The organism is Streptomyces sp. NPDC056128, from assembly GCF_042263835.1.
Lineage (GTDB): Bacteria > Actinomycetota > Actinomycetes > Streptomycetales > Streptomycetaceae > Streptomyces.
Window position 1 is genome coordinate 57,210 of sequence record NZ_JBHJVQ010000022.1, and the last position, 56,824, is coordinate 114,033.

52 protein-coding genes, 1 pseudogene and 1 riboswitch (1 of these 54 running past the window's edge) are annotated in these 56,824 nt (G+C 71.3%); of the genes and pseudogenes, 26 read left to right on the top strand and 27 right to left on the bottom strand.

Going from position 1 to position 56,824, the window contains the following annotated elements; all coding sequences use genetic code 11:
- Window positions 1-53: the final stretch of an alpha/beta fold hydrolase gene (locus tag ACFC1X_RS29600; RefSeq protein ID WP_376359173.1), read on the top strand. 727 nt of this gene lie to the left of the window's left edge; only the last 53 of its 780 coding nucleotides appear in the window; its start codon lies beyond the left edge, outside the window; its stop codon occupies window positions 51-53.
- Between the two features lie 432 nt (window positions 54-485).
- Here ACFC1X_RS29600 and mnmA read toward each other — a convergent pair whose 3' ends face one another.
- Window positions 486-1,616 (bottom strand): tRNA 2-thiouridine(34) synthase MnmA, encoded by a 1,131-nt coding sequence (mnmA, locus tag ACFC1X_RS29605; RefSeq protein ID WP_376359176.1) that lies wholly within the window; start codon window positions 1,614-1,616, stop codon window positions 486-488.
- 61 nt (window positions 1,617-1,677) lie between these two features.
- On the opposite strand from mnmA, the gene ACFC1X_RS29610 reads away from it, so the two are divergent.
- The gene (locus tag ACFC1X_RS29610) at window positions 1,678-2,406 is read left to right on the top strand and encodes an N-acetylmuramoyl-L-alanine amidase (protein ID WP_376359179.1); all 729 of its coding nucleotides are present in this window, start codon (window positions 1,678-1,680) and stop codon (window positions 2,404-2,406) included.
- An 18-nt stretch (window positions 2,407-2,424) separates the two neighbouring features.
- Here the strand turns inward: ACFC1X_RS29610 and ACFC1X_RS29615 are convergent, their stop codons facing one another.
- From ACFC1X_RS29615 to ACFC1X_RS29625, 3 genes are read right to left on the bottom strand one after another with little or no spacing between them, the layout of a single operon-like run.
- On the bottom strand, window positions 2,425-3,594 hold the full coding sequence (locus tag ACFC1X_RS29615; protein WP_122617604.1) for a cysteine desulfurase family protein: 1,170 nt from the start codon (window positions 3,592-3,594) through the stop codon (window positions 2,425-2,427).
- 56 nt (window positions 3,595-3,650) lie between these two features.
- The gene (locus ACFC1X_RS29620) at window positions 3,651-3,926 is read right to left on the bottom strand and encodes a DUF4190 domain-containing protein (RefSeq protein ID WP_122617603.1); all 276 of its coding nucleotides are present in this window, start codon (window positions 3,924-3,926) and stop codon (window positions 3,651-3,653) included.
- Window positions 3,927-3,959: 33 nt separating this feature from the next.
- Entirely contained in the window at window positions 3,960-4,127 is a 168-nt protein-coding gene (locus tag ACFC1X_RS29625; RefSeq protein WP_376359182.1) for a hypothetical protein, read from the bottom strand.
- A 105-nt stretch (window positions 4,128-4,232) separates the two neighbouring features.
- Between ACFC1X_RS29625 and ACFC1X_RS29630 the strand changes: the two genes are divergently transcribed.
- Window positions 4,233-4,859 carry a TetR family transcriptional regulator gene (locus ACFC1X_RS29630; protein WP_376359185.1) on the top strand — a complete coding sequence of 209 codons (627 nt, stop codon included), beginning with the start codon at window positions 4,233-4,235 and terminating at the stop codon, window positions 4,857-4,859.
- Between the two features lie 45 nt (window positions 4,860-4,904).
- Here ACFC1X_RS29630 and ACFC1X_RS29635 read toward each other — a convergent pair whose 3' ends face one another.
- A complete protein-coding gene (locus tag ACFC1X_RS29635) occupies window positions 4,905-5,765 on the bottom strand; it encodes a thioesterase family protein (RefSeq protein WP_352154998.1) in 861 nt (286 codons plus the stop codon).
- A gap of 90 nt (window positions 5,766-5,855) precedes the next feature.
- Complete coding sequence (locus ACFC1X_RS29640; protein WP_376359189.1) at window positions 5,856-6,626, bottom strand: TioE family transcriptional regulator; 771 nt, start codon at window positions 6,624-6,626, stop codon at window positions 5,856-5,858.
- 58 nt (window positions 6,627-6,684) lie between these two features.
- On the opposite strand from ACFC1X_RS29640, the gene ACFC1X_RS29645 reads away from it, so the two are divergent.
- Window positions 6,685-7,905, top strand: coding sequence for an erythromycin esterase family protein (locus ACFC1X_RS29645; RefSeq protein WP_376359192.1), 1,221 nt, complete (start codon window positions 6,685-6,687; stop codon window positions 7,903-7,905).
- Between the two features lie 4 nt (window positions 7,906-7,909).
- On the opposite strand, the gene ACFC1X_RS29650 is transcribed toward ACFC1X_RS29645, so the two are convergent.
- From ACFC1X_RS29650 to ACFC1X_RS29690, 9 genes are all read right to left on the bottom strand, one after another.
- On the bottom strand, window positions 7,910-8,569 hold the full coding sequence (locus tag ACFC1X_RS29650) for a trimeric intracellular cation channel family protein (protein ID WP_376359195.1): 660 nt from the start codon (window positions 8,567-8,569) through the stop codon (window positions 7,910-7,912).
- A gap of 68 nt (window positions 8,570-8,637) precedes the next feature.
- Window positions 8,638-9,969, bottom strand: coding sequence for an ABC transporter ATP-binding protein (locus tag ACFC1X_RS29655; protein ID WP_376359199.1), 1,332 nt, complete (start codon window positions 9,967-9,969; stop codon window positions 8,638-8,640).
- A 29-nt stretch (window positions 9,970-9,998) separates the two neighbouring features.
- Window positions 9,999-11,096, bottom strand: coding sequence for an ABC transporter ATP-binding protein (locus tag ACFC1X_RS29660; protein WP_376359202.1), 1,098 nt, complete (start codon window positions 11,094-11,096; stop codon window positions 9,999-10,001).
- Entirely contained in the window at window positions 11,093-12,091 is a 999-nt protein-coding gene (locus tag ACFC1X_RS29665; RefSeq protein WP_376359205.1) for an ABC transporter permease, read from the bottom strand. The genes ACFC1X_RS29660 and ACFC1X_RS29665 overlap by 4 nt, the downstream gene beginning before the upstream one ends.
- 108 nt (window positions 12,092-12,199) lie before the next feature.
- Complete coding sequence (locus tag ACFC1X_RS29670; RefSeq protein WP_376359208.1) at window positions 12,200-13,993, bottom strand: ABC transporter substrate-binding protein; 1,794 nt, start codon at window positions 13,991-13,993, stop codon at window positions 12,200-12,202.
- Between the two features lie 71 nt (window positions 13,994-14,064).
- A complete protein-coding gene (locus ACFC1X_RS29675) occupies window positions 14,065-15,072 on the bottom strand; it encodes an ABC transporter permease (protein WP_376359211.1) in 1,008 nt (335 codons plus the stop codon).
- 314 nt (window positions 15,073-15,386) lie between these two features.
- A complete protein-coding gene (locus ACFC1X_RS29680) occupies window positions 15,387-16,184 on the bottom strand; it encodes an enhanced serine sensitivity protein SseB C-terminal domain-containing protein (protein ID WP_376359214.1) in 798 nt (265 codons plus the stop codon).
- Between the two features lie 190 nt (window positions 16,185-16,374).
- Window positions 16,375-17,151: an enhanced serine sensitivity protein SseB gene (locus tag ACFC1X_RS29685; protein WP_376359217.1), complete on the bottom strand. Its 777-nt coding sequence runs from the start codon at window positions 17,149-17,151 to the stop codon at window positions 16,375-16,377.
- Between the two features lie 74 nt (window positions 17,152-17,225).
- Window positions 17,226-17,894, bottom strand: a complete 669-nt coding sequence (locus ACFC1X_RS29690) for an AAA family ATPase (RefSeq protein ID WP_376359220.1) — start codon at window positions 17,892-17,894, stop codon at window positions 17,226-17,228.
- A 178-nt stretch (window positions 17,895-18,072) separates the two neighbouring features.
- Window positions 18,073-18,167, top strand: a riboswitch (glycine riboswitch).
- A gap of 160 nt (window positions 18,168-18,327) precedes the next feature.
- Between ACFC1X_RS29690 and gcvT the strand changes: the two genes are divergently transcribed.
- From gcvT to ACFC1X_RS29710, 4 genes are all read left to right on the top strand, one after another.
- Window positions 18,328-19,461 (top strand): glycine cleavage system aminomethyltransferase GcvT, encoded by a 1,134-nt coding sequence (gene gcvT, locus ACFC1X_RS29695; protein WP_376359221.1) that lies wholly within the window; start codon window positions 18,328-18,330, stop codon window positions 19,459-19,461.
- A 111-nt stretch (window positions 19,462-19,572) separates the two neighbouring features.
- On the top strand, window positions 19,573-19,950 hold the full coding sequence (gene gcvH / locus ACFC1X_RS29700) for a glycine cleavage system protein GcvH (RefSeq protein ID WP_376359223.1): 378 nt from the start codon (window positions 19,573-19,575) through the stop codon (window positions 19,948-19,950).
- A gap of 14 nt (window positions 19,951-19,964) precedes the next feature.
- The gene (gene glyA, locus ACFC1X_RS29705) at window positions 19,965-21,227 is read left to right on the top strand and encodes a serine hydroxymethyltransferase (RefSeq protein WP_376359226.1); all 1,263 of its coding nucleotides are present in this window, start codon (window positions 19,965-19,967) and stop codon (window positions 21,225-21,227) included.
- Between the two features lie 97 nt (window positions 21,228-21,324).
- Window positions 21,325-22,692, top strand: coding sequence for an L-serine ammonia-lyase (locus ACFC1X_RS29710; protein ID WP_376359228.1), 1,368 nt, complete (start codon window positions 21,325-21,327; stop codon window positions 22,690-22,692).
- 94 nt (window positions 22,693-22,786) lie between these two features.
- Here ACFC1X_RS29710 and ACFC1X_RS29715 read toward each other — a convergent pair whose 3' ends face one another.
- Together ACFC1X_RS29715 and ACFC1X_RS29720 are read right to left on the bottom strand one after the other, a co-directional pair.
- Complete coding sequence (locus ACFC1X_RS29715; protein ID WP_376359231.1) at window positions 22,787-22,960, bottom strand: DUF6153 family protein; 174 nt, start codon at window positions 22,958-22,960, stop codon at window positions 22,787-22,789.
- Between the two features lie 204 nt (window positions 22,961-23,164).
- Window positions 23,165-23,770: a histidine phosphatase family protein gene (locus tag ACFC1X_RS29720; protein WP_376359234.1), complete on the bottom strand. Its 606-nt coding sequence runs from the start codon at window positions 23,768-23,770 to the stop codon at window positions 23,165-23,167.
- Window positions 23,771-24,080: 310 nt separating this feature from the next.
- On the opposite strand from ACFC1X_RS29720, the gene ACFC1X_RS29725 reads away from it, so the two are divergent.
- From ACFC1X_RS29725 to ACFC1X_RS29740, 4 genes are all read left to right on the top strand, one after another.
- Window positions 24,081-24,746, top strand: coding sequence for a response regulator (locus ACFC1X_RS29725; RefSeq protein ID WP_376359237.1), 666 nt, complete (start codon window positions 24,081-24,083; stop codon window positions 24,744-24,746).
- Entirely contained in the window at window positions 24,743-25,846 is a 1,104-nt protein-coding gene (locus ACFC1X_RS29730; RefSeq protein ID WP_376359240.1) for a sensor histidine kinase, read from the top strand. The genes ACFC1X_RS29725 and ACFC1X_RS29730 overlap by 4 nt, the downstream gene beginning before the upstream one ends.
- 379 nt (window positions 25,847-26,225) lie before the next feature.
- Window positions 26,226-27,305: a 2,3-diaminopropionate biosynthesis protein SbnA gene (gene sbnA, locus ACFC1X_RS29735; RefSeq protein WP_376359243.1), complete on the top strand. Its 1,080-nt coding sequence runs from the start codon at window positions 26,226-26,228 to the stop codon at window positions 27,303-27,305.
- A gap of 39 nt (window positions 27,306-27,344) precedes the next feature.
- Complete coding sequence (locus ACFC1X_RS29740; protein ID WP_376359246.1) at window positions 27,345-28,010, top strand: glycosyltransferase family 2 protein; 666 nt, start codon at window positions 27,345-27,347, stop codon at window positions 28,008-28,010.
- Here ACFC1X_RS29740 and ACFC1X_RS29745 read toward each other — a convergent pair.
- Both ACFC1X_RS29745 and ACFC1X_RS29750 read right to left on the bottom strand, forming a co-directional pair.
- Window positions 27,988-28,116: pseudogene (locus tag ACFC1X_RS29745) on the bottom strand (site-specific DNA-methyltransferase); the annotation flags it as partial. The gene ACFC1X_RS29740 and the pseudogene ACFC1X_RS29745 overlap by 23 nt on opposite strands.
- Window positions 28,117-28,193: 77 nt before the next feature.
- Window positions 28,194-28,826: a TetR/AcrR family transcriptional regulator gene (locus tag ACFC1X_RS29750; protein ID WP_376359249.1), complete on the bottom strand. Its 633-nt coding sequence runs from the start codon at window positions 28,824-28,826 to the stop codon at window positions 28,194-28,196.
- A gap of 53 nt (window positions 28,827-28,879) precedes the next feature.
- Between ACFC1X_RS29750 and ACFC1X_RS29755 the strand changes: the two genes are divergently transcribed.
- From ACFC1X_RS29755 to ACFC1X_RS29775, 5 genes are all read left to right on the top strand, one after another.
- Window positions 28,880-29,857 carry a GNAT family N-acetyltransferase gene (locus ACFC1X_RS29755; protein ID WP_376359252.1) on the top strand — a complete coding sequence of 326 codons (978 nt, stop codon included), beginning with the start codon at window positions 28,880-28,882 and terminating at the stop codon, window positions 29,855-29,857.
- 900 nt (window positions 29,858-30,757) lie between these two features.
- Window positions 30,758-30,922 (top strand): helix-turn-helix domain-containing protein, encoded by a 165-nt coding sequence (locus tag ACFC1X_RS29760; protein WP_376359255.1) that lies wholly within the window; start codon window positions 30,758-30,760, stop codon window positions 30,920-30,922.
- Window positions 30,879-31,064 (top strand): hypothetical protein, encoded by a 186-nt coding sequence (locus ACFC1X_RS29765; RefSeq protein WP_376359314.1) that lies wholly within the window; start codon window positions 30,879-30,881, stop codon window positions 31,062-31,064. The genes ACFC1X_RS29760 and ACFC1X_RS29765 overlap by 44 nt, the downstream gene beginning before the upstream one ends.
- Before the next feature lie 11 nt (window positions 31,065-31,075).
- Window positions 31,076-31,582 (top strand): hypothetical protein, encoded by a 507-nt coding sequence (locus ACFC1X_RS29770; protein ID WP_376359258.1) that lies wholly within the window; start codon window positions 31,076-31,078, stop codon window positions 31,580-31,582.
- A 74-nt stretch (window positions 31,583-31,656) separates the two neighbouring features.
- Complete coding sequence (locus ACFC1X_RS29775) at window positions 31,657-32,448, top strand: DUF6333 family protein (RefSeq protein WP_376359261.1); 792 nt, start codon at window positions 31,657-31,659, stop codon at window positions 32,446-32,448.
- A 47-nt stretch (window positions 32,449-32,495) separates the two neighbouring features.
- On the opposite strand, the gene ACFC1X_RS29780 is transcribed toward ACFC1X_RS29775, so the two are convergent.
- Complete coding sequence (locus tag ACFC1X_RS29780; protein WP_376359263.1) at window positions 32,496-33,230, bottom strand: D-Ala-D-Ala carboxypeptidase family metallohydrolase; 735 nt, start codon at window positions 33,228-33,230, stop codon at window positions 32,496-32,498.
- Between the two features lie 177 nt (window positions 33,231-33,407).
- On the opposite strand from ACFC1X_RS29780, the gene ACFC1X_RS29785 reads away from it, so the two are divergent.
- Window positions 33,408-33,965: a glycoside hydrolase family 25 protein gene (locus ACFC1X_RS29785; RefSeq protein WP_376359266.1), complete on the top strand. Its 558-nt coding sequence runs from the start codon at window positions 33,408-33,410 to the stop codon at window positions 33,963-33,965.
- A 56-nt stretch (window positions 33,966-34,021) separates the two neighbouring features.
- Here ACFC1X_RS29785 and ACFC1X_RS29790 read toward each other — a convergent pair whose 3' ends face one another.
- From ACFC1X_RS29790 to ACFC1X_RS29815, 6 genes are all read right to left on the bottom strand, one after another.
- A complete protein-coding gene (locus ACFC1X_RS29790) occupies window positions 34,022-34,234 on the bottom strand; it encodes an EF-hand domain-containing protein (protein WP_376359268.1) in 213 nt (70 codons plus the stop codon).
- Between the two features lie 93 nt (window positions 34,235-34,327).
- Complete coding sequence (locus tag ACFC1X_RS29795) at window positions 34,328-34,942, bottom strand: ADP-ribosyltransferase (RefSeq protein WP_376359271.1); 615 nt, start codon at window positions 34,940-34,942, stop codon at window positions 34,328-34,330.
- 98 nt (window positions 34,943-35,040) lie between these two features.
- Entirely contained in the window at window positions 35,041-35,544 is a 504-nt protein-coding gene (locus ACFC1X_RS29800; protein ID WP_376359274.1) for an ATP-binding protein, read from the bottom strand.
- Window positions 35,545-35,806: 262 nt separating this feature from the next.
- The gene (locus ACFC1X_RS29805; protein WP_376359277.1) at window positions 35,807-36,574 is read right to left on the bottom strand and encodes an enoyl-CoA hydratase/isomerase family protein; all 768 of its coding nucleotides are present in this window, start codon (window positions 36,572-36,574) and stop codon (window positions 35,807-35,809) included.
- 123 nt (window positions 36,575-36,697) lie between these two features.
- The gene (locus tag ACFC1X_RS29810) at window positions 36,698-37,906 is read right to left on the bottom strand and encodes an Ig-like domain-containing protein (RefSeq protein WP_376359280.1); all 1,209 of its coding nucleotides are present in this window, start codon (window positions 37,904-37,906) and stop codon (window positions 36,698-36,700) included.
- A gap of 141 nt (window positions 37,907-38,047) precedes the next feature.
- Window positions 38,048-39,274, bottom strand: coding sequence for an Ig-like domain-containing protein (locus ACFC1X_RS29815; RefSeq protein ID WP_376359283.1), 1,227 nt, complete (start codon window positions 39,272-39,274; stop codon window positions 38,048-38,050).
- 155 nt (window positions 39,275-39,429) lie between these two features.
- On the opposite strand from ACFC1X_RS29815, the gene glgX reads away from it, so the two are divergent.
- The 8 genes from glgX (at window position 39,430) to ACFC1X_RS29855 (ending at window position 53,979) form a co-directional block, all read left to right on the top strand.
- Window positions 39,430-41,697 (top strand): glycogen debranching protein GlgX, encoded by a 2,268-nt coding sequence (glgX, locus tag ACFC1X_RS29820; protein ID WP_376359286.1) that lies wholly within the window; start codon window positions 39,430-39,432, stop codon window positions 41,695-41,697.
- Between the two features lie 101 nt (window positions 41,698-41,798).
- Complete coding sequence (locus ACFC1X_RS29825; RefSeq protein ID WP_376359289.1) at window positions 41,799-43,655, top strand: ABC transporter ATP-binding protein; 1,857 nt, start codon at window positions 41,799-41,801, stop codon at window positions 43,653-43,655.
- A complete protein-coding gene (locus ACFC1X_RS29830) occupies window positions 43,652-45,523 on the top strand; it encodes an ABC transporter ATP-binding protein (protein ID WP_376359292.1) in 1,872 nt (623 codons plus the stop codon). Before ACFC1X_RS29825 ends, ACFC1X_RS29830 begins: the two co-directional genes overlap by 4 nt.
- 46 nt (window positions 45,524-45,569) lie before the next feature.
- Window positions 45,570-47,345 carry an ABC transporter ATP-binding protein gene (locus ACFC1X_RS29835; protein ID WP_376359295.1) on the top strand — a complete coding sequence of 592 codons (1,776 nt, stop codon included), beginning with the start codon at window positions 45,570-45,572 and terminating at the stop codon, window positions 47,343-47,345.
- Window positions 47,342-49,111 carry an ABC transporter ATP-binding protein gene (locus tag ACFC1X_RS29840; protein WP_376359298.1) on the top strand — a complete coding sequence of 590 codons (1,770 nt, stop codon included), beginning with the start codon at window positions 47,342-47,344 and terminating at the stop codon, window positions 49,109-49,111. Before ACFC1X_RS29835 ends, ACFC1X_RS29840 begins: the two co-directional genes overlap by 4 nt.
- A gap of 290 nt (window positions 49,112-49,401) precedes the next feature.
- Window positions 49,402-51,453: a M4 family metallopeptidase gene (locus ACFC1X_RS29845; protein WP_376359301.1), complete on the top strand. Its 2,052-nt coding sequence runs from the start codon at window positions 49,402-49,404 to the stop codon at window positions 51,451-51,453.
- 307 nt (window positions 51,454-51,760) lie between these two features.
- On the top strand, window positions 51,761-53,398 hold the full coding sequence (locus tag ACFC1X_RS29850; protein WP_376359304.1) for a M4 family metallopeptidase: 1,638 nt from the start codon (window positions 51,761-51,763) through the stop codon (window positions 53,396-53,398).
- A gap of 71 nt (window positions 53,399-53,469) precedes the next feature.
- Window positions 53,470-53,979 (top strand): DUF1990 family protein, encoded by a 510-nt coding sequence (locus tag ACFC1X_RS29855; protein WP_376359306.1) that lies wholly within the window; start codon window positions 53,470-53,472, stop codon window positions 53,977-53,979.
- A gap of 33 nt (window positions 53,980-54,012) precedes the next feature.
- Here ACFC1X_RS29855 and ACFC1X_RS29860 read toward each other — a convergent pair whose 3' ends face one another.
- A complete protein-coding gene (locus tag ACFC1X_RS29860) occupies window positions 54,013-56,631 on the bottom strand; it encodes a glycosyltransferase family 1 protein (protein ID WP_376359308.1) in 2,619 nt (872 codons plus the stop codon).
- Window positions 56,632-56,824: the final 193 nt, after the last annotated feature.

Here is a 56,824-nt window from a genome sequence, read left to right on the forward strand (position 1 = left end):
TGGTGGAGCCGGGCGTACTGGCGCCGGTACTGACGGAGTTCCTGGGTCAGTGAGCCCGGCGGGGCCCAGGGGCCGTCGTCCGGTCATGCCGCGGACGCCGGGTCCAGCAGGCCCGTCCGCCGCGTCGGCGCCGGTCGCCGCCTCCCCCGCGCCCGACCGCGCTCGCGCGCGGGGGCCCCATCGCGTCGACGCTCTCCCCCGCCTCCCGGCCGCACGCGCGCCGGACCCCGCTCAACGACGCCGGTCAGTCGGGTCCACTCCCCCGCCCCCGACACACCGACGCGCCCTCCTCGGCCTCTCGGCCGCACGCACCGGCTCCGCTCACCGGCGCCGACCGGTCACGTCGACTCCCGCGTCCCCGCCCCGGCACCCTCGACACGCCGACGCCTCTTAGGCCTCCCGGCCGCACGCGCCGGAGCGTGCTCACCGGCGCCGAGGTCACGTCGTTTCGCGCGGCTCCGGCCCGGACGGGACGGGCTCCGCGTTCAGGCCGCGCCGGCGGTCGCGCGTGTGGTGGTCGCGATCGTCGCCGAGCCGACCACGCGTGTGCCGTCGTACAGGACGATCGCCTGGCCGGGGGCGACGCCGCGCACCGGCTCCGCGAAGGACACCTCCAGGGCGTCGTCGATCAGCTCGGCCCGCACCTCGGTCTCGCCGCCGTGGGCGCGCAGCTGGGCCGTGTAGGTGCCGGGGCCGACGGGGGCGGCGCCGCACCAGCGGGGCTTGATCGCGCGGAGGGCGTCGACATCCAGCGCGGCGGCCGGGCCGACCGTGACCGTGTTGTCCACGGGCGAGATGTCCAGGACGTAGCGCGGCTTGCCGTCGGGGGCCGGGGTGCCGATCCGGAGCCCCTTGCGCTGGCCGATGGTGTAGCCGTAGGCGCCCTCGTGGGTGCCGAGCCGGTTGCCGGCCTCGTCGACGATGTCGCCCTCGGCGCGGCCGAGGCGGTCGGCGAGGAAGCCCTGGGTGTCGCCGTCGGCGATGAAGCAGATGTCGTGCGAGTCGGGCTTCTTGGCCACCGCCAGCCCCCTGCGCTCGGCCTCCGCGCGGATCTCGTCCTTGGTGGTGAGGGTGTCGCCGAGCGGGAACATCGCGTGGGCGAGCTGCCGGTCGTCCAGCACGCCGAGGACGTAGCTCTGGTCCTTGGCCATGTCGGAGGCGCGGTGCAGTTCGCGGACGCCGTCCTCGCGCAGGATCACCTTGGCGTAGTGGCCGGTGCAGACGGCGTCGAAGCCGAGGGCCAGCGCCTTGTCGAGCAGCGCGGCGAACTTGATCTTCTCGTTGCAGCGCAGGCACGGGTTCGGGGTGCGGCCGGCCTCGTACTCGGCGACGAAGTCCTCGACCACGTCCTCGCGGAAGCGGTCGGCGAGGTCCCACACGTAGAACGGGATGCCGATGACGTCCGCGGCGCGGCGGGCGTCGCGCGAGTCCTCGATGGTGCAACAGCCCCGGGCGCCGGTGCGGAAGGACTGCGGGTTCGCGGAGAGCGCGAGGTGGACGCCGGTCACGTCGTGTCCCGCCTCGGCCGCTCGGGCGGCAGCGACGGCGGAGTCGACCCCGCCCGACATGGCGGCGAGGACGCGAAGGGGACGGGTGCGCTGCGGGGTGTCAGTCATAACCCTTCCAGAGTAAGGGGAGGGCGGGAACCGGAGCGCGCGAGTATGCGTTGAAGATCGCATGGGGGCGAAGCACGAACCAACGAGTGAGTCCACGGACGGGTCCGCGGGCGGGTCCGGCGACGCGGACCGGCGGATCGGCCGGCGCGCGCTGATCGTCGGTGGTGCCGCGGCGGCCGTGGGCACGGCCGTGCTGGCCCGCGACGAGCTGGCCCGGCTGTGGTGGCGGGTGCCGGGCGTCGAGCGGCCCCGCGAGGAGGGCGCGGTCGACTACTCCGGCGCGCGCTGGGTGGCGGCGGCGGACGCGAACTGGCGGCGGGCCGACCGGCCGGACGACTTCGGCGTCGACATGGTGATCGTGCATGTGACGCAGGGCAGTTTCGACAGCGCGGTGAAGGCGTTCCAGGACCCGGGGCACCAGGCTGCCACGCACTACATCGTGGGCCAGGACGGGGGCGTCACCCAGATGATCCGCGAGCTGGACGTGGCGTACCACGCGGGCAACCGCGACTACAACGAACGCAGTGTCGGCATCGAGCACGAGGGCTTCGTGGACCGCCCGCAGGACTTCACCGACGCGATGTACGCCGCCTCCGCGCGGCTGACGGCGGGGATCTGCGCGCGGTACGACATACCCCTGGACCGCGAGCACATCATCGGCCACGTGGAGGTGCCGGGCACCGACCACACCGACCCGGGGCCGCACTGGGACTGGGAGCGGTACATGAAGCTGGTGCGCCGGGCGGCCACGAGCACCCCGTCACCCAGTCCGTCCCGGTCAAGCGCGTAGGACGCCCCGGTCGCGGGCCTACGTCAGCCCGGCCGCCCGCGCCCGCTCCACCGCGGGGCCGATCGCCTTGCCGAGCGCCTCGACGTCGGCCTCCGTGGAGGTGTGGCCGAGGGAGAAGCGCAGGGTGCCGCGGGCCAGGTCGGGATCGGTGCCGGTGGCCAGCAGGACATGGCTGGGCTGGGCGACGCCCGCCGTGCAGGCGGAGCCGGTGGAGCACTCGATGCCCTGGGCGTCGAGCAGGAGGAGGAGGGAGTCGCCCTCGCAGCCCGGGAAGGTGAAGTGGGCGTTGGCCGGCAGGCGCCCCTCCGGTGCCGGGTCGCCGCCGAGGATCGCGTCCGGGACCGCCGTACGGACGGCGTCGACCAGGTCGTCGCGCAGGGCGCCGATCTCGCGGGCGAACCACTCGCGCTGCTCGGCGGCGAGGCGTCCGGCGACCGCGAAGGAGGCGACGGCGGGGACGTCGAGGGTGCCGGAGCGGACGTGGCGCTCCTGGCCGCCGCCGTGCAGGACGGGCACCGGGGTGTACTCGCGGCCCAGCAGCAGCGCGCCGATGCCGTAGGGGCCGCCGATCTTGTGGCCGGAAACGGTCATCGCGGCGAGCCCGGAGGCGGCGAAGTCGACCGGGAGCTGGCCGACGGCCTGGACCGCGTCGGCGTGCAGCGGTACGCCGAACTCGGCCGCCACGTCGGCGAGTTCACGGACCGGCAGGATGGTGCCGATCTCGTTGTTGGCCCACATGACGGTGGCGAGGGCGACGTCGTCGGGGTTGCGGGCGACGGCCTCGCGCAGCGTGTCGGGGTGCACGCGGCCGTGGGCGTCCACGGGCAGGTACTCGACCCGGGCGCCCTCGTGCTCGCCCAGCCAGTGCACGGCGTCGAGAACCGCGTGGTGCTCGACGGGGCTGGCCAGCACCCGGGTGCGGGCCGGGTCGGCGTCGCGCCGGGCCCAGTACAGGCCCTTGACGGCGAGGTTGTCGGCCTCGGTGCCGCCGGAGGTGAACACCACCTCGCTGGGGCGGGCGCCGAGCGCCTCGGCGAGGGTCTCGCGGGCCTCCTCGACGGTGCGCCGCGCACGGCGGCCGGACGCGTGGAGCGAGGAGGCGTTGCCGGTGACGCCCAGGTGCGCGGTGAGTGTCTCGACCGCCTCGGGAAGCATCGGGGTGGTCGCGGCGTGGTCGAGGTAAGCCATGGTGAGGCCGATTCTACGGGGCCCTTGTGCCCGGCCTCAGGGCAAGGTTGGCCGGTTCACAGACTCCACGACATCGTGTTGTCCGTGGCCATGAACGCCACCAGGACCAGCAGGTCGGCGACGCCCAGGCCGAGACCGAGGAGGGCCCGGCCGCGGCGGGCGGTGCCGCGCCACAGGGCGACGGAGGCCAGGGCGATGGCGATCGGGCCCAGGAAGACGTTGAGCACGAGCAGGCCGAGCAGGCCGAGGACGAAGGAGGCGACGGCCATGCCGTCGGTGTCCCGGATGCCGGTGGGGCGGGTGGAGCGGTTGGCCGGTGCGGTGAGCTGCATGAGGTTCTCCCTACTGGGCTACGGGTCCGTGCGTCAGTGGGCGGAGGTGCTCCGTCGGCGGCCGTACCGCTCGCGGATGGCGAAGACGCCGAGCCAGACGGCGATGACCAGGCCGACGGCGACCGAGAAGGTGAGCGGCGCGTGGGCGACGGTGCCCAGCACCACACCGAGGAGCAGCAGTGCGACAACGAGAAAGATCATGGTGCGCGGATCCCCCCAATCTCTGGTTACAGTTGTTCACTGACTACCCAGTCTAGCGTGGCGCACCGCTTTTCAATTCCAGAGAACAGTTGTTAACTGCATGGTATGAGTCACACTCCCGGCGTTCGGCAGGCCCAGAAGCGCAAGACCCGGCAGGCGCTCCTGGACGCGGCGCTCGGGCTGCTGGAGGAGCAGAGCCTGAGCAGCCTGGGTCTGCGCGAGGTCACCCGCGCCGTGGGCGTCGCTCCGACCGCCTTCTACCGGCACTTCCGCTCCACGGCGGACCTGGGGGTGGCACTGGTCGAGGAGGCGCTGGGCAGCCTGCATCCGATGATCCGGAGGACGGTGTCTCCGGCCGAGGGAAGTGACGAACGCATCGCTCGCGCGGTCGAGTTGATCGCCGGGCATGTGGCCGCGCACCCGGCGCACGTCCGGTTCATCGCCCGTGAGCGGCACGGCGGCGTGCAGCCGGTGCGCGAGGCCATACGGGAGCAACTGGCCCGGTTCGCCGAGGAGGTGCAGGCCGAGCTGGCCAAGGACGCGGAGTCGGCGGGCTGGAGCGAAGCGGACCTTCGGATGCTGGCCGGCCTCTACGTCGACCAGATGCTGATCACGGCCTCCCTGTTCCTGGAGGCTCTGGACGCCCCCGAGGAGGAGCGCAGGCGCGCCGCGGAGACGGCGGCGCGGCAACTGCGGCTGATCAGCGTCGGCCGCCGGCACTGGCTGGACTGACCGAACCGCGGTACACAGAGCGCCGGGCGGCCGACGTGGCGCGGGTCAGGCGAGCCGGACCCGGGCCAGCTGCCGGGACTGGGCGACCAGGCGGTCGGCGCTGTCCCAGACCTCGCCGTCCTCCTCCAGGAAGCCACCGGCGAGGTTGCGGGTGGTGATGGAGACCCGCAGCGGGCCCGGCGCCGGGCGGCACCGCACGTGCACGGTCAGCTCGACCGTCGGCACCCAGCCCTTCAGCCCCATCTCGAAGGCGGTCGGGGGCAGCGCGTCCACCGCGAGGAGCAGCGAGAGCGGGTCGGCGTCACGGCCGTCGGCCAGCCCGAACCAGGCGCGCATCTCGCCCCGGCCGGAGGGCTGCCCGAGCGCCCAGCCCAGCGTGGCGGGGTCGAGCTTCAGCTTCAGCCGGTCGGCGATGGCGGAGCTGCCGTCGACGGGGGCGGGGCCGTCCTCCGGGCCGAAGCAGTGCTCGACCGGCGGGATCGCGGGCGGCTTCGCGGAGGTGCGGACGTCGTCGGGCAGCGTGTCGAGGTCGCCGTAGGAGGCGAGGACGCGGATGCGCTCGACCTCGTTGCCCTCGTCGTCGTACTGGAAGAGGGATGCCTGCCCCGTGGAGAGGCCGCGTCCCGCGCGGACGGTCTCGGTGCGCACGACCGCGGGGCCCGGGTGGGAGGCGGTCAGGTAGTGCGCCGAGACCGTGAAGGGGTCCGGGTGCGGGAGGGCGTCGCCCAGGGCGCGACCCAGGACGGCCAGCAGGTAGCCGCCGTTGACGGCGTTGATGATCGTCCAGCCGGCGGAGAGGTCGATGTCGTAGACGCCGGGGGCGCGCCGGGTGACGTGGGTGTCCCGGTCGAACTCGCTGTCGCCGACGGTGGCCGCTACGGCCGGGGCGGAGGCTGCTTCTGGCATGGCTGCACGGTACAACAGGGAACTACTAAGCGGTAGCTTTTCTCTGCCTCATGCCTGCGGCTTGATGCCTGCAGCTTCATGCCTACGGCTTCACGCCCGCTCCTCCCGCGCCCGCAGGTACGCCTCCAGCTCCGCGGCCCCGGCCAGCAGCGCCCGGCCGCGGGCGGACAGGCGGTCGTGCCAGTCGCGCAGCGTGGCCTCCAGGGGCTCCAGCCCGCCGGCCGACCGCACCTGCTCGATCACCGGCGCGATCCGTGCCAACGGGTAGCCGCCCCGCCTGAGCTGGTGGGCCAGCTTGGCGTCCCGTACGTCGGCCTCGCCGTAGACCCGGTAGCCGGTCAGCGGGTCGCGGCTCGGGCGCACCAGCCCGGCACGCTCCCACTTGCGCAGGGTCGCGGGCCGGATGCCCAGCTCCCGGGCGAGCGGCCCGATGAACCTGCCCTCGGACGCGGACGCGGACACGGACACGGACGCGACGGTGGCGGTGGCGGTGGCGGTGACAGCGGGCCCCGGCCCGAGGTCCCGCAGCGCGCCCTCGACGGCCTCCAGGGTCCGCCGGTCGTCGAGCAACTGCGCGTGGCTCTCGTCGATCAGCCGGAACGCCTCGGCCGTCGCGCCCTCGTTCACCGCCCGCATGACCGAGGCCGCCGTCCGGTGGCCGTGGCCGGGCAGCAGGGCGAGGAAGGCGTCCAGCGCCCGCGCGTGCAGCGGGGTGTAGGTGCGGTAGCCGTGGGCCGTGCGGTCGGCGGCCGGAAGGATGCCGGCTTCCTCGTAGTTCCTGACCGCCTGGGTGGACAGACCGTGCCCGCGGGCCAGATCGACGGGCCTGAGCTTTCCCCTGCTTTGAAGGTTGTGCGCCACGCACCGGACGGTATCGCGGCCAAGTCTCAATCGAAAGTTACACGATACGGTTTAAGGCATGGCTACTGGCATCAAGGACATCACGCTCCCCGCGGACGCCGCCGCCGTCCTGGGCATGCTCCCGGCGCCGCCCCGCGTGCTCGCCCTGGGCGAGCCCACCCACGGCGAGGACACCCTCCTCGACGTGCGCAACGATCTCTTCCGACAGCTCGTCGAGCAGGAGGGCTACCGGACCCTCGCGATCGAGAGCGACTGCCTGGCCGGTCTGGTCGTGGACGACTACGTCACCTCGGGCACCGGCACGCTCGACGACGCGATGGAGCACGGCTTCAGCCACGGCTTCGGCGCCTCCGAGGCCAACCGTGAACTCGTGCGCTGGATGCGCGCGTACAACGACGGCCGGCCCCCGGCCGAGCAGGTGCGCTTCGCCGGTCTCGACGGCCCGCTGGAGATCACCGGCGCCGCGAGCCCCCGGCGGGCCGTCACCGCGCTCCACGACCACCTGTCGGCACGCGTCGACCCCGGCCTGCTCCCCTGCACCGCGCGGACGCTCGACCGCCTGCTCGGCGCCGACGGCCGGTGGACCGAGCCCGAAGCGATGACGGACCCGGCGCGTTCCGTGGGGCGGTCGGCCGAGGCCGGTGAGTTGCGGGCGCTCGCCGACGACCTGGTGGCACTCTTCGACGAGCAGACGCCGCACCTGCTCGCGACGGCCTCGCGGGACGACTGGGACCGGGCGCGGCTGTACGGGCGTACCGCGACCGGACTGCTGGACTACCACCGCTGGATGGCCGACGCCTCCCCGGCCCGGATGAACCGGCTGCTCGGCGTGCGGGACCGGATGATGGCCGGCAACCTCCTCGCGCTCGCGGAGCGCGGCCGGGTGCTGGTCCACGCCCACAACTCCCACCTCCAGCGCGAGCAGAGCACGATGCGCATGTGGCAGGGGCCGGTGGCGTGGTGGAGCGCCGGGGCGCTGGTGAGCGCCCGGCTCGGCGAGGAGTACGCGTTCGTGGCAACGGCCCTCGGCACGATCCGGCACCAGGGTGTGGACACTCCCCCGCCCGGCACCCTCGAAGGCCACCTGTACGGGCTCCCGGAGGACCGCTGCGTCGTGGACGCCGGACGGCTGGCCTCCGCTCTCGGCGACCCGCGGCCCGCGGCCCGGGTGTCCCCCTGGTTCGGCTACGCCCCGCTCGACCCCGCGCACCTGGACACGATCGACGGCGTCGTCTTCGTCAAGGACATGCCGGACAGGGAGATGCCGAAGAGGCCCTGACGGCTCACTCCCCCTCCATCACCGTCGACCGCCGGTTCCAGGCGCGGGGGGCCCGCCAGTGGAAGCGCAGGGCGAGCAGCCGCAGGACGAAGGCGGTGACGACCGCGAGTGCGCTGGTGAACGGGGTGAGGGCCTCGTAGCGGATGCACAGGGCGACCATCGTGGAGCCGACGATCGCGGGGACGGCGTACAGGTCGCGGTCCCAGCGCAGGAGTGAGGGCACCTCGTTGGCGAGCACGTCGCGCAGGACGCCGCCGCCGACCGCGGTGGCCAGGCCCAGGCAGGCGGAGGCGGTCAGGCCGAGCCCGTAGTCGTACGCCTTGGTGGTGCCGGCGACGCAGAACAGGCCGAGCCCGGCCGCGTCGAAGATGTTCACGCCGGTCTGGAGGCGCTCCACGTGGGGGTGGAGGAAGAAGACCAGCACCGTGGCGAGCAGCGGGGTGATGAAGTACCCGAGGTCCGTGAACGCGGCGGGCGGCACCGCCCCGATGACCAGGTCCCGGAACAGCCCGCCGCCCAGTGCGGTGACCTCGGCGAGGACGGCGATGCCGAACACGTCGAAGTTCTTGCGTACGGCCAGCAGCGCGCCGGAGATGGCGAAGACGAAGATGCCGATCAGGTCGAGCGTGTGCTGGACGGTGGGGCTGAAGAGTTCCTCGTACACCCGGCCATTCTCACCCGCCGACGAGCCCCCGCCTCACGCATGAGGACGGGGGCTCGTCGGCGGACGGGTCACTTCTCCTTGGCGGGAGGCTCCTCGTCGGTGGCCTCGGAGGTGGTGGCCTCGGAGGTGGTGGCCTCAGTGGCGGTCGCCTCAGTGGCGGTGGCCTCAGTGGCGGTGGCCTCAGTGGTGGTCGCCTTAGTAGCGGTGGCCTCGTCGGCCGCCGCGTCGTCGGCCTCGGCGATCGCCTCGACCTCCGCGGCCACGGCCGCCGAGGTCGCCGCCGACTCCGCCAGGGCGTCCTCCGACACCAGCTCCGCCGCCTCCTTGGCGGCCGTGAGCAGGACGACGTCCTGCGGGGCCTGGTCCTCGAAGTTCTCCGGGTGGTGGCAGGCCACCTGCTGGCCGGGTCGCAGCTCCTTGAGCGGCGGCTCGGTGGTGGTGCAGATCTGCGTCGCCTTCCAGCACCGGGTGTGGAAGCGGCAGCCGCTCGGCGGCGCGATCGGCGAGGGCACGTCGCCCTTGAGCAGGATGCGCTCGCTCTTGGCACCGCGGCGCGCCGGGTCCGGGATCGGCACCGCCGACATCAGGGCCTTGGTGTACGGGTGCATCGGCGACTTGTAGAGCAGGTCGCGGTCGGCCAGCTCCATGATCTTGCCGAGGTACATCACCGCGATCCGGTCCGAGACGTGCCGGACGACGGACAGGTCGTGCGCGATGATCACGTACGTCAGACCCAGCTCGGTCTGGAGGTCGTCGAGCAGGTTGACGACCTGTGCCTGGATCGACACGTCCAGCGCGGACACCGGCTCGTCGGCCACGACCAGCTTCGGGTTGAGCGCGAGCGCGCGGGCGATCCCGATGCGCTGGCGCTGGCCGCCGGAGAACTCGTGCGGGTAGCGGTTGTAGTGCTCGGGGTTGAGGCCGACCACCGACAGCAGCCGCTGGACCTCCTTCTTGACCCCGCCCTCGGGCTCGACGCCCTGGAGCTTGAAGGGGGCGCTGACGATCGTGCCGATGGTGTGGCGCGGGTTCAGCGAGGAGTACGGGTCCTGGAAGATCATCTGGACGTCGCGGCGCAGCGGGCGCATCCCGCCGACCCCGAGGTGGGTGATGTCCTTGCCCTCGAACTCGACCTTGCCCGCGGTCGGTTCGAGCAGCCGGGTGATCAGCCGGCCCATGGTCGACTTGCCGCAGCCCGACTCGCCCACGACGCCGAGGGTCTCACCGGAGCGGACCTCGAAGTCGATGCCGTCGACGGCGCGGACGGCGCCGACCTGGCGCTGCAGCAGGCCCTTCTTGATCGGGAAGTGCTTCTGCAGCCCGGTGACCTTCAGCAGGGTCTCGCCGGGGGCGGCGTCCTTGGTGAGGGTGGTGCCGCTGCTCTGTGCGGGGATGGTCACCGCTGTGTCCTCTGCCTTCGCTTTGTCACTCACAGCTTCGGCGCAATCTCTTCGGTCCAGATACGCTCCCGCTGCTCCTGCGACATGTGGCAGGCGGCCCAGTGCTTGCCCCCGACCTCGGTCAGCTCCGGGCGGACCGTGCGGGTGACGTCGTCCTTGGGCACGTCGGCGTACGGGCAGCGCGGGTTGAAGGCGCAGCCGGACGGGAGGTTGATGAGGGAGGGCGGGGAGCCCTTGACCGGGATGAGGCGTTCCTGCTGGTCGCGGTCGAGCCGCGGCATCGAGCCGAGCAGGCCCCAGGTGTAGGGGTGCCGGGGCTCGTAGAACACCTTCTCCGCCGGGCCCCGCTCGACGCACCGGCCGCCGTACATCACCAGGAGGTCGTCGGCCAGTTCGGCGACGACGCCCAGGTCGTGGGTGATGATGATGACCGCGGAGCCGAACTCCTTCTGCAGGTCCCGGATCAGGTCCAGGATCTGCGCCTGGACGGTCACGTCCAGGGCGGTGGTCGGCTCGTCCGCGATGAGCAGTTCGGGGTTGTTGACCAGCGACATCGCGATCATCGCGCGCTGGCGCATACCGCCGGAGAACTCGTGCGGGTAGCTGTCCACCCGCTTGTCCGGCTGCGGGATGCCGACCCGGTCGAGCATCTCCACGGCGCGGCGCTTGGCGGTCTTCTTGTCCACGTCGTGGTGGATGCGGTACGCCTCCACGATCTGCTGCCCGATCGTGTAGTACGGGTGCAGCGCGGACAGCGGGTCCTGGAAGATCATCGCCATCTCACGGCCGCGCAGCTTGCGCACGTGGTCCGGGTCGGCGGAGAGCAGCTCGGTGCCGTCCAGCCAGATCTCGCCGGATATCCGCGCCTTGCGCTTGCCGTACTGGCCGGCGGTGTGCAGGCCCATGATGCCGAGCGAGGTCACCGACTTGCCGGAGCCGGACTCGCCCACGATGCCGAGGGTCTTGCCCTTCTCCAGCTGGAAGCTGAGCCCGTCGACGGACTTGACCACTCCGTCGTCGGTGGGGAAGTGCACCTTCAGGTCGCGTACTTCCAGGAATGCCTTCGGAGCGGGCGAGGTGCCGGTGGGCTCGCCCACGGCTGCTCCGCTCTTGCTGAGTTCGGTCATGCGAGCCTCACTCGGGGGTCGATCACGGCGTACAGGACGTCCACCACGAGGTTGGCGATCAGCACCGCGAGAGAAGTGATCAGGACGACGCCCAGGATAAACGGCAGGTCCTGGTTCTGGATCGCGTCCAGCACCTTCTGGCCGAGGCCGGGGAGACTGAACGTGGTCTCGGTCAGGATCGCGCCGCCCATGAGGGCGCCGAGGTCCATGCCGAGCATGGTCAGCAGCGGGGTCAGGGTGGACCGCATCGCGTGCTTGCGGATGACGACCTGCTCCTTGAGGCCCTTGGCCCGCGCCGTGCGGATGTAGTCCTCACCGAGGATCTCCATCATGGTGGCCCGGGTGATCCGGGCGTACATCGCGGCGTACAGGAAGGCCAGGGTGACCCAGGGCAGGATCATGCCGCCGAACCAGCCGGAGAGGCTCTCGTCCAGCGGGACGAACTCCGCGTTGATCCAGCCCAGGCTGTGGGAGAAGATCGCGAGGCTGAGCAGACCGGTGAAGTAGATGGGGAGGGAGACACCCGCGAGCGCGACGACCATCGCACCGCGGTCCCACAGGGTGCCCCGCTTGAGCGCGGAGAGCACGCCCGCCGCGAGACCGAAGATCAGCCACAGCACGGCCGCACCGAGCGCGAGAGCCAGGGTCACCGGGAATCGCTCGGTCAGCACCGGCCACACGGCCTGTTCGCTGCGGAAGGAGTAGCCGAAGCACGGGGCGGAGCACTGGGTGACGTCCCCGCCGCCCGCGTAGGTCCGGCCCGCGAAGATGCCCTTGAAGAACTCCCAGGCCTGGACGAAGACCGGGTCGCCCAGACCCAGCTTCTGCCGCACCGCCTCGACGGAGGCCGGGTCGGCCTGCTTGCCCACGAAGCTCGTGGCGATGTCGACGCCCGCCCACTTGGGGACGAGGAAGAAGATGCCGAAGACCACCAGGATGATGACCACGAGCATCACTGCGGCGGCGAACAGCCGCCTGATGAGGTAAGCGAGCACAGCTTACGGCCCGCCGCGGATCGCGGGCCGCCGGAGGTCTTCCGGCGGCCCGCGGTCACGCCGCGCCGGCCTTCACCTGCCTTTCGTGCCGTACGGCGGGTGTACCGGTTACTTCGAGGACTTCAGGCCGAGGTTGACGAAGTCGTACATACCGCTGTAGCCGTCGGTGGTGTACACGTTCGCCAGTCGGCTGCCGCGCCAGTTGAGGAACTTCTCGAAGACGAAGGGCAGGTAGTAGCCGCCCTCCATCACCTTGTGGTTGATCTGCTTGGCGATGTCGGCCTTGCCGGCGTCGTCCAGCGTGGTGACGTACTTGTCGAACAGGCCGTCGATCTCCTTGTCCTTGATGAGCGCGTAGTTGTTGTTGCCGCTCTCGAGGATGTAGTCGCTGTTCCACAGCGGGAGACCGTAGCCCTGGACCGACGGGAAGTCGGGGCCCCAGCCCATGATGATGATGCCGTAGCCCTTCTTCTTCACGTTGGCGGGGCTACCGATGATGCCGGCGGTCTGCGAGCCGTCGTACTGGTCGATGCTGACGTTGATGCCGACCTTCTTCAGCGACGCCTGGAGGGACTCGGCGGTGGCCACCTCGACCGGCTTGTTGTTGCGGACCGCGATGGTGGTCTTGAAGCCGTTGGGCTTGCCGCAGGCCTTCAGCTCTTCCTTGGCCTTGGCGACGTTGCCCTTCTTGTTGGCACCGGCCATCTCGTACGGGTCGTACTTCTGACCCTCGGAGCCCGGCACGGACGGCGGCAGCATGTTGGTGCCGATGTCGCCACCGGCCTGCGGGCCGCCGCGCGCGGTCTGGAGCGACACGTGGTCGGCCCCGTAGAGCACGGCCTTGCGGCAGTGGATGTTGTCGAAGGGCTTCACGCTCTGCGGGAACACCGCGTAGCGGATGTACCCGGAGACCGGGTTGTCCACGTTGCCCTTGTGCTTCTTCAGGGCGATGCTGCGGCCCTGCGGCGACAGCCCGGTCTGGGCCAGGTCCAGGTCGTAGTCACCGGCGATCAGACGGGCGTCCAGCTCGTTGGCGTTGCTGAAGAACTTGATCGTGATCTTGTCCGGGTACGCCTTGCGGACCGGGTCCGACTCCTGCTTCCACTCGGTGTTGCGGACCAGGGTGAGGTCCTTGCCCGGGTTGTAGGACTCGAACTTGTACGGGCCCGAGGAGAACGGCTTCAGACCGTACTTGGACTTGGTGTCCTTGTCCTGGCGGACCGGGGACGCCGAGGTCAGCGCGAGCATCTCCTCGAAGTCCGAGTTGGCCTGCGGCAGCTTGAAGACGATGGTCTTGTCGTCCGGCGTCTCGATCGCCTTCAGACCCAGCTTGTCCGCGGACTTGTCCTTGTACGGACCCTCGTACTTGCCCTCCGGGTCGAGCACCTCCTTGAGGTACGTCGGACCGCCGGACAGCACGTCCTGCGCCCAGACGCGCTCGATGCCGTACTTGATGTCCTTGGAGGTGATCGGCTTGCCGTCCTCCCAGGTGACTCCGTCACGCAGGGTGTACGTGTAGGTCTTGCCGTCGTCCGAGACCTTGGCCACGTCGGTGGCGAGGTCGGGGGTGACGCCCGCGCCCTTCTCACCCGGGGCGGGGGTGTTCGTGACGAGCTGGCGGGAGTAGTAGCGGGAGAAGTTCCACATGAAGCCGTAGTAGCCGCGGGTGGTGTCCCACGAGTCGGCGTCCTGCGTGGAGGCGAACTTCAGCTCGCCGCCCTTCTTGGCGAGGTCGGCCTGGGCGACCTTGTTGTTCGCGGCGTCGAAGCCGGCCGCGCCGTTCTTCGACCCCCCGCCGTCGCTGTCACCGCCGCCGCACGCCGCCGTGGTCAGCAGCGCGGCGACCACTGCGGCAGCGGCCAAAGCCTGCTTGCGCCGCCCTGAGGTGCGTTGGGTAGTCACGATCTCGGATCCTCCGGATTAGATGAGAGACCCCGTGCAGGTGCCACGGGTTCGCTTGCCGGTACGGCAGGTCAGCGGGAGCCCTTCGGGTCCAGCGCATCGCGTACGCCGTCACCGAAGAGGTTGAAGGCAAGAACGGTGATGAAGATCGCCACACCGGGGATCACCATGTACATGGGATCCGACTGGTAGTAGTCGATCGCGCTCGAGAGCATCTGCCCCCAGGACGACGTGGGCGGCTTGACGCCCACGCCCAGGAAGCTGAGTGCCGCCTCGGTGAGGATGTTGGTGGGGATCATCATCGTCGTGTACACGATGATCGGGGCCACCAGGTTGGGCAGCAGTTCCTTGAACAGGATGTAGAGGCGTCCGGCCCCCAGGGACCGGGCCGCCTCCACGTACTCCCGTTCACGCATGGAGAGCGTCTGGCCACGCACCACGCGCCCGATGTAGGGCCAGCCGAAGAAGCCGATGACGAGGATCATCACGAAGAGCCGCACGCCCGTGCCGCTGAGTCCCAGCATCTCGTTCGGCATGACCGAGACCAGCGCGATGATGAAGAGCAGCTGCGGGAAGGCCAGCAGACCGTCCATGACCCGGCTGATCAGCGCGTCGACCCAGCCGCCGAAGAAGCCGGCGAGCACACCCAGGACGGTTCCGAGGATCACGGCGACGATCGCGGACAGGAAGCCGACGAGCAGGGAGATCCGGGAGCCGTGGACGATGCGGGCGAAGACGTCGCGACCGTTGACCGGTTCGACGCCCAGCCAGTGCTCGCCGCTGATCCCGCCCAGGGACCCCGTGGGCGTGCCGAACAGCGGGTCAATCTTGTCCTCGTTGAAGACGTTGGGATCCTGCCCGTAGAGGGCGGTGATCGCCGGCGCGAGCACCGCGATCACGATGAGGACGAGCACCACGACGCCGCCCGTCAGGGCGAGCCTGTCCCGTTTCAGGCGCTCCCAGGCGATCCTGCCCAGGGAACGCCCCTGTACCGCCTTGGCATCGGCGCCGGCAACCGCCGCTTCCTCGGCAGCACTCGGGGCCGCTTCCGCGGTCGGCTCGTGCAATGGTGCCGTCATCTGGCAGGGACCCCTCTCAACCGGCGGTAGCCGGCCCGCACTTGCCGCTGTAGCGGCGTGATCCGTCCGTCGTACAAAGGGGCGAGCATCCACCCCTTGCTGCGGGAGTCTTCAACGCTTTGGCGATCTGTAGCCAGACTTGACGGTGAATGGATGCGCAACCGTGATGCTGTTCGAGGTGTTCCGTTATCCGGACAGTGGGTAACGGGGGCCGGACACGGATGAGTTGGGGCAGAGGGGACAAGGCGGCGCTTTGCGCCCTCATCTACGCGCGAAGATCTCCACCGGCCACCCCGGGGCCGGACCCACGACGGTCAGTACCGGCCCCCGGCCGGAGGGTATCCGTACCCGCCCACCGGCGCCTGGGCGGGGGCGGGGGCATGGGCCTCGCGGTCGTAGAACGGACGGGCGCGGGCGCGCAGCCACATGGCGACCGGGTCGTGGACGTCGGTCATCGCCACCGTCGACACCGGGAGCCCGTCCGGCACCGCGCCGACGGACTGCTGCATCATCGCGCGCACCGCGTCGACGGCCGGCGGGGAGGTGTCGTAGACCTCGAGACCGATGGCGAGGTACGGCGCCCCCAGCGCCGGCTGCACCCAGGCGCGGCGCAGCGCGCGGACCGCCGGGGTGCGGTGGGCGTTCTGCGTGAGCAGGGCGTAGAACTGGGGGATCTCGATGGCCGGTTCGGACAGGCGCAGGGGTCCGGCGGGCTGGCGGTCCAGGCCGGAGGCGATACGGCGCAGGTCCGGCCAGGGGACGCCGACGCCGCCGCCGGGGGCGTGCGGGTTGAGCCAGAGGCCGAAGTGGTCCGGGTAGAGGGCGCGGGCCGCCTCCAGGCCGTCGACCACCTCGTACGACCTGTTCCAGCCGCTGGCCGACAGCTCCTGGGCGGAGGTGACGCACGGCGCGTAGCCGTAGCCCTCGACCTCCATGTTTCCGTACTGGGCGTCCGGGGAGCCGGCCTGGCCCTGCCACAGCAGCATCCAGACCTGGCCGGAGGTGGGGGTGGCGAGCGCGCGCAGCAGGGCCTCGTAGGCGTCGTAGCGCCCGGGCGTCACCTGGCGCAGCATGTGCTCGACCTGCCCGGTCGTGGTGCCGCTGGCGCTCACGTTTGTGGCCCTTTCTGGAAGTTCCCGGTCGTGGAAACAGCTTAAGGCTCCGCCGGGTGGGGGGCGCCTATGAGCTCGGGGGGGTGCTGTCGTCTTGCGGGTGCGGGTGCGTCGTGGCTTGTCGCGCAGTTCCCCGCGCCCCTTGGCGGCGTTGCCCTGAGCGGCGTTTACAAGGCCCGGTCGTAGACGTTTACAAGTCCCGGTCGTAGAAGGGGCGGACCCTGTCTCTCATCCAGTCGCAGACCGGGTCCTGGGCTGCTTCCAGGAGGACCAGGTTGACCTGCCAGTTCGGGGGGGACTTGGTGAGGGCTCGGCTCAGGGCCTCCAGGGGGAGGGCTCGGGCGTCGCCCTCCCAGTGGGTGAGTTCGACGCCGACGAACAGGGTCGGGTCGGCGGTCTCGACGGCGGCCAGGCAGCGGCGGGCGGTGCGCACCACGCCGGTGGCGGCGAACTCGGCGGAGGCCGCGGCGAGGAAGTCCACCGGGTCGTCCTGCCAGTCCGGCTCGAAGAGGCGGACCCGGCCGCCGGACGCGGGCCCGTCCAGCGGGGTGCGGCCGGCCCGGCACAGCTCGGCCACGGCGGGCGGCGGCAGCGGGATGCCGACCACGCCCTCCGGGTTCACGGCGATGCCGACCTGCGGGGGCAGACCGCGGGCGAACTCCGCGGCGGGGGCGACGGTGTACGCCATCTGCGCCCCGGCGACCTGGCGGAGCTGCTCCTCGGAGCTGAACACCGGCACGTAGGCCTGTCCGTCGACCTCCAGGGAGGGCAGGTCGAGGGGGCCGCTGTGCGGGCCGCCGCCGTTCGGCAGGGGGATCCAGAGGAAGCTGCGGCCGAGCACCTCCACGATCCGGCCGCCGGCGCCCGGTATGCCGAGGGAGGCGGAGAGCACCTCCTCCAGCTCGTTGCCGGGCCAACCGCCGTGCGGGTGGGGGTGTGCCTGTGCCGGGAACCCGGGGAAGTCCATCTGCCTACCGCCTGCCTGGTACCGCTGTCCTGGCTGAAAAGGCTAACCCGTTCGGCCCAGCTCCCCGCGGTCCGTCAGCCGGTGAAGGCGATGCGGCGGAGCGTGTCCGCGGCCGCCCGGTCCAGGACGATCGCCGAGGTGCAGCCGGCGGGCAGGGCGCCCCCGGTCACGGCGCGCAGCAGGCGGGAGTTGGCCGCGCGGTGCCGCAGGAACGCGTACCGCGAGACGCCGCGGCCGCGCTCGCGCTGGCCGGCCAGGGCCTGGTCGACGCCGACGTCGAGCAGCAGCAGGTGCAGGGTGCCGTCGCGGCGGCGGGCCTCCCGGGCCAGCCAGCCGCGCACCCAGGACTGTGTGCCGCAGTCGTGCACGACGACGCCCTCGCCGGAGCGCAGCGCCTTGCGGAGCCCCGCGTAGTGGGCGAGGCGGACCAGGGGGCGGTAGAGCGCGTACGGCAGGAAGCCCGGCATGCGGCGCTCCCAGCGGTCGCGGGTGTCCTGGGAGTCGATGCGCGGGCCGCGCACGGTGCGGGCCATCAGGGTGGACTTGCCGCTGCCGGGCAGGCCGGTGATCACCACCAGGTCGCGGGGTCCGAAGAGCAGGGCGTGCGGGCTGTGGCCGTCCCGGTCGCGCAGGTCGCGGACGACGGGCGCGGGCCGTTCGGCGCACGACTGCGGGGCCGGGGCGGAGGGCTGCTCGGGCAGCGCGAGACCCGAGGTCGTGGCGTAGGCCGTGGTCCTGTTCACCGTGATCGTCTCCCCTGGGGCGGTTCACGAGTTCCCATCCCCGTCGAGTGTAAAGAGAAGGTAATGCGCGGGTCTCGCGTTTTCGTTCGCTTACTGCCACAAGCCGGTTACAGATCACGGTCTGCCACGAATCGGCCGGTCGTGCAATGATGGCGGCGCCAACTGCATACCGGCCGTTTGAATCCGCGCGGGAGAGTCCCCGGCCACGCCGGGGCGCCGAAGGAGCAAGTCCCTCCCTTGAATCTCTCAGGCCCCCGTTACCGCGCGGGCGAGGCACATCTGAAAAGCGGGCCGCCGTTCGACGGCTGCCCCACCCAAGGTGCAAGCCCTGATCGCCGTACTCCGGTGGTCGTGGCGAACCTCTCAGGTTCCGATGACAGATGGGGAGGACCGACCTCGCCCGTGCCGTCCTGTCCTGGGAGACGACCGACCGATGAGCAGTTCGAATACCCGCCGTACCGCGCTCGACGCCACCCATCGCGCGCTGGGCGCGACGATGACCGACTTCGCCGGCTGGGACATGCCGCTGCGCTACGCCTCCGAGCGTGACGAGCACGTCGCGGTGCGCACCCGGGCCGGTCTCTTCGACCTCTCGCACATGGGTGAGATCACCGTCACCGGGCCGCAGGCCGCCGCGCTGCTGGACTTCGCGCTGGTCGGCAACATCGGCGGCGTGAAGCCGGGCCGCGCCCGCTACACCATGATCTGCCGCGAGGACGGCGGCATCCTGGACGACCTGATCGTCTACCGCCTCGGCGAGACCGAGGCCGGTTCTTCTGACTACATGGTCGTCGCCAACGCCTCCAACGCGCAGACCGTGCTCGACGCGCTGACCGAGCGGGCGGCCGGCTTCGACGCCGAGGTGCGCGACGACCGCGACGCCTACGCGCTGCTCGCCGTGCAGGGCCCCGAGTCCCCGGGCATCCTCAAGAGCCTCACCGACGCCGACCTGGACGGTCTGAAGTACTACGCCGGGCTGCCCGGCACGGTCGCCGGTGTCCCGGCGCTGATCGCGCGCACCGGCTACACCGGCGAGGACGGCTTCGAGCTGTTCGTGAAGCCGGAGCACGCCGTCGAGCTGTGGCAGGCGCTGACCGGGGCGGGCGCGGGCGTCGGTCTCGTCCCCTGCGGCCTGTCCTGCCGGGACACGCTCCGCCTGGAGGCGGGCATGCCGCTGTACGGGCACGAGCTGACCACCTCCCTGACGCCCTTCGACGCCGGGCTCGGCCGGGTGGTGAAGTTCGAGAAGGAGGGCGACTTCGTCGGGCGCGCCGCGCTGACCGGGGCCGCCGCCGAGGCCGAGCAGAACCCGCCCCGCGTGCTGGTCGGCCTGGTCGCCGAGGGCCGCCGGGTCCCGCGCGCCGGGTACCAGGTCGTCGCCGGCGGCGAGGTGGTCGGCGAGGTCACCTCCGGCGCCCCCTCCCCCACGCTGGGCAAGCCGATCGCCATGGCGTACGTCGACGCGGCGCACGCGGCACCGGGGACCGAGGGTGTGGGCGTGGACATCCGGGGCAGCCACGAGCCGTACGAGGTCGTGGCACTGCCCTTCTACAAGCGCCAGAAGTAGACACTGAGGGCGGAGGGCCACCGGCCCCCGCGCGTGTCCTTGCTGCTCAACGGCAGTGTCAGCAGTCCCCCCATTCATCAGCAGTCACCCCCGTACAGGAGAATTCAGGCCATGAGCAACCCCCAGCAGCTGCGCTACAGCAAGGAGCACGAGTGGCTGTCGGCCGCCGAGGACGGCGCCTCGACGGTCGGCATCACGGAGCACGCGGCCAACGCGCTCGGTGACGTCGTCTTCGTGCAGCTTCCCGAGGTCGGCGACTCGGTGTCCGCGGGCGAGACCTGCGGCGAACTGGAGTCGACCAAGTCCGTCTCCGACCTGTACTCCCCCGTCTCCGGTGAGGTCACCGAGATCAACGAGGACGTCGTCAACGACCCGTCGCTGGTGAACAGCGCCCCCTTCGAGGGCGGCTGGCTGTTCAAGGTCCGGGTCACGGACGAGCCGGGCGACCTGCTCTCCGCCGACGAGTACACCGAATTCGCGGGCGCCTGAGGAGTCACGGACGCATGTCGCTTCTGAACACACCCCTGCACGAGCTCGACCCCGACGTCGCCGCCGCCGTCGACGCCGAGCTGGACCGCCAGCAGTCCACCCTGGAGATGATCGCCTCCGAGAACTTCGCGCCCGTCGCGGTCATGGAGGCCCAGGGCTCGGTCCTGACCAACAAGTACGCCGAGGGCTACCCCGGCCGCCGCTACTACGGCGGCTGCGAGCACGTCGACGTGGTCGAGCAGATCGCCATCGACCGGGTCAAGGCGCTCTTCGGCGCCGAGCACGCCAACGTGCAGCCGCACTCCGGCGCCCAGGCCAACGCGGCCGCGATGTTCGCGCTGCTCAAGCCCGGCGACACGATCATGGGTCTGAACCTGGCCCACGGCGGGCACCTGACCCACGGCATGAAGATCAACTTCTCCGGCAAGCTCTACAACGTGGTCCCGTACCACGTCGGTGACGACGGCCAGGTCGACATGGCCGAGGTGGAGCGCCTCGCCAAGGAGACCAGGCCGAAGCTGATCGTCGCCGGCTGGTCGGCGTACCCGCGTCAGCTGGACTTCGCCGCGTTCCGCAAGGTCGCGGACGAGGTCGGCGCGTACCTCATGGTCGACATGGCGCACTTCGCCGGTCTGGTCGCGGCGGGCCTGCACCCGAACCCGGTGCCGCACGCGCACGTCGTGACGACCACCACGCACAAGACGCTCGGCGGCCCGCGCGGCGGTGTGATCCTCTCCACGGCCGACCTGGCCAAGAAGATCAACTCCGCCGTCTTCCCCGGTCAGCAGGGTGGCCCGCTGGAGCACGTGGTCGCCGCCAAGGCCGTCGCCTTCAAGGTCGCCGCGAGCGAGGACTTCAAGGAGCGCCAGGGCCGTACGCTGGAGGGTGCCCGCATCCTCGCCGAGCGCCTGGTGCGGGACGACGCCAAGGCGGCGGGCGTCTCCGTCCTGACCGGCGGCACGGACGTCCACCTCGTCCTGGTGGACCTGCGCGACTCCGAGCTGGACGGACAGCAGGCCGAGGACCGTCTCCACGAGGTCGGCATCACGGTCAACCGCAACGCCGTCCCGAACGACCCGCGTCCGCCGATGGTGACCTCCGGGCTGCGCATCGGTACGCCGGCCCTGGCGACCCGCGGCTTCACGGCCGAGGACTTCGCCGAGGTCGCGGACGTGATCGCCGAAGCGCTGAAGCCGTCCTACGACACGGAGGCGCTGGCGGCCCGGGTGAAGGCCCTGGCCGACAAGCACCCGCTGTACCCGGGTCTGAACAAGTAGACACCACGTGATCGGGGCGCCGCGCCCGCCACAAGCGGACCCGGCGCCCCGCCCCGAAGCACCACCCTCCGCACCACCCCCGTTCTGAGGAGTCCCCGTGGCCATCTCGGTCTTCGACCTGTTCTCGATCGGCATCGGCCCGTCGAGCTCGCACACGGTCGGCCCGATGCGCGCGGCCCGCATGTTCGCCCGCCGCCTGCGCAACGAGGAGCTGCTGGACTCCGTCGCCTCCGTCCGGGCCGAGCTGTACGGCTCGCTCGGCGCCACTGGACACGGCCACGGCACCCCCAAGGCGGTGCTGCTCGGCCTGGAGGGCGACTCGCCGCGCACGGTGGACGTGGAGACGGCCGACGACCGCGTCGAGACGATCAGGTCATCGGGCCGCATCCGCCTCCTCGGCGAGCACGAGATCGCCTTCGCCTACGACGACGACATGGTCCTGCACCGCCGCGAGACCCTCCCCTACCACGCCAACGGCATGACCCTGTGGGCGTACGACGCCGAGGGCGCCGAGGTGCTGACCAAGACGTACTACTCGGTCGGCGGCGGCTTCGTCGTCGACGAGGACGCGGTGGGCGCGGACCGCATCGTGCTCGACGACACGGTGCTCAAGTACCCCTTCCGCACCGGCGACGAGCTGCTGCGCCTGGCCCAGGACACCGGCCTGTCGATCTCCGCCCTGATGCTGGAGAACGAGCGGGCCTGGCGCGACGAGGACGAGATCCGCGAGGGCCTGCTGGAGATCTGGCGGGTGATGCGGGCGTGCGTGGACCGCGGCATGTCCCGCGAGGGCATACTCCCCGGCGGCCTGAAGGTCCGCCGCCGCGCCGCCAACACCGCGCGCAAGCTGCGCTCCGAGGGCGACCCGAAGGCCCTGGCCATGGAGTGGATCACCCTCTACGCGATGGCCGTGAACGAGGAGAACGCGGCCGGCGGCCGGGTCGTCACCGCCCCGACGAACGGCGCGGCGGGCATCATCCCGGCCGTCCTGCACTACTACGTCAACTTCGTGCCCGGCGCCGACGAGGACGGCGTGGTCCGCTTCCTGCTCGCGGCCGGCGCGATCGGCATGCTCTTCAAGGAGAACGCCTCCATCTCCGGCGCGGAGGTCGGCTGCCAGGGCGAGGTCGGCTCCGCCTGCTCGATGGCGGCCGGCGCCCTCGCCGAGGTGCTGGGCGGCTCCCCCGAGCAGGTGGAGAACGCCGCCGAGATCGGCATGGAGCACAACCTCGGCCTGACCTGCGACCCGGTCGGCGGCCTCGTCCAGATCCCGTGCATCGAGCGCAACGGCATGGCCGCCGTGAAGGCGGTCACGGCGGCCCGGATGGCGATGCGCGGCGACGGCTCCCACAAGGTCTCCCTCGACAAGGTCATCAAGACCATGAAGGACACCGGCGCCGACATGTCCGTGAAGTACAAGGAGACGGCGCGGGGCGGGCTCGCGGTGAACATCATCGAGTGCTAGGCGGATAGGCCCTGACCAGCGCGTTCGTTTCTTTCAGCGCTGTCGGGGAGGGTGCGATATCCCTCTCTTCGCGATCGTCTGCTGTTACACCGGCCTACCCCCGTCTCCGCCCCGACTCACCGTCCTTGTGCTTCCTTGGCTTCCCCGGTACGCCGTCGGGGAAGTGCCCGTAGCCATCCACCACTTCGTGGCCGACACCCGCATGCGCCGACGGCACCGCTCCGGGCGCGAGGCCGTGGATGCCCAGCACGCCGGCCAATACCGTCATCACCAGCAGCCCGAAAGGCCGCCCTGCCGACGGCTGCTGCTTGATCGGGTGCCCTGGTCACGCGCCCATGGTGCGGGGCTACCGGCTGCGACCCAGGCGTGACAGTACTTGACGAATCACGTGTTTCGATCGGATGGCCACGAAAGTGCCGCGCGACACCACCGCTCGCCCCCTCCCCATGGCGGCCGCCCTGTGGCGAGACGCTCAGGCACTGATCAGATGATCCCAGGCCGTACGGTCTGGCCCGCCCCGAGGCGTGGGGCCGCGGTGCACACTCCAATGGCCACCCTGCGAGCCCATGGTCACCATGGCCAGTGGCGGCACCGTGATGTGCCAGAACGCCGTCACCGGTACCGCCAGAGCGTGGACCACCGCGGCCCGAGCTACGGCCGGCTCGGTGATCACTACTGCACACCCCCTCTGTGGCGGCAGGTCGCTGAGCCAGTTCGTGACGCGTTGGCAGAGCTGGCGCACGGATTCACCCCCGTGGGGTACGGCATCTGGGTCCGTCAGAAAGGCGGAGAGTTCGTACGGATCGGTTGCGGCGACTTCGGCCGTGGTGCGGTCGCGCCACGCGCCGTAGTCGAGGTCACGCAGCGCAGGCTCCACCTCGGCTGTGAGGGCGAAAGCACGAGCAGTCCGCGCACAGCGAGGGGAGGGTGCCCGGATAACCGCGGAGCATCGGTGCAGCGCCGCTCCGATGGCGTCGGCGCCGGCCGGGCCGCACTTGCTCAGGGCCGCGTCAGCGAAGGTCGGCCGATTCGGGTCGACTCCAGCGACGGCACAGAGAAATGTCAGGCAGATCGACATCCGGCTGATCTCCTTTCCGCTCAGCAGACGGACAGAACGGCGTGACACGACCGAATCGCCTGAGCACTGAATGTGGCGGACCAGCCGGCTGCGTCAGCGCCAGCTGATCAAGCACTCGGCCGGGTGATGGAACAGGTACCTCCAGGTTCGGGCACCGTCGCTCGTGAACCCATCCGGCACATGTCCGGAACGTCCCGCCGACCGGCTGGAGCAGCCCCGCCAAGTGGCTGCTGCCGGTCTCGGCTGCGGGAGGCGCGCCCGGTGGTGGGTACGCATCGGACAGTGGGGCCCGATGGTGAGTGGAGCACGCATGATCAGGGTGATGGTGGTCGACGACGAGGCGCTGATCCGTACCGGCTTTCAGCACATCCTCGAAGCGGCAGACGACATCGAGGTCGTGGCGGCGGTCCCTGGTGGCCAGGCGGTCCGAACGGCACAGGAGCGGCGCCCCGCCGTCGTACTGCTGGACATTCGGATGCCTGACGTGGACGGCCTGACCGTCCTGGCCGACCTTCGCGGCCTGCCGCACCCTCCAGCGGTAGCCATGCTCACGACATTCGGTATGGACGAGTACGTCGCCGCGGCACTTCGCTCGGGCGCTGCCGGCTTCCTGCTCAAGGACACCGACCCGGAGCAACTGCCCTCCCTGGTGCGGACTCTGGCAGACGGCGGCACCGTCCTGTCATCGGAGGTCACCCGCACCATCGTGGACGGCTACCTGAACGTCGGCCCGCAGCAGGACGCCATCCGCAGCCTCGACCGGCTCACCGAGCGCGAGCGTGCCGTGCTCACAGCCGCTTCCGAGGGGCTGACCAACGCCGACATCGCCGCACGGATGCACCTGAGTACCGGCACGGTCAAGGACCACGTGAGCGCCATCCTGGCCAAGCTGGAGGTAGGCAGCCGTGTCCAGGCCGCCCTGCTCGCGGAACGCGCCGGCTTCCTCAGACCAACACGGGACGACGAGGAACCATGAGCATCCGCCGCCCTCCCGCCCCACTACTGGACGCCCTCCTCGTCGCAGCGGCACTGCTCGATGTCTGGGTCCATGCCGACTTCTCCGAGCCGCTGCGCCCGGCCTGCGCCCTCCTCGCTGCCTGCGCCCTCGTCCTGCGCCGGCGCCTGCCGAGAGTCACGTTCCTGCTCACCCTTCCGGCCGTTCTCCTCTCCGACGCCGTCTTCGCGGCCCTGGCCGCGCTGTACACGCTCGCCTCGCTCACCCGGGGACGTACGCTGCTGGTCGTCTGCGCCGTGGCGTTCACGGTCAGCAACCTGGTTTCCCTGCCGTCGCCGGGCTTGGAGTTCTCGGCGCCATCGACCTTCATCTCCTTCGGCTATACGGCCGCGACGGCAGCCGCACCCGTCTTCCTCGGTCAGCTGGTGCAGGCCCGGCGCGACCTGTCGTTGCGGCTCGCGGAAATCTCCCGGGCACGCGACCACGAGCGGCATCTGACCGCCCAGACCGTGCTCGCCCGGGAACGGGCCGCGCTCGCCCGCGAAATGCATGACGTCGTCGCTCACCAGGTCAGCCTCATCGCGGTCCGGGCCGGGGCGCTCCAGGTCGGCAGCCGTAACGACGAAGTCCGAGAAGCCGCAGCCACGATCCGGAAGTTGAGTGTGCAGACGCTGGAAGAGCTGCGGCACATGGTCAGCGTCCTGCGCACCGCCGGGGGCGGTCCTGCGGAGCTGGTTCCCCAGCCCTCACTCGCTGATCTTCAGCGGCTGGTCGACAACAGCGGTATCGAGACCGATCTGCAGACGGACCTGTCGGACAGCCTTTCACCGCCTGTACAGCGTGCCATCTACCGCACAGTCCAGGAGGCGCTGACCAACGTACGCAAGCACGCACCCGGCGCCAAAGCAGTCGTACGCATCCGCCACGAGCACACGACCGTCCGTGTCACCGTCACCAATGGCCCACCAACGCGACCCGCTCTGTCCCTGCCCGGCGCCAACTATGGCCTAGTCGGCCTGCGCCAGCGCGCTGAGCTGCTGGGTGGCACTGTCACGTGCGGCCCCACGACGGACGGGGGCTATCACCTGTCGCTGGAACTCCCTGTCACCGGCGGACGGTGACAGGCTCTTCAGCGCCCCCGATGACACTGCAGGCAAGAACGTGCAAGCCCTCCTCATACCGCGGCTCCCTGGCGACGAATACCTGGCGAGACAGCAGGATCTACGACCGACACAGTCAAGGAGTCCTCATGACGGGACAGCAGCTCGGGGTGAGCGGCAGCAACCGCTCGGTCACCGCCCCGTGCCGAATCCCTGGTCATGGCTCACTTCCGGGCCCGGTCGGGAAGGGGCCACGTGGTTGACCTCGCCGTAGACGAGTTCGCCCACGACGAGGTGGCGCGGTCCGGGGGGTGCGGACCATCGACGACTTCTTCCACGAACCGCGGCGTCACGGTTAAGGCCGGCCCGCCGACCGCCGGACATATCCGAGGAGAGCATCGTGCCAGTCATCACCACCCCCCAGTCCTTCAACGAGGAAGACCTCTACGTCGACCTCGCCCCGATGCTCGGGCACCGGCTCTTCCTCAAGTGCGAAGGCTTCAACTTCGCCGGTTCGATCAAGCTGAAGGCCGCGAACGAGATGGTGGAGTCCGCCGAACGGAGCGGAATCCTCTCCCCCGACTCCATCCTGGTGGAATCCTCCTCCGGCAACCTCGGCGTCGCGCTGAGCATGATCGCGGCGAGCAAGGGATACCGGTTCGTCTGCGTGACGGACTCCCGCTGCAACCTGACCACCCGGCTGATGATGGAAGCCCTGGGCAGCCAGGTGCACGTCGTCTCCGACGAGCACGCCGCCGGGGGCCTGCTGGGCGCGCGGCTGGCCCATGTGCGGGCCCTGTGCGCCGCGGACGACCGCTATGTGTGGCTGAGTCAGTACACCAACGCCGACAACTGGCGTGCCCACTACTTCCGGACCGCTCCCGCCATCGCCCGCCGGTTCCCGCGACTGGACGTGCTCTTCATCGGCGTCGGGACCACCGGCACCCTCATGGGATGCGCCCGCTGGTTCCGTTCCTGGCACCGGCCGGTGCGGATCGTCGCCGTGGACAGTGTCGGCTCCGCCATCTTCGGCGACCCGCCGGGCCGCCGGATGATCCCGGGCCTGGGCATGAGCACCCGCCCGCCGCTCCTCGACGAGACGTACGTGGACGAGGCGGTACGCGTCGACGAGGCGTACACCATCCGCACCTGCCGAAGCCTGGCCCGGCGCGGATTCCTCTTCGGCGGTTCCACCGGCACCGTGGTCAGCGGCGCGGCGAGCTGGCTCGCCCGGCACGGGACGCCCGGCCTCACCCCCGTGGCCATCGCCCCCGACCTCGGCGAGCGCTACCTCGACACCGTCTACCAGACCAACTGGGTACAGGCCCTCTACGGCGACGACGCCCTCGCCCCCGAGCAACCCCCCGACGGCACGTCACCGGGGTCGTCCGCACCGTCCCCGCGGGTCACCCAGGGACGGACACGACGCCGAACAGGTCGGTGGTCGCCCACGAGGACCCGCCGGCTGATCCCACCGTGATGTCGACGGCGATCACCCGTCGACTGGCCCTTCGGGGACGTGCGCCTCACGGCGACCCGCGCCGGGCAGCGATCCGGGGTAGCCCGGAACGCGCCCGGTTCCACCGACGGCTCGGCGGACCTCGCCCGCGCGCTCGGCGCCACGGTCGTGACCGAGCCGCGCCGCGGCTTCGGCGCCGCCTGCCACGCCGGGCTGACCGCCGCCACGGCCGACATCGTCTGCTTCTGCGACTGCGACGCCTCCCTCGACCCGGGCCTGCTGACGCCCTTCGTGCGCGAGATCCGGGCCGGCACCGCCGACCTGGTGCTCGGCCGCCGACGACCCCGGGGGCGCGGCGCCTGGCCCCCGCACGCCCGGGCCGGCAACCTCGCGCTCGCCCGGATGCTGCGCCGCCGCACCGGCCTGCGGCTGCACGACCTCGGCCCGCTGCGCGCCGCCCGCCGCGAGGCGCTGCTCGGCCTCGGCCTCACCGACCGGCGCAGCGGCTACCCGCTCCAGATGGTGGTACGGGCCGCCGACGCGGGCTGGCGGGTCACCGAGCACGACGTGCCGTACCTGCCCCGCACGGGGGCCTCGAAGGTCACCGGGACCTGGCGCGGCACCTGGCACGCGGTACGGGATATGCGCGGCGTGCTCGCCGAGCAACCGGAGCGCAGGGTTCCGCGTGACACGGCCCGCGAGGGTCGTGGGCCGAGTTGCTGGTGACGTACTTGGCTCGCGCGGTGCGGCCGGTGCGGTCCGAACTGGTCCGACCGCCGGAGTTGTACGGCGGGTCGCTGATAACAGCGTTGACGCTCTCGTCCGGGAGGGTCTACCGCCCTCTGAAGTCTTGCTTGCGTTTCGCGGTCCGGTACAGGGAGCGGCAGACACCGTGAGGGGTCCGCCGCCCTACCGGCCAGGGGCCGGCCTGCTGCCGCCGGCGCCGGACCGGGGCAGAGCGGTCGATGCCAGGAAGTCGTCGAGCATGGCGGTCTGCAGCTCCTCGGGGAAGCGGTCCGGGTCGAAGAGGGCCTGGACAACAAGTCCGTGGGTGAAGGCGACGGCAGTGGCGGCGAGTTGTTCCGGGTCGGCGGTGGCGGGAAGCTCGCCGAGGTCGCGTGCGGCTTCGAGGTGCGGGCGGATCGTCGAGCGCAGCCGGGTGTAGCGGTCGGCCTGCTCCGCAGCCAGGTGGCCGTCGGCGAGGGAGAGGTCCCAGGAGCTCACCCAGATGCGGTTGCGGGCGGTGTCGCCGGGGGTCAGCGGGAGGATGTCCAACAATGCGGCGCGCACGGTGGCGAGCCCCTCCGCGGGACGGGCGCGGCGGGGACGTTCCGCGGTCCGCTTCTCCAGCAGGTCCAAGGCGTGCGTGATCAGAGCGCGTTTGGTCGGAAAGTAGTGCATGAGCATCCCGGTCGAGACGCCCATCGCAGCGGCGACGGCACGCAGCGTCAGCCCGCCGAACCCCTTGTCGGCGAGGACCTGCCACACCGCCTCGGATACGTCCTTGCGGCGGGCTTCACGGTCTCCGGGTGCGGGCGGCATGCTGCTACCTTACGTACCGAACGCTTGTTACGCAGCCAGGGAATGAGGCATCCGTGTTCGCACTGCCGCTCGGTGACAACGCTCGACTCCGCCCTCTGGAGCCCTGGCAGGCGCAGGAGTTCCTCGACCACATCGACCGCGCCCGGGCGTATGTGGACCCCTGGATACCCTGGGCGACGTTCAGCACCGACCTCGCCTCCGCCACGGCCACCCTCCAGCGGTACGCCGACCAGACGGCCACGGACACCCGCCGGATCTACGGGATCTGGCTGGACGGCACGCTGGTCGGCGGGGTCATGTTCACGAAGTTCGACACCACCTCCGGGGTCTGTGAGGTCGGCTGCTGGCTGGAGGCGGACGGGGCGGGCCAGGGGCTGGTGACCCGGGCCTGCCGGGCATTGATCGACTGGGCTTTCCGGGAACGCGGGATGCGCCGGGTCGAGTGGGTGGTCGCGTCGGGCAACACCCGCAGCATCGAAACCGCGCGACGGCTCGGCATGACCCGCGACGGTGTGTTGCGGCAGCACTCTCTGTACCGGGGCGCGCGGCACGACAGCGAGATCTGGTCGGTCCTCTCCGAAGAGTGGGCAGCCGTGGCGGAAGTGCCCGTGACCGACGGCAAGGCCGAGCTGGACCATCTGACGCGCACCTTCTTCGGCGCGTTCACCAACACTGGCGGCAGTCGGCCTGACCTCGGCGTCATCCGCGACCTCTTCATTCCGCAGGGGAGGATCATCGCGAACGTCGGGGGCGAGCCCGTGATCTACGACCTCGACGCGTTCATCGAGCCCCGGCAGAAGATGCTCACCGACGGAACGCTGACGGAGTTCTCCGAATGGGAGGTTTCCGAACGCACCGAGATCTTCGGATCGGTCGCCCATCGGTTCACCGAATATCGCAAGTCCGGCTGCCACAACGGCGAGTGGTTCGAGGGCTCCGGCCACAAGACCACCCAATACCTCCGAACCCCGGCCGGCTGGAGGATGTCCTCGCTGGCCTGGGCCGACGCACCCGCCACAGTCGACGAATGACCGTGCGGATCCCGGTGACACGGAGAACTCGGGCTTGAGCTTCCACGCCGGGCTTCAGCATCCGCCTCAGGACGGTCGGGCAGGCCGGGAGAAGCTGAAACGCCTGGTCGAACTCGACGTCCTCACCGAGGTCGACGCCAGCAGCTTCACCAGGAAGCGATAGTCGACCGAGCACCGCGACCAGCAGCCCTGCCCCGCCTCACCCGGAAATGGACATCAACGCTTGCCCCCGGCGAGCCAGCGCAGGTACGGCTTCGCTCCCTGGAGCAGGCCCGAGCGCGGGTAGGCAGCCACCATGGTGCGGTGGGTGCCGCGATCGAGGTGGTGGCTCCAGGAGTCGACGTCGACCTGGTCCTCCGGTGCGGCGACGTGCCCGTCGACGAAGTCACCCCAGGTAGTGGTGCAGCAGTTCCAGCCTCGGTCGATGACTCACCGCTCGCACGCGAGCATGCCGAGCATGTTCGGGTGGCGGCGCTGCCACTCGCCATCTAGGGCGATGACGTCTCCGACGCGAGGGACGTTCCTGGGGCACAGGCAGCACCTGATGCAGAACGCAACGGACACGGTGGAGCTCCCCATCACCCTGCGGGCCGGACTCGCTCAGCCTGGCAGCCCGGCCCCCGTTCTGCGACGCCGCCATGCCGTCTCGGTGCCTTCCGTCACTGTGGTGCAACAGCAGGTGCAATACCCGTATTGCAGCTGAGCTGCGCGAATCGTCCTGTGCCATCGAAGGTCAAGCACGTGCCATCGTCCTGAGCGGCCGGACGTGGGTCCGGGAGGCAGCTCCCCCCGAGCTCCGTGTAGCGACTCTGGCGGGCCGGGCCTTGGGTCCCGTCGTCGCAGCAACCATGACAGGAGTACGCCATACCGCAGCCCGGCAGTGCCCCGGAAGCCGCCTTCTTGAACCTGGCAAGAGCTGCGGAGTACTTGGGCATCTCTCCGAACACCCTTTACGTCTGGCGTCATCGACGTCAGGGTCAACCCGCTGGCGTAAAAGCCGCAGAGCCGTGGCCTGGACGCCATGGACACGTGGCTGGAGCAGGATCAACAGTCGATTCTCCCTGAGAAGTCCCTGCTGGCCGGTTGGGCCAAGCAGATCACCCTGAACCCGCAGGTCAGGTACCTGATAGCGTCTGGGGCCAACATGAACGTGAAGTACAAGGAGACGGCGCGGGGCGGGCTCGCGGTGGACATCATCGAGTGCTGAGAGGACCGCTGATGAGGCGTTCGGCGCCGCGCACGAGCTGGGAGAAGAACGCCAAGCAGGTTGCCGCAGTCGTGGCCCTCGGCGGATTTCTTGGGCTGTCGCTGTGGCTCGGTGACGAGCTGTGGAATCTGGCCGCGTACTGGCCGGCGTCCGGCATCGGATTCGCCGCCACCGTCGCCGTGCTGCTCCCGATCACGTTCAGGGCGGCCAAGCGCTCCTTCCGCCGGGCCCGCTCGGACGGGGGCACATACCAGCCTCGGTGGCTCGTGGCCGGCCTCGCGTACGCGGCAGTAGCCCTGCTGAGCGCGTTGGCCGTGTCCCGCGCGATCCCCGGAAAGGGCTCCTCGGACTACTCCTGTCACAGCGGATGGCAGCCATGCTGGGTGAACCACCACTACCCCGGGGCCTTCCTCATGACACTCGTCAGCTTGGCCGCGACAGCGGCAGTCATGCATTGGCTGCCGAGCTGGAAGTCCAACCTCCGTGCCCGCTACCGCCGGCTCCGCTACCGCCGATAGCCGCCGAGGCCGTCGCCCCCCCGGACAGCGTCAACCTCCTGGCCGCTGGTGGCGGGCTCCTGCATACTCGCCACATGCGGCTGCCTGCCTCCCGCCCCGTGCCCGAGGCCCCGGATCACAAGGGGTTCGCGCATCTGATCGTCGTGCACCCGCCGTTCGCCGCACCGGTCCTGCCTGACCAGCGGCCCTCGGAGACCCCCGACCACGACCCGGAGGCGGCGCGGGCGACGGTACTGGGCCTCTCGACGGTTTCGGCGGTGCGACGTGAGCGCGCCCCGTCCCGGCTCGCGCTTCCGAAGAGTCCGGTCCGCAGGAAGGATCTGGACGAGGTGAGCGTGGCCGTGTGGGGCTCCACGGTGAAGATCACCGATCCGGCGCTCGTCGAGGGCGGGATGGAGTCGGGCGCGCTGGAGGACGAGTTCCGGGCGCAGAAGGAGAGGTATCCGGAGGCTCTGATCGTCGCCGTGTGCTCGCTCAACTTTCGTTTCCACTACACGAAGCTCCTCGCCGCAGCGCCCAACACCCCTGACGTGAAGATCGAGGGCCGCTGGTCGCTGCAGACCACCGGTGAACCGCGTGCCGTTCTGGCCGCCGCCGGGGTCGATCTCGACGAACTCGATGCCGAGTACGGTGACGAGTTCGCCCCCGAGCACAAGGACGACGACGGCGGCGGGCTCCGCGACTTCGACGGCTTCCTCCACATGCTCACCGGGGGTGCTCTGGGCGTCTACCCGGACGAAGAGCGCGTCCACTCGACCTTCGTGGTCATGCGCAGCAAGCACGGCAAGGACTGCCTCCGCAGAATCTGGCTTCCCATAGGCGCGCGCCGCACGATGCTCCGGCTCCTCGGGTACCGCAACCAGTGAGTCCTGCGCTGGGGCCATCGAGTGCTGAGGCGCGTCCGCCCGGTGTGTCAGATGCCGCAGTTCGGCGCCGACCAGTACGGCGAGGGGTCGAAGGCCACGTGGGTGTGGTCGTTGTGGCCGGGGTAGCCCGGGCCGAGGATCTCCGAGAAGCCGTGGGTCCTGGACTGCTGCGCCAGGCGGCAGAAGCTGGGTGATCCGGTGAGGTCGGCCGCGTCGCCGTAGAGGTGCCGGCTGGTGGACGAGCCGCCGACGGCGTTGTTGCAGGCGCGGGAGCGGAAGCCGCTGGAGATGGTGATCGGCACGTCCCCGAGGGCGTGCCGCATCGCCTCCAGCTTCCACATGGTCCTCAGCGCGTTCGACTTGGCGGTGGCGGCGGAGACCGCGCCGCCGGACCAGTCGGAGTTGCACTTGTTGAGTTCCGCGTAGCTGAAGTGGACGGGGGTGCAGTCCGCGTCCTGGAGGGCGTAGATCTTGTTGAAGGTGGCCGGCCCGGCGACGCCGTCCGCGCCCAGTCCGTACGCGGCCTGGAACTTCTTGACGGCGGCGGCGGTGCGGGCGCCGTACTGGCCGTCGTAGGAGAGGCGTTCGCCGGAGGTGACCCAGCCGGCGACCCTGATCTGGAGCTGGGTCACGTCGCCGCCGGAGGATCCCTGGGAGAGGGTGCGGTTCCAGGTGTAGCAGGAGTCGGCGTGCGCGGCGGTGGCGGTGGCCCCCACACCCACCGCCGCTCCAGCCATGAGCATGACAAATGAGAGAAGCAGGCGTGACGCGCGTCTGAACATCCCGGCCTCCCGACCGTCGAGCCGAACATGGACCGGACCAGCGTGCGGTACGGGGCTACGCGCGTCAACAGCGCCCGGGAGAAGGGAAGTCGACGTTTACGCTTCCGGCGGGGATCACCCGTGCCATGGTGGGGAATAAGCAACTCCCGTTCCCCCACAGCCCCTCAGGGAGGCCCCATGCTGCGCGGCATCGACGTCAGCGCGTACCAGTCGTCCAGTTACGGCACGGACGGCCTCTCCTTCGTCTTCGTCAAGGCGACGGAGGGCCGTACGTACGTCAACCCGAAGCTCGCGGCGCAGACGAAGCGGGGCCGCGACGCCGGGCTCGTCGTCGGCTTCTACCACTTCCTGTGGCCGGGCAACCTCGACGCCCAGGCCTCGTACTTCGTCTCCAAGGCCCCCGACCGCAAGGGCGACATCCTCGCCGTCGACTGGGAGACGACGGGCGAGGGCACCCACGCGAGCAACGCGGAGAAGGACAGCTTCATCCGGAAGGTGCGGGCGCTTCGGCCGGACAACCGGGTCATTCTCTACTGCAATCGGAATTTCTGGCTCAACGTCGACACGACGTCGTACGCCGGTGACGGCCTCTGGATCGCCGACTACGTGACGGCGGGCAAGCCGCGCATCCAGGCGGACTGGCGCTTCCACCAGTACACGGACGACCCGGTCGACACCAACGTCGGGGACTTCGCGAGCAAGACGGCGCTCAAGGAGTGGGCGCAGCGCGCCTGAGATGCGTCGGGGGCGCCCCCCGGTCCCGCCGGGTGGCGCCCCTGAGCGTGTGGGCGTTACTTGTTCAGGGGGGCCCAGAACTCCTCGAACGACATCAGCCGGTCGCCGTCGAGGTCGCGGTTGGCGATGATCGCCTCGGCCACCGACTCGGTGACGTTCCAGTCGCCGCCCTGGGCCAGCGCCTTCTTGAACTCGGCCGCGGTGATGAACCCGTCACCGTCCGTGTCGATCCGGTCGAACTGCCTGCGTGCTTCCTCGATGTCCGCCACCGGTCCGCCCCTCATTCCCTGCTCAGCTGGTCTGCTCTGCTCGTCCCGTGGACGAATCTGACGCGAGTCAGACTAGCTGGCCGCACTCCGGCGTCAGTGCCAGGGCCGGTAGTGCGGGTTGCTCTCGCAGTCGCTCATGATCTCGGTCCTGGTCTGCCGGTCGACCGGGCAGACCCCGATGATGTACTTCCGCTGGATGCCGCCGGGGAAGGCCACCTCGACCTGGTCGGCCCACTTGTGCTTGTCGCCGATGGTCTTGTTGACGTCGATGCCGCCGGGGGCGTCGATGTAGTAGTTGTAGCCGGACTTGTACCAGGTCTTGTACAGGTCGTGGTCGTAGCTCGTCGAGACGTACGGCGAGGGCTGGTTGACCAGGACGTACTTCTCGACGTCGTACTGGCCGTTGTACACGTCCTTGGCGTGGAAGCCCTCCTCGAAGACGACCTGCGGGCCCCGGCTGTCGCTGCGGTAGAGGGTGCCGCAGGTGGTGCGCCAGACCGGCTCGGGGGTGATGCGGTCGACGTCGACGCCCCGGTCGGCGGCGGCCTTGGTCTTGTCGTCGAACTGGGGGCAGGCCGGTGCGGCCTTGGCGGGCGCCGTCGCGGTGGCGGCCGAGCCGGGGACGGTGGCGGCCGACGTGGCGAAGACGGCGGCGAGCGACAGGACGGCGGCGGCGGCGGCCCTGCGCCGCAGGCGAGTGGTGATCATGCGGACCACGATCCCGTTGGCGGAGCGGCACGTTCCGGATTCTCACCCGTAGGCGGCGTGTCCGGTGAACGGTGTTGCTCCCGGCTCCGGACGGTCACTCACCGGTCCACGACCCGCATCTCGAACCACGTCGTCTTGCCGCGCGGCAGCAGGTCGACGCCCCATCGGTCGGACAGCTTGTCCACGAGGAAGAGGCCCCGCCCGCTGATGTCCGTCTCCTGCACCGGCATCAGACACGGCAGCCCCCGGGAGGGGTCGCGGACCTCGACGCGGATCCAGCCGGGGCGGCGGCGCATGTGGAGGCCGAACACCCGGGCGCCGGTGTGGCGGACGGCGTTGCCGACCAGCTCGGAGACGAGCAGGACGGTGTCCTCGGTGACCTTGGGGCCGAGCTGCCACTGGCGCAGCGCCACCACCTGGGCCAGCCGGCGGGCGGTGGCGGCGGACTCGGGGCGGGACGGTAACGGAACCTCGCGCTCCGTGGGGTTGCCGAACAGCTCCAGCGCCTGGTGCGCGCGTTCGTCCTCCACCGCCGGCGACCAGCGCGCCGCGGTCGCACGTCCGGCTCCCCGCGGCTGTTCCGTACCCTCCAGCCCCGCCATGCCCCCATCATGGCCGCCCCCGGAGGGCTCCGGGGCCGTTCCCGGGGAATACGCCCCCGCGCGGGCGCGGCTCGACGGGGGGCGATCGGCATATGCCAGAGGCAGCTCGATACCGGGAAAGGCCCCATTGACCTGGGCGGACGACTCGGCCGGAGACAAGCGGCGGCCTCCCTCGACACGACACGCTTAATGGTGCGTTAAGGCTGCCATAAACCGCCCCATCGAGGGACCCGGACCAGACATCGCGTCAATTGCAAGCCCGTCAGCCGAACTTCGCCTTCCCGGGGCCCTCCTCCACGAAGCTGCGCATCCCGAGTTCGCGGTCCTCGGTGGCGAACAGACCCGCGAACCAGTTGCGTTCGACGGCGAGGCCGGTCTCGATGTCCGTCTCCAGGCCCGTGTCGACGGCCTCCTTCGCCGCGCGCAGCGCGATGGCCGGCCCCTTGGCCAGCCGCGCGGCCCAGGCGTGCGCCTGCGCGTAGACCTCATCGGCCGGGACCACGCGGTCGACCAGGCCGAGCGTCAGCGCCTCCTCGGCCTTCACCTGCCGGCCGGTGAAGATGAGGTCCTTGGCCCGGGAGGGGCCGACCAGCCGGGAGAGCCGCTGGGTGCCGCCGGCGCCCGGGATCAGGCCGAGCAGGATCTCGGGCTGGCCCAGCTTGGCGTTCTCCCCGGCGATGCGGAAGTCGGCGCAGAGCGCGAGTTCGCAGCCGCCGCCCAGCGCGTAGCCGGTCACCGCCGCGACCACCGGCTTGGGGATGCGGGCCACCGCGGTGAAGGAGTCCTGCAGGGCACGGGCGCGCACGATCATCGCCGCGTGGTCCATCGCCTGCATCTCCTTGATGTCCGCGCCCGCCGCGAACACCTTCTCGCCGCCGTAGATCACCACGGCGCGTACGTCGTCGCGGCGGGTGGCCTCCTCGGCGAGCTCCTTGAGCCGGTCCTGTGTGGCGACGTCCAGGGCGTTCATGGGCGGGCGGTCGAGACGCAGCGTGCCGACGCCTTCGGCGACTTCCAGATTCACGGTCATGCTCCGCAGGTTAGCGGGCGTTCACTCGCCGTGGCACTTGCGGGTGCGTCGTCGGCCGACGGCCGGTGGTGGGTTGCTCGCGCAGTTCCCCGCGCCCCTTCGGGCGCGGGGACGGCTCGTTTGTTATGCCTTCCACTTCTCCCAGGACATGTTCCAGCCGTTGAGGCCGTTGTCCGGGGCGATGGTCGCGTCCTCGGAGTTCTTCACCACGACCACGTCGCCGATCAGCGAGTTCTCGAAGAACCACGCGGCCGGCGCCTTCTCGTCCCAGCCGCCGCGCACGTCGCGCAGCCCGATGCAGCCGTGGCTGGAGTTGCGGTTGCCGAAGGCGTCGCCGCCCCAGTAGTTGCCGTGGATGAAGGTGCCGGAGGTGGACAGGCGCATGGCGTGCGGGACGTCCTTGATGTCGTACTCGCCGCCGTAGCCGACCGTCTCGCCGTTCATCCGGGTCACCGCGAGCCGCTCGGTGATGACCATCTGGCCGTTCCAGGTCTCGTAGCCGGGCGAGCCGGTGGTGACCGGGATGGTCTTGACGGTCTTGCCGTCCCGGACGACCTTCATCGTGTGCTTCTTGGCGTCGACGACGGAGACCTGGCTGCGGCCGACGGTGAAGGAGACGGTCTTGGCCTGCTTGCCGTAGACGTCCTCGCGGCCCTCGACGCCGTCGAGGTTCAGGTCGACGGTGACCTTGGTGCCGGGCTTCCAGTACTTCTCGGGCCGGAAGTCGAGGCGGTCGTTGCCGAACCAGTGGCCCGCGACCTCCACGGCCGGTTCGGTCTTGATGCGGATGGCCTTCTCGACGTCCTCGGGGTTGGTGATGCCCCGGGTGAAGCGGATCGAGAACGGCATGCCGACGCCGACCTTCGAACCGTCCTCCGGCGTGAAGGTGCCGACGAAGGTGTTCTCGGGCGTCAGCGTGGTGAAGCGGGAGTCCTCGGCCGCCGAACGCCCCTCGGCGTCCTTGGCGACCGCGTGCACGGTGTACGTGGTGGCGGCGGCCAGGTGGGTGGACGGCGTCCAGGTGGCGCCGTCCCCGGATATCTTCCCGTCGACCTTCGCGCCCTCGGCGTCCTTGACCACGACCTCGGTGAGCTTGCCCTCGGCGGCGGCGACCTTGAGCGCGCCGCTGGTGTCGACGGCCTTGGCCCCGTTCTTCGGCGCGATGGTGACGACGGCCTCGGACTGCTTGCTCTGTGCCGCGGTGGAGTCCCTGTCCTTGGCGTTCTTGCCGTTCCCGGCACCGCCCCCCGAGCCCGATCCGCCCCCGCCGCACGCGGTGACCGCCAGCATCAGCACGGCGAGCACCGCCCCCGATATCGGACGCACGTTCAACTTGTCTCCCCTCGCCGGGCCTGGTCCGGCCCGCACCCCGGTGCGCCCGCGCGCACCGGCGCATCGTAACCGCAGGCCAGGGGGACAGGGGACTGGTGAAATGTCACTGTTCCGTACCGAGTTGGCGCCGGGGCGCCGGGGTCACTTCACGGCGCTGCCGGCCGTCCACTTCTTCCAGCCCATGTTCCAGCCGCCGAGCCCGTTGTCCGGGGCGACCGTCTTGTCCTTGCTGTTGACCACCTCGACGACGTCGCCGATGAGGCTGCGGTCGAAGAACCAGCCCCCCGGGGTGTCGGAGCCGCCGCCCTTGTCGTCGCGCAGCCCGATGCAGCCGTGGCTGACGTTGGCCCGGCCGAACGTGTCCTCGGGCGCCCAGTAGTTGCCGTGCAGGAAGGTGCCGGAGCTGGTCAGGCGGATGGCGTGCGGGACGTCCGGGATGTCGTACTCGCCGCCGAAGCCGACCGTGCGGCTGTTCATGCGGGTGACGTCGAGCATCTCGGTGATCACCATCCTGCCGTTGTAGGTGGGGGTGGCGGGCGCCCCCGCGGTGATCGGCACGGTGGCCAGCAGCGAGCCGTCGCGCCGCACCTCCATGGTCCGGCCGGCCGCGTCGACCCGGGAGACCTGGCTGCGGCCGACGGTGAAGGAGACCTTCTTGTGCTGGAGTCCGTAGGCGCCGGGCGCGCCCTCGACGTCGCGGAGGTCGAGGTCGACGGTGACCTCGGTGCCGGGCTTCCAGTACTCCTCGGGGCGGAAGTCGAGGCGTTCCTTGCCGAACCAGTGGGGCCGGACCTCGACGGCGGGCTTCGCGGTCACCGAGATGGCCCGTTCGACGGCGGCGCGGTCGGTGATCTCCCGGTTGAACTCCAGCGAGACGATCATTCCGGTGCCGACGACCGAGCGGTTCTCGGGCGCGACGTACGCGATGAAGCGCTCTTCGGGGACGTAGGTGGTGAAGGTGGTGTGCCGGGCCGAGCGGTGCCCTCCGCCGTCCAGGGCGACGGCGTCGACCGTGTACTTCGCGGCAAGGGCGAGCCGGTCGTCGTGGGGGCGCCAGCTGAGTCCGTCCTCGGAGATCCGGCCGGGCACCGGTGTCTCCTGCGCGTCCTGCGATCTGACGACCTTCACCGACTCCAGCCGTCCGTCGGACACCCGCACCGACAGCTTCTTCTCCGGCCGGACGGCCTTGCTCCCGTCGTCCGGGGTGACGCGGATGACGTCCTCGGCGGCGGGTGGCTTGCCGAACACCCCGCCGATGCCGCCGCCGTCCGAGGTGCATCCGGCGGCCCCGGCCAGCAGTCCTGCCCATGTCAGTACGGCGGCCAGAGCGGCCCCCGCGCGCCGTGCGCGCCCATGTACGTGCCTCACATCCACCCGTAACGACCGGCCCGCCCTGGGGAAACGTGAGTGCGAGCCAACCGGTGGGCAGAACTGTGGGGAGGACGACGCGACGGGGAGCAGCGGCCGGGACGCCGCACGCCCTCTTGCCGGACGTCGTTCCATGAGCCGTGGGAGGCTGACAGGTGTCCAGCGCAGCCGAGCAGGAGGCGGTGGCCGGGAACAGGGCCGCCGACGACGCGCGTCCCTCCGTCGTGGTCAACGGCGCCCGGCGCGCCGCGCCGCCGCCCACCGTGCCGGCCTGGCCGGGCACCCCGGTGCCGCTGGGCGCACGCTTCCGTACCGGCCCGGACCAGGTGGCGGGGACGAACTTCGCGCTGTGGGCGGGCGGGGCGGAGGCGGTGGAGCTGTGCCTGTTCGACGGGCCGGGGCCCGGGAGCGGGGAGCGCCGGGTGCGGCTGACCGAGCTGACGCACGAGATCTGGCACGGCTTCGTGCCGGGCGTCCTGCCGGGGCAGCGGTACGGCTTTCGGGTGCACGGCCGCTGGGACCCGTGGACGGGTGCCCGCTGGAATCCGGCGAAGCTGCTGCTCGACCCGTACGCGCGCGCCGTGGACGGCGACTTCGGGCTGCCGCCGCAGGTGTACGGGCATGTGCGGGACTGGCCGGAGCAGCGGGTGGCGGACACCGTGCGCGACGAGCGGGACTCGGCGCCGTACGTCCCGAAGGGTGTGGTGGTCGACGACGGCGGTCCCGACGACGAATGGACGTACGACCGGCGGCCGAAGACGCCGTGGGCGGACTCGGTCATCTACGAGCTGCACGTGCGCGGCTTCACCAAGCTGCACCCGGGCATCCCCGAGGAGCTGCGCGGCACGTACGCGGGCCTCGCGCACCCGGCGGCGATCGAGCATCTGACACGGCTGGGCGTGACGGCGGTGGAGCTGCTGCCGGTGCACCAGTTCGCGCACGAGAGCCATCTGCTCGACCGCGGGCTGAGGAACTACTGGGGCTACAACTCGATCGGCTACTTCGCCCCGCACGCCGCCTACGCCGCCTCCGGCACCACCGGTGAGCAGGTCGGCGAGTTCAGGCGGATGGTGCGGGCGCTGCACGCGGCGGGCATCGAGGTGATCCTCGACGTAGTCTACAACCACACGGCGGAGGCCGGCGAGCTGGGCCCGACGCTCTCCCTGAAGGGCATCGACAACCGCGGCTACTACCGCCTCCAGGCCGACGCCCGCCGGTACGCCGACTACACGGGCTGCGGCAACACGCTGCACGTCGTCCAGCCGCACGTGCTGCGCCTGATCACCGACTCGCTGCGGTACTGGGTGACGGAGATGGGCGTGGACGGCTTCCGTTTCGACCTGGCGGCGGCGCTGGCCCGCTCGATGCACGACGTCGACATGCTCTCCCCGTTCCTCGCGGTGATCGCGCAGGACCCGGTGCTGCGCCGGGTGAAGCTGATCGCCGAGCCGTGGGACGTCGGCTCGGGCGGTTACCAGGTGGGCGCGTTCCCGCCGCTGTGGACGGAGTGGAACGACCGCTACCGCAACGCGGTGCGGGATTTCTGGCGGCACGCGCTGCCGGACGTGCGGGAGATGGGCTACCGCCTGTCGGGCTCCAGCGACCTGTACGCGTGGGGCGGGCGCAGGCCGTACGCGTCGGTCAACTTCGTCACCGCGCACGACGGCTTCACGCTGCGGGACCTGGTGAGCTACGAGCGCAAGCACAACGAGGCGAACGGCGAGGGCAACCGGGACGGCACGGACGACAACCGGTCCTGGAACTGCGGTACGGAGGGAGAGACGGAGGACGCGGACGTACGGGCGCTGCGGCGGCGCCAGCTGCGCAACCTGCTGACCACGCTGCTGCTGTCGACCGGGGTGCCGATGCTGGTCGCGGGCGACGAGATGGGCCGCACCCAGCGCGGCGGCAACAACGCCTACTGCCAGGACAACGAGATCAGCTGGGTGGACTGGAGCCTGCTGGACGACCCGGAGTGGCGCCCCCTGTTCGAGCTGGCCTCCCGCCTGATCGCCCTGCGCCACAAGCACCCCGTGCTGCGCCGCCGGGCCTTCTTCTCCGGCCGCGCGCACTCCGCGGACGGCCTGCGCGACCTGGCCTGGTTCACCGCCCGGGGCACGGAGATGACGGAACGGGACTGGTACGCCCCGGCCGCCACGCTCGGCATGTACCTGTCCGGGCGGGACATCCCGGGCCGCGACGAGCGGGGCGAGGCGATCTCCGACGACAGCTTCCTGGCCGTGCTCCACGCGGGTGAGGCGCCGGCCGACTTCGTCCTGCCCGGGCCGCCGTGGGCGGAGCGGTACGAACTGCTCGTCGACACCGGCCGCGAGGACCAGACCGGGGCACCGGGCACCGCGTATCCGGCGGGAGCGCCGGTCAGGGTGGAGGGGCGGACGGTCCTGCTGCTGCGGGCGGGGTAGCGCGGAGGGCGGACGGACCGGCGGAGGATGCCCCCGTACGACCCCGGTGCGCGCGAAAACTCGGTGGGCAGTGTCAGTGGTGAACCGTAGGCTCGCTGCTGATGCCCACTACACCCGTTCCCGCCCCGGACTCCTCCGGCAACCGTTCGACCGTGCGTTCGCTGTCGCGTTTGTGGCCGTATGTACGCCCCGTGCGCGTGCGGTTGGCGACCGCGGCGTGTGTCGCGATCGTCGCCTCCTGTGTGGGGCTGGTGATCCCCCTCGTCCTGAAGTGGATGGTGGACGGGCCGGTCGCCGACCGCGATCCGGGCGGTGTGTGGCTCGGGGCGCTGTACCTGCTGCTGCTCGGGCTGGCGGAGGCGCTGCTGTTCGGGTTGCGGCGGTGGATGGTGGCCCGTCCGCTGGCCGGCGTGGAGGCGGCGATGCGCGCGGACCTGTACGGGCGTCTGCAACGGCTGCCGGTGGCCTTCCACGACCGGTGGGCGTCGGGGCAGTTGCTGTCGCGCGGGACGACCGACCTGATGCTGCTGCGCATGTTCCTCGCCTTCCCGTTGACGTTCCTGCTGGTCAACGGGGTGACGATCCTGGTCGGCGTGGGCATCATGCTGGTCCAGGACTGGACGCTCGGCCTGGTCGTCCTCGGGCCCGCCATTCCCGTGATCGTCACCTGCGTGGTCTTCGAGAAGAAGTACTCCGACGTGGCGCGGAAGGCGCAGGACCAGGTCGGGGATCTGACGACCGTGGTCGAGGAGAGCGTGCTCGGCATCCGGATCATCAAGGGGTTCGGCCGGCACCGCAGCCAGGCGCGGGCCTTCCACGAGCTGTCCCACACGCTGCGCGGGACGGAACTGCGCAAGGCGCGGCTGCTGGCGTCCATCTGGGCGGTCATCGTCGTCCTGCCGGAGGTGGCGATCGGGGCGGCGCTGGTGGTCGGGTCGGTGCAGGTGGCGGACGGGTCGCTGTCGGCGGGGACGCTGGTGGCGTTCCTGTCCACCGCGCTGGCCCTGCGGTGGCCGGTGGAGTCCATCGGCTTCCTGCTGGCGATGAGCCAGGAGGCGGCGACGGCCACGGACCGGTACTTCGAGGTGATGGACGCCGATGTCGAAACGCGGGGTGCCGCCACCCCCACCGGTGCCGCCACAGCGGCGCGGCGACTGCCCGCGGCTGAGCGGGTCGACGGCCTCCGGTTCGAGAACGTCCGGTTCCGCTACCCCGACGCGGCCCCCGGCTCCCCGCCCCTCCTGACCGACGTCGACCTGCACATCCGCCCCGGTGAGTCCATGGCCCTGGTCGGCGCCACCGGCAGCGGCAAGACGACGCTGACCGCGCTCGTCCCGCGCCTGCACGAGGTGACCTCCGGACGGATCACGCTGGACGGCGAGGACATCACCGCCCTGTCCCGCGAGGAACTGCGCTCGATGGTCGCCGTGGCCTTCGAGGAGCCCACCCTCTTCTCGGCCACCGTCGGCGAGAACGTGCTGATGGGCGCGGGCGACGGCGCCGGCGACGAGGAGCTGGGCCGGGCGCTGTCGGTCGCGCAGGCCGACTTCGCGCACGCGCTCCCCCGGGGCACCGGCACCCAGGTCGGCGAGCAGGGCCTCAGCCTCTCCGGCGGGCAGCGCCAGCGCCTCGCGCTCGCCCGGGCCGTGGTCGGCAGACCGAGGTTCCTCGTCCTGGACGACCCGCTGTCCGCCCTCGACGTGCACACCGAGGCCGCCGTGGAGGCCGCCCTGCGCGACGTCCTCGCGGACACCACCGCCCTGATCGTGGCCCACCGCCCCTCCACGGTCATGCTCGCCGACCGCGTCGCCCTGCTCTCCGGGGGCCGTATCGCGGCCGTCGGCACCCACCACGAACTGCTGCGCGGCAACGCCGAGTACGCCCACCTGATGTCCGGGCTCGACGGGCACGAGGTGCCCGACGCGCCCGGGGGACTCCAGAAGGAGGACGCCCGATGACCGCTCCCACGGCCACCGCGCCGGACCGGGAGCAGCCGGACGGCGGGGACCCGGCCGGGTCCGGGGCGCGCGCGGACGGCGACCTGTTCGACCAGGACGTCCTGCCCAGCCCGCCCGGCGCGACCGGCAGCCTGCTGCGCTCCCTGCTGGCGCCCCTGAAGGCCCGCGTCACCCTGACCACCGTCCTCCTGCTGCTCCAGCAGGCGGCGGTGCAGGCGGGCCCGCTGCTGGTGGCGTACGCCATCGACCACGCGGTGCCGGCCCTGCGGGACGACGACCACGGACCGCTGGTCGCGGTGGGCGCCGCCTTCCTGCTGTGCTCGCTGGCGGCGGGCGGCCTCCAGTACGCGTTCATCGCGGCGGCCGCCCGGGTCAGCCAGGACGTCCTCCTCGACCTGCGCGGGCGGATCTTCCGGCACGCGCAGGCGCTGAGCGTCGACTTCCACGAGCGCTACACCTCGGGCCGGCTCATCTCCCGCTCCACCACGGACGTGGAGGCCCTGCGCGAACTGCTCGACGAGGGCCTCCAGGAGCTGGTGACGGTCATCCTCTCCTTCGTCTACATCGCGGCCCTGCTGCTCTGGCTGGACCTCGGTCTCGGCGCGGTCGCGGTGGCCTCGTTCGTGCCGCTGTACGCGCTGGTGCGGCTGTACCAGCGGCGCGCGGCCCGGGTGTACCGGCACCGGTCCACGGCGATCGCGGCGGTGATCGTGAAGTTCGTGGAGACGATGAACGGCATCCGCCCGGTGCGCGCCTTCCGTCGGGAGGCCGCCAACGACGCCGACTTCGCGGTCCTGAACCGGCGCCACGAGCGGACCAACGGCGACGCCCTCCTGGAGATGGCCCGCTACGTCGTCGGGTCCCGGCTGGTCGCCAACACGGCCGTCGCGGGCATCGTGCTGTGGGGCGCCTACCGGGTCGCGGACGGCACCCTGGCGCTCGGTGTGCTGGCGGCGTCGGTGCTGTACCTGCGGCGGCTGTACGACCCGATCGACCGGCTCGGCATGTTCCTGAACTCGTACCAGTCGGCGGCGGCCTCCCTGGAGAAGATCGCCGGGCTGCTGGCCCAGACACCGTCGGTGCCCGAACCGGCCGCGCCGAAGGAGCTGCCCCGGGCGGTCTCCGAACACCCCGGCCGCGAGGTCGTCTTCGACGCGGTGAGCTTCGGCTACCGCACCGGCGGCGAGGTGCTGCCCCGCTTCGCCCTGACCCTCCCGGCCGGGCAGACGGTCGCCGTCGTGGGGTCGACCGGCGCGGGCAAGTCGACGCTGGCCAAGCTGCTCGCCCGGTTCTACGACCCCTCCGGCGGGCGGGTCCTGCTCGACGGCGTCGACCTGCGCGACCTGGCGGTGCCCGAGCTGCGGCGCGGAGTGGTGATGGTGACGCAGGAGGCGTTCCTGTTCTCCGGCACGGTCGCCGACAACATCGCGATCGGCCGGCCGGAGGCGACGCGGGAGGAGATCGAGCGGGCCGCGAAGGCGATCGGCGCCCACGACTTCATCGCCGCCCTGCCGGACGGCTACGACACCGACGTCCGCAAGCGCGGGGGCCGCATCTCCGCCGGTCAGCGGCAACTGGTGGCGTTCGCACGGGCGTTGCTCGCGGATCCGGCGGTGCTGATCCTGGACGAGGCGACCAGCTCGCTGGACGTGCCCGGCGAGCGGGCGGTGCAGCGGGCGATGACGACGGTGCTGAAGGGCCGTACGGCGGTGGTGATCGCGCACCGGCTGTCGACCGTGGAGATCGCGGACCGGGTGCTGGTCATGGAGCACGGCCGGATCGTGGAGGACGGCCCCCCGGACGAACTGATCGCCGGCACGGGCCGGTTCGCGGATCTGCACCGGGCATGGCGGGACAGTCTCGCGTGAGGGCGGGCGGGCCCAGGTCGGACAGGTCCTGAGGGGGGAGTCATCGGTGATCGACGCGTACGAGGATCCCGGCACACCGGACCGCCGGGGCGGCTGGCGGTACCTGGCCTGGCTGGTCGCGCGGCAGTGGCCGCGCTGTCTGGCGGGTGCGGTGCTCGCCAGTACCTGGATGGTGCTGCTGGCGGCGACGCCGTACCTGATGGCGCGGGCCGTCGACCACGGCCTGGAGCCCGGTGACATGGGCGCGCTGGCGGGCTGGACGGGCGCGCTGGTCGGCGTGGGGGCGATCAACGCCTGTCTGGGGATGATGCGGCACCGCACCATGACGCTGGTGCGGATGGACGCCAACTTCCGCACGGTCAAGGTGGTCGTGGGACACGCCACGCGGCTCGGCGCCGCGCTGCGCGGACAGGTGGGGACCGGCGAGGTCGTCACCATCGGCGTGGGCGACGTGCAGACCATCAGCACCTCGCTGACGGCCGTGGGGCCGGGCATCGGGGCGGTCGTCGCGTACGCGGCGGTCGGCGGACTGATGCTGTCGGTGTCGACACGACTCGCCCTGGTGGTGCTCATCGGGGTGCCGGTGCTCGGGGTGCTGCTGGGCCCGCTCATGGGGCGCCTCCAGGGCCGGGAGACCGAGTACCGGGAAGGGCAGGCCGTGCTGACCGCGCGGATCGGCGACCTCGCGGGCGGGCTGCGGGTCCTGAACGGGCTGGGCGGCAAGGGCCTGGTCGCGGACGCGTTCCGCCGGGACTCGGAGCGGCTGCGCGAGCGCGGCTACCGGGTCGGGGCGGTGACCAGCTGGATCCAGGCCCTCGGGGTGGGGCTGCCGGTGCTGTTCCTGGCGCTGGTCACCTGGCTCGGCGCGCGGCTGGCCGCGCAGGGCCAGATCAGCGTGGGTGAACTGGTGTCGGTGTACGGCTATGTGGTCGCGCTGGGCTGGCCGGTGGCGTTCCTCATCGAGATGGGCCACCAGCTCAGCCGGGGTGTGGTGGCCGCCCGCCGGGTGGTCGCCTTCCTGCGCCTGGAGCCCGAGCCGGACACCGGCACCCGGGACGCCCCCGCCGAGCCCTCGGCCCTGTACGACCCGGCCTCCGGCGTACGCGTCCTCCCGGGCCGGCTGACCGCCCTGACCGGCTCCCGCCCCACCGACGCCGCCGAGATCATCGACCGCCTGGGCCGCTACACCCCGTCCGACGCGACCTGGGGCGACGTCCCGCTGTCCGACATCCCCCTCCCCCAGATCCGCGCCCGCATCCTGGTCGCCGAGGCAGAAGCCGACCTCTTCGCAGGCCCCCTGCGCGACGTAGTAGGCGACCAGGACACGCCGCCCCTCAGGGGCGCGGGGAACTGCGCGACCAGCCACAACGCACCCGCAGCCGCCCCAAAACAGAACCACGCAGACGATTCGGCGCACCTCAAAGCCCTACACGCAGCCGCCGCCGACGACATACTCCAGTCCCTCCCCGACGGACTGGACACCCCCGTCGCCGCCCAGGGCAACACCCTGTCCGGCGGACAACGCCAACGCATCCGCCTCACCCGAGCCCTCCTCACCGCACCGGAGGTGCTCCTCGCCGTAGAACCGACCTCCGCCCTGGACGCCCACACGGAGGCAACGGTCGCGGCCCGCCTCCGGGACGCCCGCGACGGCCGCACGACCGTGGTCGCGTCCACCTCGCCCCTCGTGCTGGACCGCGCCGACACGGTGGTGTACCTGGTCGACGGCAAGGCCGCCGCCACCGGCGCCCACCGCGAACTCCTCCACACAGAACCGGGATATCGCGCGCTGGTCGCGCGGGACGAAGAGGTGGTCCGATGACGTCCGCGGGACAACTCCCCGTCGCCGACCGCGCCGACGTCCGACGCGCCGCGGCCCGGCTGCTCGGCGAGGACCGCCGCGCCCTCGCCACCGTCCTCGGCCTCAACGCCCTGGCCGCCGCGGCCGGGCTGGCCGGCCCGTGGCTGCTGGGCCGGATCGTGGACGAGGTGCGCGCCGGCGGCGGGGTCGGCGCCGTGGACCGGATGGCCCTCGCCATCCTGGTCTGCTCGCTGGCGCAGCTGCTGCTGGCCCGCTGGGCCCGCTACGTGGGCCACCGCTTCGGGGAACGGACGCTCGCCCGGGTCCGGGAGCGGTACGTGGACCGGGCGCTCGCCCTGCCCGCGTCGGTGGTGGAGCGGGCCGGCACCGGCGACCTGACGACCCGCGGCACCGCCGACGTGACCACCGTCGGCACCACGCTGCGCGACGCCGGACCCGACCTGCTCGTCAACTCGGTGCAGGCGCTGTTCCTCATGGGCGCGGTGTTCGTGCTCGACCCGCTGCTCGGCGCGGTCGGGGTGCTGGGGCTGACGCCGGCCTGGGTCGCGATGCGCTGGTATCTGCGCCGGGCGCGGGCCGGGTACCTGGCCGAGGGCGCGGCCACGTCGGAGGTGGCGGAGAGCCTCGCCGCCACGGTGGCGGGGGCCCGCACGGTCGAGGCGTTCCACCTGGCCGCCCGGCGCGTGTCGACCAACCGGGAGGCGCTGGAGGTCTCGCGCCGCACCCGGATGCGGACGCTGTTCCTGCGCAGCGTCCTCTACCCGGCGGTGGACGTCTCCTACGTCCTCCCGGTGGCGGGCGTGCTGCTGTGCGGCGGGTTCCTGCACGCGCGCGGGTCGGTGAGCCTCGGGGCGGTGGTGGCGTGTGCCGTGTACCTCCAGCAGCTGGCCGGGCCGCTCGACGAGGTGCTGATGCGGACCGAGCAGCTCCAGGCGGGCGCGGCCTCCTTCGCCCGGGTGGAGGGGCTGGCCCACGCCCCGCGGACGGCGGCGGACGAGTCGGCGGTCCCGGCGGACGACCGTATCGACGTCCGCGGGGCGCGGTACGCCTACGAGCGGGGCGGCGAGGTGCTGCGCGGCGTGGACCTGACCGTGCGGCCGGGCGAGCGGCTGGCGGTCGTCGGTCCGTCGGGCGCCGGCAAGACCACGCTGAGCCGGCTCCTCGCGGGCGTCGACGCGCCGACCGCCGGCTCGGTGACGGTGGGCGGGGTGCCCGTGGTCGCCCTCGGTCCGGAGCGGCTGCGCCGCCAGGTCGTGCTGGTCACCCAGGAGCACCACGTGTTCCTGGGCACGGTCCGGGACAATCTCCTGATCGCCGAACCGGAGGCCGGGGACGGTGAGGTGTGGGCGGCGCTCACCGCGGTGGGCGCCGAGCCCTGGGTGCGGGAGCTGCCCGGGGGCCTGGACACCGAGCTGGGCGCGAAGGGGCACCGGACGGACGGCTCGCAGGCCCAGCAGCTCGCCCTGGCCCGGGTGGTGCTCGCCGACCCGCACACGCTGATCCTGGACGAGGCGACCGCCCTGCTGGACCCGACGACGGCCCGGCACACCGAGCAGGCGCTCGCCGCGGTGCTGAAGGGCCGTACGGTCATCGCCATCGCGCACCGGCTGCACACCGCGCACGACGCGGACCGGGTGGCCGTGATGGAGGGCGGCCTGCTGACCGAACTGGGCACGCACGACGAACTGGTGACGGCCGGCGGGGCCTACGCGGCGCTGTGGGGTTCCTGGCACGGGGAGCCGTCCGAGCGGGTGGCTACTGACTGAGCGGGCAGTCAGTAGCGGCGCCCTGGCGACGGTTCCGTTTATCGAACGTGAACTCCCGGTCAACGAACGATTTCCAGCCAACTTACTGACGCGCCCCTGACAAAGAGGGCGTACTCCTGCCACTCTTCCGTCGGTCCCTTCACAGCGCCCCCACAGCTTCCCCACGAGCGCTGTGCAGCGGCCAGCTCCTGGCACGTGATCTCTGCGTATCGCACAGTTCCGCCCGGCCGGCCACCCGCCGACCGGTCTCCCCGGCCGCGCACCCCGCGGCCACGCAGAAGGAGTCGGTGTTGAGCAGCAGTTCTCCCCACAGACGCACCTCCCACACCACGTCCCACACGCCCTCCCGCCGCGTCACGCACCGGCGTGCCGCGGCCGTCGCACTGGCCGGCGTCGCCGCGCTGATCGCCACGGCGGTCCAGTCGGGCGCCGCCACCGCCGCTCCCGAGCCGGCCCCCGCACCGGGCGCCGAGTCGGTCACGCTCACCCCGGCCCAGCGCGCCGAGCTGATCCGCGACGCCAACGCCACCAAGGCCGAGACGGCCGGCGAACTGGGGCTGGGCGCCAAGGAGAAGCTGGTCGTGCGCGACGTCCTCAAGGACCGCGACGGCACGCTGCACACCCGCTACGAGCGGACCTACGACGGACTGCCCGTCCTCGGCGGCGACCTGGTCGTCACCAGTGACGCCGGGAAGACCGAGCGGGTCGTGAAGGCCACGCCCAAGGCGATCAAGCCGGCCACGGTGACGCCGAAGATAGCCGCCGGCAAGGCGGAGCGGCAGGCCGTGTCCGCCGCGAAGGCAGCCGGTACCGAGGGGGCGGAGGCCGACCGGGCCCCGCGCAAGGTGATCTGGGCGGCGAAGGGCACCCCGGTCCTGGCGTACGAGACGGTCGTGGGCGGCCTCCAGGAGGACGGCACCCCGAACGAGCTGCACGTGGTCACCGACGCGGCCACCGGCGCCAAGCTCTTCGAGTACCAGGCGATCCACAACGGCACCGGCAACACCATGTACAGCGGCACGGTGACGCTGGGCACCGCGCAGTCCGGGTCGTCGTACACGCTGACCGACACCACGCGCGGCAACCACAAGACGTACAACCTCAACCGCGGCACGTCCGGCACCGGGTCGCTCTTCACCGGCCCCGACGACGTGTGGGGCAACGGCCAGCCCTCCAACGCCGAGACCGCCGGCGCCGACGCCCACTACGGGGCCGCGCTGACCTGGGACTACTACAAGAACGTCCAGGGCCGGTCCGGTATCCGCGGCGACGGGGTGGGCGCCTACTCCCGCGTCCACTACGGCAACAACTACGTCAACGCCTTCTGGTCGGACGGCTGCTTCTGCATGACGTACGGCGACGGCTCCGGCAACGCCAACCCGCTGACGTCGATCGACGTGGCCGCGCACGAGATGACGCACGGCGTCACCTCCAACACCGCGGGCCTGATCTACAGCGGCGAGTCCGGCGGGCTCAACGAGGCCACCTCCGACATCTTCGGCGCGGCCGTCGAGTTCCACGCCAACAACTCCAACGACGTCGGTGACTACCTCATCGGCGAGGAGATCGACATCAACGGCGACGGCACCCCGCTGCGCTACATGGACAAGCCCAGCAAGGACGGCGCGTCCAAGGACTCGTGGTACTCGGGCATCGGCAACATCGACGTCCACTACTCGTCAGGCCCGGCCAACCACTTCTTCTACCTGCTGAGCGAGGGCAGCGGCACCAAGACCATCAACGGGGTCACCTACGACTCGCCCACCTCGGACGGCCTCCCGGTCACCGGCATCGGCCGCGACAAGGCGGCGAAGATCTGGTTCCGCGCGCTGACCACGAAGTTCACCTCGACCACCAACTACGCGGCGGCCCGCACCGGCACCCTCGCGGCCACCGGTGAGCTGTACGGCACCGACAGCACCGAGTACAAGCGGGTGCAGGACGCGTGGGCGGGCATCAACGTCGGCTCCCGCTCCGGCGGCGGCGGTGGCGGCACCTCCTTCGAGAACGCCGCCGACGTGGCGATCCCGGACAACGGCGCGGCGGTCACCTCGTCGGTCAACGTGACGGGCCGGGCGGGCAACGCGCCGGCCAACCTGCAGGCCGCGGTGGACATCGTGCACACCTGGCGCGGTGACCTGGTGGTCGACCTGCTGGCCCCGGACGGGACCGCGTACCGCCTGAAGAACTCCAGTGGATCGGACTCGGCGGACAACGTGAATCAGACGTACACGGTGAACGCCTCCTCGGAGACCGCCAACGGCACCTGGAAGCTGCGCGTCCAGGACGTGGCCTCCCGGGACACCGGGTACATCAACTCCTTCAAGCTCACCTTCCCGTAGGCCCGCACGCGGGGCCCCACGGTCAGGGCGCCGTCCCGGTGGTTCGAATCCCCGGGGCGGCGCCCTCCCCGTGTCCGCCCTCTTTTTTGCCAAGCCCATACGCACCGAGGGTTGCCGCTTTGCCGAGGTCACGCGGGTTCACACACCCGCAACATTCACCCGGACGTCAACTTTCGGCCAACATCATTCGACCCTCCTGACATGTACGCGCCCCGGGTGTCAGTCTTCGGTGACCCGCCGCACAACTTCGCAGTCAACTCCGGCCGGACACCCCACGCCGACCGGATCCCCCACCGAAGGAGTCTGTGTGTCCCCCCACTTCGCGCGCCACAAGCGCACCACCCTCGCCCTCGCCACCGCGGTCGCCGCCGGCGCACTGCTCAGCACCGCACTGGGCACGGGCAGCGCCACCGCGAACCCGGCCCTCCCGGGCGCCCCCCTCCTGCTGTCGGACACCGCCCGCACCGCGCTCATCCAGGAGCAGCAGGCCGGCGCGGCCGGCACCGCGCGCGAGATAGGCCTCGGCGCCAAGGAGAAGCTGGTCGTCAAGGACGTGGTCAAGGACCGCGACGGCACCGTGCACACCCGCTACGAGCGCACCTACGACGGACTGCCCGTCCTCGGCGGCGACCTCGTGGTGCACCGCTCGGAGTCCGGCGCGGCCGAGGGCGTGACCAGAGCGACGAAGGCCGCCATCAAGGTCGCCACCGTGACACCGAAGGTCGACGCGGCCAAGGCCGAGCGGCAGGCACTGTCCGCCGCCAAGAACGCCGGTTCGTCGAAGACGGCGGCCGACTCCGCGCCCCGCAAGGTGATCTGGGCGGCCGACGGCAAGCCGGTCCTCGCCTACGAGACCGTGGTCGGCGGCCTCCAGGACGACGGCACCCCGAACGAGCTGCACGTGATCACCGACGCCGCCACCGGCGCGAAACTGTACGAGTACCAGGGCATCGAGACCGGCTCCGGCAAGAGCCTGTACTCGGGCGAGGTGACCCTCGGCACCACCAAGTCGGGCTCGTCGTACCAGCTGTACGACACCGGACGCGGTGGTCACAAGACGTACAACCTCAACCGCGGCACCTCCGGCACCGGCACCCTGTTCACCGACGCGGACGACGCGTGGGGCACCGGCAGCGCCTCCGGGTCCGGCTCCGACCAGACCGCCGCCGTCGACGCCGCCTACGGCGCGCAGACCACGTGGGACTTCTACAAGGACAGCTTCGGCCGCAGCGGCATCAAGAACGACGGCAAGGCGGCCTACTCCCGCGTCCACTACGGCAACAACTACGTCAACGCCTTCTGGTCCGACGCCTGCTTCTGCATGACCTACGGCGACGGCACGGGCAACACCAACCCGCTCACCTCGCTGGACGTCGCCGGGCACGAGATGAGCCACGGCGTCACCTCCAACACCGCGGGCCTCAACTACAGCGGGGAGTCCGGCGGCCTCAACGAGGCGACCAGCGATATCTTCGGCACCGGGGTGGAGTACTTCGCGAAGAACTCCACCGACAAGGGCGACTACCTCATCGGCGAGAAGATCGACATCAACGGTGACGGCACCCCGCTGCGCTACATGGACAAGCCGAGCAAGGACGGCGCGTCCAAGGACTACTGGTCCTCCGGCCTCGGCGGCGTCGACGTGCACTACTCCTCGGGCCCGGCCAACCACTTCTTCTTCCTGCTGGCCGAGGGCAGCGGGGCGCGCACGGTCGACGGGGTGCAGTACGACTCCCCGACCTCCGACGGCTCCACCGTCACCGGCATCGGCCGCGAGAAGGCGCTGCAGATCTGGTACAAGGCGCTGACGACGTACATGACGTCGACGACGAACTACAAGGCGGCCCGCACGGCGACCCTGAGCGCGGCGTCCGACCTGTACGGCGCCGACAGCACCGAGTACAAGACGGTGGGCGCGGCCTGGACCGCGATCAACGTGAGCTGACCCCGTCCCAACACGCGGCGGACGGCACCCGGGACCAGCGGTTCCCGGGTGCCGTCCTACTCTTGGGACCCATGTCCTTCACGTACGACGACGTCGGCGCCACCCGCGAGCAGGGCCACTGCCCGCCCGGCTTCCGCCATATGCACGTACGCACCCGCCTCGGTGAGGGCGAACCGGTGTTCCAGCGGGCCGTGGAGGCCGTCCTCACCTGGGAGATGCACCGGGAGATGGGCGTCGGTATCGACGCGAGCGCGGAACGGGCCGCGCCGGGCGTCGACGTCACCGTCACCCTCGCCGGGATGATCAAGGCGCCCTGCCGGGTGGTGTGGACGCTGGACGAGCCCCGCCGGGCCGGCTGGGCCTACGGCACGCTGCCCGGTCACCCGGAGTCCGGCGAGGAGTCCTTCGTGGTGGACCGCACCGGCGACGGCACGGTGTGGCTGACCGTGAACGCCTTCAGCCGGCCCGCCAAGTGGTACGCCAAGGCCGGCGGCCCGGCCGCCCGGGCCTTCCAGCATGCCTACGCCCGCCGGTGCGGCAGCGTGCTGCGACGGCTGAGCGGCGGCGACGACGAGGACTGAACGCCCCGGCCACCGCCGCCCGGCCGCCGGCGCTCACCTCATCAGCAGCCCCGCCGCCTGGGCCAGGTCGTCGGACGGCACCGCCACGAGCCCCGTCTCCGCGCCGGACGCCAGCAGGCGGTGCGCGGGCAGCACGCGGACCGTGTAGCCGAACGGGCCGGTGCGGTCCAGGGCCAGCGGGCCCTCGTACACCCAGCGGCCCTCCAGGTCGGGCCCGCCGACCGGCTTCAGCGGCACCTTCGACGCGTCGGTGATCCGGTCCTCGGAGTCCACCCGCCCGGAGACCGCCTGCACCTCCACGTCCTCCGGCGCGAGATCGCCCAGCTTCACCCGCACCCGCAGCCCGAGCGTCGAGCCCAGCTCCGCCAGCGCGGTGGCGGCGCTCGTCTCCACGTGGTCGACGCTCACGCCGGGCCAGGCGGCCCGTACCCGGGTCTTCCACTCGGCGAGGCCGCGGGCGGAGTCCGGGTCCATCGCGCGGTGGGCCTCGGCGGCCGGGGCGTAGAGCCGCTCGACGTACTCGCGGACCATGCGGCCGGCCAGCACCTTCGGCCCGAGCAGGCTGAGGGTCTTGCGGACCATCTCGATCCACCGGTCGGGCAGCCCGCTCGCGGCCCGCTCGTAGAAGCGGGGGGTGACCCGCTGCTCCAGCAGGTCGTAGAGGGCGGCGGCCTCTATGGCGTCGCGCCGGTCCGGGTCGGTACCCGCGCCGTCGGCGGTGGGGATCGCCCAGCCGAAGTCGGGCTGGAACCACTCGTCCCACCAGCCGTCGAGGACCGACAGGTTGAGGCAGCCGTTGAGCGCCGCCTTCATGCCGGAGGTGCCGCACGCCTCCAGGGGCCGCAGGGGGTTGTTCAGCCAGATGTCGCAGCCCGGGTAGAGCTTCTGCGCCATCGCCATGCCGTAGTCGGGCAGGAACACGATGCGGTGCCGCACGCGTGGGTCGTCCGCGAACCGCACCAGCTCCTGGATCAGCCGCTTGCCGCCGTCGTCGGCCGGGTGCGCCTTGCCGGCGACGACGATCTGGATCGGCCGCTCGGGGTGGAGGAGCAGGTCCATCAGCCGGTCGCGGTCGCGCAGCATCAGCGTCAGCCGCTTGTACGACGGGACGCGCCGCGCGAAGCCGATGGTGAGCACGTCCGGGTCGAGGACGTCGTCGATCCAGCCCAGCTCGGCCGTCCCGGCGCCGCGCTGCCGCCAGGAGGCGCGCAGCCGCTCCCGCACCTCCTCGACCAACTGCTCGCGCAGGGTGCGGCGCAGCTCCCAGATGTCCTGGTCGGGGATGTCGGCGACCGAGTCCCAGCGGTCCGAGCCGCCGACGGTCATCGCGTCCTCGGCCCGCTGCGCGCCGATCTGCCGGGCGCCGAGCCGGAACACCTCGGGCGCCACCCAGGTCGGGGCGTGCACGCCGTTGGTGACGGAGGTGATCGGCACCTCGTCGGCGTCGAAGCCGGGCCAGAGTCCGGCGAACATGGAGCGGCTGACCCCGCCGTGCAGCAGGGAGACGCCGTTGGCCCGCTGGGCCAGCCTGAGGCCCATCACGGCCATGTTGAACAGGTTGGGTTCGCCGCCGGGGTAGGTCTCCATGCCGAGCCGCAGGATGCGTTCGACGTCGATGCGCGGCAGTTCGGAGTCGGGGCCGAAGTGGCGGGCGACCAGCTCGCGGTCGAAGCGGTCGATGCCGGCCGGCACGGGGGTGTGGGTGGTGAACACGGTCCCGGCCCGCACCGCCTCCAGCGCGGAGCCGAACTCAAGTCCCTCGTCGCAGAGTTCGGCGATGCGTTCAAGACCGAGGAAGCCGGCGTGGCCCTCGTTGGTGTGGAAGACCTCCGGCCCGGCGTGGCCGGTGAGCCGGCAGTACGTGCGCACCGCCCGGACACCTCCTATGCCGAGCAGCATCTCCTGGAGGAGCCGGTGCTCGCTGCCGCCGCCGTAGAGCCGGTCGGTGACGCCGCGTTCGCCGAGGTCGTTCTCCTCGACGTCCGAGTCGAGGAGCAGCAGGGGCACCCGGCCGACCTGGGCGAGCCAGACGCGGGCGCGCAGCTCCCGGCCGCCGGGCAGGGCGAGGGCGACGTGGGCGGGGGTGCCGTCGGGCTCCTTGAGGAGGGCGAGGGGCAGCTCGTGGGGGTCGAGGACGGGGTAGTGCTCCTGCTGCCAGCCGTCCCGGGAGAGGGACTGCCGGAAGTAGCCGTGCCGGTAGAGCAGGCCGACGCCGATGAGCGGCACGCCCAGGTCGCTGGCCGCCTTGAGATGGTCGCCGGCCAGGATGCCGAGCCCCCCGGAGTACTGGGGCAGGGCGGCGGTGATGCCGAACTCGGGCGAGAAGTAGGCGACGGCGGCGGGCAGTCGGCCGGACTGGGCCTGGTACCAGCGGTCGCCGGTCATGTAGTGGTCGAGGTCGTCGGCCACCGCGGTCAGCCGGCGCAGGAAGCGCCGGTCCTCGGCCAGCTCCGCGAGGCGCGCGGGCGGCACGGTGCCGAGCAGTCTCACCGGGTCGCGGCCGGCCGAGGCCCAGCACGCGGGGTCGACGGACTGGAAGAGGTCACGGGTCTCCGGGTGCCAGGACCAGCGCAGATTGCGGGCCAGGTCACTGAGCGGCCGGAGGGGGTCGGGGAGAACGGGACGGACGGTCAGTCGACGGATCGCCTTCACCCTCACGACGTTACCGGGGCGATGTGTCCCTTGCCGGGGGCTTCGCCCGCCAACGGCGTGGCGATATGGCTGGATCTACCCCCGTCGGCCTTCTTGTGGCACTTCGCCCCCACGCGAAAGGCTGCACATGTCGCGAAGGCGCTGATTGCGGCAACGGCATCCGGGAAGGCGTTGGGACAGACCCGTCGTGTGT

Excerpts from the sequence above, each read along its gene's own strand:
- mnmA (WP_376359176.1), bottom strand. The coding sequence starts at position 1,616 with ATGACTGACACCCCGCAGCGCACCCGTCCCCTTCGCGTCCTCGCCGCC.
- ACFC1X_RS29610 (WP_376359179.1), top strand. The coding sequence starts at position 1,678 with ATGGGGGCGAAGCACGAACCAACGAGTGAGTCCACGGACGGGTCCGCG.
- ACFC1X_RS29615 (WP_122617604.1), bottom strand. The coding sequence starts at position 3,594 with ATGGCTTACCTCGACCACGCCGCGACCACCCCGATGCTTCCCGAGGCG.
- ACFC1X_RS29620 (WP_122617603.1), bottom strand. The coding sequence starts at position 3,926 with ATGCAGCTCACCGCACCGGCCAACCGCTCCACCCGCCCCACCGGCATC.
- ACFC1X_RS29625 (WP_376359182.1), bottom strand. The coding sequence starts at position 4,127 with ATGATCTTTCTCGTTGTCGCACTGCTGCTCCTCGGTGTGGTGCTGGGC.
- ACFC1X_RS29630 (WP_376359185.1), top strand. The coding sequence starts at position 4,233 with ATGAGTCACACTCCCGGCGTTCGGCAGGCCCAGAAGCGCAAGACCCGG.
- ACFC1X_RS29635 (WP_352154998.1), bottom strand. The coding sequence starts at position 5,765 with ATGCCAGAAGCAGCCTCCGCCCCGGCCGTAGCGGCCACCGTCGGCGAC.
- ACFC1X_RS29645 (WP_376359192.1), top strand. The coding sequence starts at position 6,685 with ATGGCTACTGGCATCAAGGACATCACGCTCCCCGCGGACGCCGCCGCC.
- ACFC1X_RS29660 (WP_376359202.1), bottom strand. The coding sequence starts at position 11,096 with ATGACCGAACTCAGCAAGAGCGGAGCAGCCGTGGGCGAGCCCACCGGC.
- ACFC1X_RS29675 (WP_376359211.1), bottom strand. The coding sequence starts at position 15,072 with ATGACGGCACCATTGCACGAGCCGACCGCGGAAGCGGCCCCGAGTGCT.
- ACFC1X_RS29685 (WP_376359217.1), bottom strand. The coding sequence starts at position 17,151 with ATGGACTTCCCCGGGTTCCCGGCACAGGCACACCCCCACCCGCACGGC.
- gcvT (WP_376359221.1), top strand. The coding sequence starts at position 18,328 with ATGAGCAGTTCGAATACCCGCCGTACCGCGCTCGACGCCACCCATCGC.
- gcvH (WP_376359223.1), top strand. The coding sequence starts at position 19,573 with ATGAGCAACCCCCAGCAGCTGCGCTACAGCAAGGAGCACGAGTGGCTG.
- glyA (WP_376359226.1), top strand. The coding sequence starts at position 19,965 with ATGTCGCTTCTGAACACACCCCTGCACGAGCTCGACCCCGACGTCGCC.
- ACFC1X_RS29715 (WP_376359231.1), bottom strand. The coding sequence starts at position 22,960 with ATGACGGTATTGGCCGGCGTGCTGGGCATCCACGGCCTCGCGCCCGGA.
- ACFC1X_RS29720 (WP_376359234.1), bottom strand. The coding sequence starts at position 23,770 with ATGTCGATCTGCCTGACATTTCTCTGTGCCGTCGCTGGAGTCGACCCG.
- ACFC1X_RS29725 (WP_376359237.1), top strand. The coding sequence starts at position 24,081 with ATGATCAGGGTGATGGTGGTCGACGACGAGGCGCTGATCCGTACCGGC.
- ACFC1X_RS29730 (WP_376359240.1), top strand. The coding sequence starts at position 24,743 with ATGAGCATCCGCCGCCCTCCCGCCCCACTACTGGACGCCCTCCTCGTC.
- ACFC1X_RS29750 (WP_376359249.1), bottom strand. The coding sequence starts at position 28,826 with ATGCCGCCCGCACCCGGAGACCGTGAAGCCCGCCGCAAGGACGTATCC.
- ACFC1X_RS29765 (WP_376359314.1), top strand. The coding sequence starts at position 30,879 with ATGGACACGTGGCTGGAGCAGGATCAACAGTCGATTCTCCCTGAGAAG.
- ACFC1X_RS29770 (WP_376359258.1), top strand. The coding sequence starts at position 31,076 with ATGAGGCGTTCGGCGCCGCGCACGAGCTGGGAGAAGAACGCCAAGCAG.
- ACFC1X_RS29775 (WP_376359261.1), top strand. The coding sequence starts at position 31,657 with ATGCGGCTGCCTGCCTCCCGCCCCGTGCCCGAGGCCCCGGATCACAAG.
- ACFC1X_RS29780 (WP_376359263.1), bottom strand. The coding sequence starts at position 33,230 with ATGTTCAGACGCGCGTCACGCCTGCTTCTCTCATTTGTCATGCTCATG.
- ACFC1X_RS29785 (WP_376359266.1), top strand. The coding sequence starts at position 33,408 with ATGCTGCGCGGCATCGACGTCAGCGCGTACCAGTCGTCCAGTTACGGC.
- ACFC1X_RS29795 (WP_376359271.1), bottom strand. The coding sequence starts at position 34,942 with ATGATCACCACTCGCCTGCGGCGCAGGGCCGCCGCCGCCGCCGTCCTG.
- ACFC1X_RS29800 (WP_376359274.1), bottom strand. The coding sequence starts at position 35,544 with ATGGCGGGGCTGGAGGGTACGGAACAGCCGCGGGGAGCCGGACGTGCG.
- ACFC1X_RS29805 (WP_376359277.1), bottom strand. The coding sequence starts at position 36,574 with ATGACCGTGAATCTGGAAGTCGCCGAAGGCGTCGGCACGCTGCGTCTC.
- ACFC1X_RS29825 (WP_376359289.1), top strand. The coding sequence starts at position 41,799 with ATGCCCACTACACCCGTTCCCGCCCCGGACTCCTCCGGCAACCGTTCG.
- ACFC1X_RS29830 (WP_376359292.1), top strand. The coding sequence starts at position 43,652 with ATGACCGCTCCCACGGCCACCGCGCCGGACCGGGAGCAGCCGGACGGC.
- ACFC1X_RS29840 (WP_376359298.1), top strand. The coding sequence starts at position 47,342 with ATGACGTCCGCGGGACAACTCCCCGTCGCCGACCGCGCCGACGTCCGA.
- ACFC1X_RS29855 (WP_376359306.1), top strand. The coding sequence starts at position 53,470 with ATGTCCTTCACGTACGACGACGTCGGCGCCACCCGCGAGCAGGGCCAC.